The 57,671-nt window shown below is 58.8% G+C and carries 46 protein-coding genes (2 of these 46 cut by a window edge); 21 read left to right on the top strand and 25 right to left on the bottom strand.

Features of this window, described 5'->3' with window-relative positions; all coding sequences use genetic code 11:
- Together ISP15_RS11555 and ISP15_RS11550 are read right to left on the bottom strand one after the other, a co-directional pair.
- Positions 1 to 1,296, bottom strand: partial view of an acyl-CoA dehydrogenase gene (locus tag ISP15_RS11555; RefSeq protein ID WP_404547493.1) — the 5' portion only. 1,173 nt of this gene lie to the left of the window's left edge; the window shows 1,296 of its 2,469 coding nt (coding positions 1–1,296); it begins with the start codon at positions 1,294 to 1,296; its stop codon lies beyond the left edge, outside the window.
- A gap of 1 nt (position 1,297) precedes the next feature.
- Positions 1,298 to 2,215, bottom strand: a complete 918-nt coding sequence (locus ISP15_RS11550; protein WP_404547669.1) for an alpha/beta fold hydrolase — start codon at positions 2,213 to 2,215, stop codon at positions 1,298 to 1,300.
- Between the two features lie 120 nt (positions 2,216 to 2,335).
- Between ISP15_RS11550 and ISP15_RS11545 the strand changes: the two genes are divergently transcribed.
- The 5 genes from ISP15_RS11545 to ISP15_RS11525 all read left to right on the top strand — a co-directional run bounded on the left by ISP15_RS11545 (position 2,336) and on the right by ISP15_RS11525 (position 6,935).
- A complete protein-coding gene (locus ISP15_RS11545; RefSeq protein ID WP_404547667.1) occupies positions 2,336 to 2,914 on the top strand; it encodes a TetR/AcrR family transcriptional regulator in 579 nt (192 codons plus the stop codon).
- 177 nt (positions 2,915 to 3,091) lie between these two features.
- Positions 3,092 to 4,861, top strand: coding sequence for a phosphoenolpyruvate carboxykinase (GTP) (locus ISP15_RS11540; RefSeq protein WP_404547492.1), 1,770 nt, complete (start codon positions 3,092 to 3,094; stop codon positions 4,859 to 4,861).
- A gap of 147 nt (positions 4,862 to 5,008) precedes the next feature.
- Positions 5,009 to 5,557 carry an RNA polymerase sigma factor gene (locus ISP15_RS11535; protein ID WP_404547491.1) on the top strand — a complete coding sequence of 183 codons (549 nt, stop codon included), beginning with the start codon at positions 5,009 to 5,011 and terminating at the stop codon, positions 5,555 to 5,557.
- On the top strand, positions 5,554 to 6,012 hold the full coding sequence (locus ISP15_RS11530; protein WP_404547490.1) for a hypothetical protein: 459 nt from the start codon (positions 5,554 to 5,556) through the stop codon (positions 6,010 to 6,012). Before ISP15_RS11535 ends, ISP15_RS11530 begins: the two co-directional genes overlap by 4 nt.
- A gap of 17 nt (positions 6,013 to 6,029) precedes the next feature.
- Entirely contained in the window at positions 6,030 to 6,935 is a 906-nt protein-coding gene (locus ISP15_RS11525; RefSeq protein ID WP_404547489.1) for a DUF4097 family beta strand repeat-containing protein, read from the top strand.
- Between the two features lie 145 nt (positions 6,936 to 7,080).
- Here ISP15_RS11525 and ltrA read toward each other — a convergent pair whose 3' ends face one another.
- Positions 7,081 to 8,475 (bottom strand): group II intron reverse transcriptase/maturase, encoded by a 1,395-nt coding sequence (gene ltrA, locus ISP15_RS11520; RefSeq protein WP_404547488.1) that lies wholly within the window; start codon positions 8,473 to 8,475, stop codon positions 7,081 to 7,083.
- Between the two features lie 444 nt (positions 8,476 to 8,919).
- Positions 8,920 to 9,789, bottom strand: a complete 870-nt coding sequence (locus ISP15_RS11515; protein WP_404547487.1) for a hypothetical protein — start codon at positions 9,787 to 9,789, stop codon at positions 8,920 to 8,922.
- A gap of 287 nt (positions 9,790 to 10,076) precedes the next feature.
- Between ISP15_RS11515 and ISP15_RS11510 the strand changes: the two genes are divergently transcribed.
- Positions 10,077 to 12,965 carry a bifunctional diguanylate cyclase/phosphodiesterase gene (locus tag ISP15_RS11510; protein ID WP_404547485.1) on the top strand — a complete coding sequence of 963 codons (2,889 nt, stop codon included), beginning with the start codon at positions 10,077 to 10,079 and terminating at the stop codon, positions 12,963 to 12,965.
- 31 nt (positions 12,966 to 12,996) lie between these two features.
- On the opposite strand, the gene hslO is transcribed toward ISP15_RS11510, so the two are convergent.
- On the bottom strand, positions 12,997 to 13,890 hold the full coding sequence (gene hslO / locus ISP15_RS11505; protein ID WP_404547483.1) for an Hsp33 family molecular chaperone HslO: 894 nt from the start codon (positions 13,888 to 13,890) through the stop codon (positions 12,997 to 12,999).
- 106 nt (positions 13,891 to 13,996) lie between these two features.
- Here hslO and mtgA point away from each other — a divergent pair, with 106 nt between their 5' ends.
- From mtgA to ISP15_RS11490, 3 genes are read left to right on the top strand one after another with little or no spacing between them, the layout of a single operon-like run.
- Positions 13,997 to 14,743, top strand: a complete 747-nt coding sequence (mtgA, locus tag ISP15_RS11500; protein WP_404547482.1) for a monofunctional biosynthetic peptidoglycan transglycosylase — start codon at positions 13,997 to 13,999, stop codon at positions 14,741 to 14,743.
- A gap of 58 nt (positions 14,744 to 14,801) precedes the next feature.
- Positions 14,802 to 15,770, top strand: coding sequence for a glycosyltransferase family 2 protein (locus tag ISP15_RS11495; RefSeq protein WP_404547481.1), 969 nt, complete (start codon positions 14,802 to 14,804; stop codon positions 15,768 to 15,770).
- A gap of 44 nt (positions 15,771 to 15,814) precedes the next feature.
- A complete protein-coding gene (locus ISP15_RS11490; RefSeq protein WP_404547480.1) occupies positions 15,815 to 16,243 on the top strand; it encodes a CBS domain-containing protein in 429 nt (142 codons plus the stop codon).
- 26 nt (positions 16,244 to 16,269) lie between these two features.
- Here ISP15_RS11490 and ISP15_RS11485 read toward each other — a convergent pair whose 3' ends face one another.
- Entirely contained in the window at positions 16,270 to 17,529 is a 1,260-nt protein-coding gene (locus ISP15_RS11485; protein ID WP_404547665.1) for an NTP/NDP exchange transporter, read from the bottom strand.
- Between the two features lie 370 nt (positions 17,530 to 17,899).
- Between ISP15_RS11485 and ISP15_RS11480 the strand changes: the two genes are divergently transcribed.
- Positions 17,900 to 19,204 (top strand): serine hydrolase domain-containing protein, encoded by a 1,305-nt coding sequence (locus tag ISP15_RS11480; protein ID WP_404547479.1) that lies wholly within the window; start codon positions 17,900 to 17,902, stop codon positions 19,202 to 19,204.
- An 85-nt stretch (positions 19,205 to 19,289) separates the two neighbouring features.
- Here ISP15_RS11480 and ISP15_RS11475 read toward each other — a convergent pair whose 3' ends face one another.
- The 7 genes from ISP15_RS11475 to ISP15_RS11445 all read right to left on the bottom strand — a co-directional run bounded on the left by ISP15_RS11475 (position 19,290) and on the right by ISP15_RS11445 (position 26,181).
- Positions 19,290 to 20,339, bottom strand: a complete 1,050-nt coding sequence (locus tag ISP15_RS11475) for an energy transducer TonB (protein WP_404547478.1) — start codon at positions 20,337 to 20,339, stop codon at positions 19,290 to 19,292.
- A 356-nt stretch (positions 20,340 to 20,695) separates the two neighbouring features.
- On the bottom strand, positions 20,696 to 21,220 hold the full coding sequence (gene metJ / locus ISP15_RS11470; RefSeq protein WP_404547477.1) for a met regulon transcriptional regulator MetJ: 525 nt from the start codon (positions 21,218 to 21,220) through the stop codon (positions 20,696 to 20,698).
- A gap of 581 nt (positions 21,221 to 21,801) precedes the next feature.
- The gene (gene gcvH / locus ISP15_RS11465) at positions 21,802 to 22,200 is read right to left on the bottom strand and encodes a glycine cleavage system protein GcvH (protein ID WP_404547476.1); all 399 of its coding nucleotides are present in this window, start codon (positions 22,198 to 22,200) and stop codon (positions 21,802 to 21,804) included.
- 115 nt (positions 22,201 to 22,315) lie between these two features.
- On the bottom strand, positions 22,316 to 23,416 hold the full coding sequence (gene gcvT / locus ISP15_RS11460; protein ID WP_404547475.1) for a glycine cleavage system aminomethyltransferase GcvT: 1,101 nt from the start codon (positions 23,414 to 23,416) through the stop codon (positions 22,316 to 22,318).
- A 75-nt stretch (positions 23,417 to 23,491) separates the two neighbouring features.
- Entirely contained in the window at positions 23,492 to 24,136 is a 645-nt protein-coding gene (locus tag ISP15_RS11455; RefSeq protein WP_404547474.1) for an alpha-ketoglutarate-dependent dioxygenase AlkB family protein, read from the bottom strand.
- Complete coding sequence (locus ISP15_RS11450) at positions 24,117 to 24,704, bottom strand: class I SAM-dependent methyltransferase (protein ID WP_404547473.1); 588 nt, start codon at positions 24,702 to 24,704, stop codon at positions 24,117 to 24,119. The genes ISP15_RS11455 and ISP15_RS11450 overlap by 20 nt, the downstream gene beginning before the upstream one ends.
- A gap of 79 nt (positions 24,705 to 24,783) precedes the next feature.
- Entirely contained in the window at positions 24,784 to 26,181 is a 1,398-nt protein-coding gene (locus ISP15_RS11445) for an amidase (RefSeq protein WP_404547471.1), read from the bottom strand.
- A 180-nt stretch (positions 26,182 to 26,361) separates the two neighbouring features.
- Between ISP15_RS11445 and ISP15_RS11440 the strand changes: the two genes are divergently transcribed.
- The 4 genes from ISP15_RS11440 (at position 26,362) to ISP15_RS11425 (ending at position 31,948) form a co-directional block, all read left to right on the top strand.
- The gene (locus tag ISP15_RS11440; RefSeq protein ID WP_404547470.1) at positions 26,362 to 27,963 is read left to right on the top strand and encodes an electron transfer flavoprotein-ubiquinone oxidoreductase; all 1,602 of its coding nucleotides are present in this window, start codon (positions 26,362 to 26,364) and stop codon (positions 27,961 to 27,963) included.
- Positions 27,964 to 28,020: 57 nt separating this feature from the next.
- Entirely contained in the window at positions 28,021 to 30,108 is a 2,088-nt protein-coding gene (locus tag ISP15_RS11435) for a glycosyltransferase (protein WP_404547469.1), read from the top strand.
- 125 nt (positions 30,109 to 30,233) lie between these two features.
- Entirely contained in the window at positions 30,234 to 30,980 is a 747-nt protein-coding gene (locus tag ISP15_RS11430; protein WP_404547468.1) for an electron transfer flavoprotein subunit beta/FixA family protein, read from the top strand.
- A gap of 23 nt (positions 30,981 to 31,003) precedes the next feature.
- Complete coding sequence (locus ISP15_RS11425) at positions 31,004 to 31,948, top strand: electron transfer flavoprotein subunit alpha/FixB family protein (protein ID WP_404547467.1); 945 nt, start codon at positions 31,004 to 31,006, stop codon at positions 31,946 to 31,948.
- A gap of 60 nt (positions 31,949 to 32,008) precedes the next feature.
- Here the strand turns inward: ISP15_RS11425 and ISP15_RS11420 are convergent, their stop codons facing one another.
- From ISP15_RS11420 to ISP15_RS11405, 4 genes are all read right to left on the bottom strand, one after another.
- Positions 32,009 to 33,181 (bottom strand): DegT/DnrJ/EryC1/StrS family aminotransferase, encoded by a 1,173-nt coding sequence (locus tag ISP15_RS11420; protein ID WP_404547466.1) that lies wholly within the window; start codon positions 33,179 to 33,181, stop codon positions 32,009 to 32,011.
- Between the two features lie 89 nt (positions 33,182 to 33,270).
- The gene (gene cysC / locus ISP15_RS11415; protein WP_404547465.1) at positions 33,271 to 35,127 is read right to left on the bottom strand and encodes an adenylyl-sulfate kinase; all 1,857 of its coding nucleotides are present in this window, start codon (positions 35,125 to 35,127) and stop codon (positions 33,271 to 33,273) included.
- Positions 35,127 to 36,032, bottom strand: coding sequence for a sulfate adenylyltransferase subunit CysD (gene cysD, locus ISP15_RS11410; protein WP_404547464.1), 906 nt, complete (start codon positions 36,030 to 36,032; stop codon positions 35,127 to 35,129). Before cysD ends, cysC begins: the two co-directional genes overlap by 1 nt.
- Positions 36,033 to 36,164: 132 nt before the next feature.
- Positions 36,165 to 38,033: an LTA synthase family protein gene (locus ISP15_RS11405; RefSeq protein WP_404547462.1), complete on the bottom strand. Its 1,869-nt coding sequence runs from the start codon at positions 38,031 to 38,033 to the stop codon at positions 36,165 to 36,167.
- A gap of 1,029 nt (positions 38,034 to 39,062) precedes the next feature.
- Here ISP15_RS11405 and ISP15_RS11400 point away from each other — a divergent pair.
- Entirely contained in the window at positions 39,063 to 40,154 is a 1,092-nt protein-coding gene (locus tag ISP15_RS11400; RefSeq protein ID WP_404547461.1) for a class I SAM-dependent methyltransferase, read from the top strand.
- A gap of 41 nt (positions 40,155 to 40,195) precedes the next feature.
- Here ISP15_RS11400 and wecB read toward each other — a convergent pair whose 3' ends face one another.
- From wecB to ISP15_RS11360, 8 genes are all read right to left on the bottom strand, one after another.
- On the bottom strand, positions 40,196 to 41,302 hold the full coding sequence (gene wecB, locus ISP15_RS11395) for a non-hydrolyzing UDP-N-acetylglucosamine 2-epimerase (protein WP_404547460.1): 1,107 nt from the start codon (positions 41,300 to 41,302) through the stop codon (positions 40,196 to 40,198).
- A gap of 97 nt (positions 41,303 to 41,399) precedes the next feature.
- A complete protein-coding gene (locus tag ISP15_RS11390) occupies positions 41,400 to 42,767 on the bottom strand; it encodes an ArnT family glycosyltransferase (RefSeq protein WP_404547458.1) in 1,368 nt (455 codons plus the stop codon).
- The gene (locus ISP15_RS11385) at positions 42,764 to 43,738 is read right to left on the bottom strand and encodes a glycosyltransferase family 2 protein (RefSeq protein WP_404547456.1); all 975 of its coding nucleotides are present in this window, start codon (positions 43,736 to 43,738) and stop codon (positions 42,764 to 42,766) included. The genes ISP15_RS11390 and ISP15_RS11385 overlap by 4 nt, the downstream gene beginning before the upstream one ends.
- A gap of 68 nt (positions 43,739 to 43,806) precedes the next feature.
- The gene (locus tag ISP15_RS11380) at positions 43,807 to 44,982 is read right to left on the bottom strand and encodes an acyltransferase family protein (RefSeq protein WP_404547455.1); all 1,176 of its coding nucleotides are present in this window, start codon (positions 44,980 to 44,982) and stop codon (positions 43,807 to 43,809) included.
- A 7-nt stretch (positions 44,983 to 44,989) separates the two neighbouring features.
- The gene (locus tag ISP15_RS11375) at positions 44,990 to 48,175 is read right to left on the bottom strand and encodes a glycosyltransferase (RefSeq protein ID WP_404547454.1); all 3,186 of its coding nucleotides are present in this window, start codon (positions 48,173 to 48,175) and stop codon (positions 44,990 to 44,992) included.
- Positions 48,172 to 49,581 (bottom strand): ABC transporter ATP-binding protein, encoded by a 1,410-nt coding sequence (locus tag ISP15_RS11370; protein ID WP_404547453.1) that lies wholly within the window; start codon positions 49,579 to 49,581, stop codon positions 48,172 to 48,174. Before ISP15_RS11370 ends, ISP15_RS11375 begins: the two co-directional genes overlap by 4 nt.
- Entirely contained in the window at positions 49,571 to 50,404 is an 834-nt protein-coding gene (locus tag ISP15_RS11365) for an ABC transporter permease (protein ID WP_404547452.1), read from the bottom strand. The genes ISP15_RS11370 and ISP15_RS11365 overlap by 11 nt, the downstream gene beginning before the upstream one ends.
- 31 nt (positions 50,405 to 50,435) lie before the next feature.
- On the bottom strand, positions 50,436 to 51,605 hold the full coding sequence (locus ISP15_RS11360) for a trans-sulfuration enzyme family protein (RefSeq protein WP_404547664.1): 1,170 nt from the start codon (positions 51,603 to 51,605) through the stop codon (positions 50,436 to 50,438).
- Positions 51,606 to 52,452: 847 nt separating this feature from the next.
- On the opposite strand from ISP15_RS11360, the gene rfbB reads away from it, so the two are divergent.
- From rfbB to ISP15_RS11330, 6 genes are all read left to right on the top strand, one after another.
- Complete coding sequence (rfbB, locus tag ISP15_RS11355) at positions 52,453 to 53,502, top strand: dTDP-glucose 4,6-dehydratase (RefSeq protein ID WP_404547660.1); 1,050 nt, start codon at positions 52,453 to 52,455, stop codon at positions 53,500 to 53,502.
- On the top strand, positions 53,499 to 54,386 hold the full coding sequence (gene rfbA / locus ISP15_RS11350; protein ID WP_404547450.1) for a glucose-1-phosphate thymidylyltransferase RfbA: 888 nt from the start codon (positions 53,499 to 53,501) through the stop codon (positions 54,384 to 54,386). The genes rfbB and rfbA overlap by 4 nt, the downstream gene beginning before the upstream one ends.
- Positions 54,383 to 54,937, top strand: coding sequence for a dTDP-4-dehydrorhamnose 3,5-epimerase (gene rfbC, locus ISP15_RS11345; protein WP_404547449.1), 555 nt, complete (start codon positions 54,383 to 54,385; stop codon positions 54,935 to 54,937). The genes rfbA and rfbC overlap by 4 nt, the downstream gene beginning before the upstream one ends.
- Positions 54,934 to 55,875, top strand: a complete 942-nt coding sequence (gene rfbD / locus ISP15_RS11340) for a dTDP-4-dehydrorhamnose reductase (RefSeq protein ID WP_404547448.1) — start codon at positions 54,934 to 54,936, stop codon at positions 55,873 to 55,875. Before rfbC ends, rfbD begins: the two co-directional genes overlap by 4 nt.
- Before the next feature lie 128 nt (positions 55,876 to 56,003).
- Positions 56,004 to 57,416: a mannose-1-phosphate guanylyltransferase/mannose-6-phosphate isomerase gene (locus ISP15_RS11335; RefSeq protein ID WP_404547447.1), complete on the top strand. Its 1,413-nt coding sequence runs from the start codon at positions 56,004 to 56,006 to the stop codon at positions 57,414 to 57,416.
- A gap of 102 nt (positions 57,417 to 57,518) precedes the next feature.
- On the top strand, positions 57,519 to 57,671 hold the start of the coding sequence (locus ISP15_RS11330; RefSeq protein WP_404547445.1) for an alkaline phosphatase family protein. The gene runs 999 nt beyond the window's last position; only the first 153 of its 1,152 coding nucleotides appear in the window; the start codon lies at positions 57,519 to 57,521; its stop codon lies beyond the right edge, outside the window.

Below are 57,671 nucleotides of genomic sequence, written 5' to 3'. Positions count from 1 at the left end.
CGCCGTGGCATAGGTGAGGCCGCCGATGCGCGCGAGCGCTTCCTCCACGCCTTCGAAGCGCGCCACGGCCAAGCCGAACTGCTTGCGCATGCGCGCGTAGGCACCGGTGCCCGCCACAGCCATGCGCACGCCGCCGGTGGCGTTGGAAGGCAGCGAGATGGCGCGGCCCACGGAGAGGCATTCGACCAGCATGCGCCAGCCATGGCCCGCCATGTGCGGCCCACCGATCAGGGTCGACAATGGCGCGAAAATATCCTTGCCGCGCACCGGTCCGTTCTGGAACGGCACGTTGAGCGGGAAATGGCGCCGGCCGATTTCCAGGCCGGGCGTGCTACGCGGCAACAAGGCTAGCGTGATACCAAGGTCTTCCTTGTCGCCAAGCAAATGTTCCGGATCGTATAGCCGAAAAGCCAGGCCCACCACGGTAGCGATCGGTGCCAGCGTGATGTAGCGCTTATCGAAGTTCAACTTCATGCCAATGGTTTCCACGCCATCGACCACCTGCCTGCACACCGTGCCGTAGTCGGGAATGGACGTCGCATCCGAACCGGCATACGGGCCGGTGAGTGCGAAGCACGGAATTTCCTCGCCGACCGCCAGGCGCGGCAGATAGAAATTTTTCTGCTCGTCGCTACCGTAGTGCAGCAGCAATTCCGCCGGACCGAGCGAGTTGGGCACTGCTACCGTCGATGCTGCGGTGGCCGACATCGTGGCGAGCTTCTGCAGAACGGCCGAATGCGCCAGCGCCGAAAAACCCAGGCCACCGTATTGCTTGGGAATGATCATGCCGAAGAATTTGTGCTTCTTGATGAACTCCCACACTTCCGGCGGCAGATCGGCCAGTTCGTGCGTGATCTGCCAATCGTCGAGCATGCCGCACAACTGCTCCACCGGTCCGTCGAGGAAGGCTTTCTCTTCCGCGCTCAATTCCGGCCTGGGCTGGCTCAACAGGTTTTGCCAGGCAGGCTTGCCGGAAAACAGCTCGCCTTCGAATCCCACCGTGCCGGCTTCCAGCGCGGTCTGTTCGGTAGCCGAAAGCTTGGGCGTGACCCTGGCGAACATCTTCAGCAATGGCGCGCTGATCTGTTTGCGCCGGAATGGCACCACCAGCAGCGGCACGGCAATCAGCAGTTCAATGATCAGCAGTACCACCATGGTGGCCCTGGCATGCGTCAACAGCCCAACCACCAGCGTGACGGCTATCGTGGCGATGGCCCAAGTGCGCAGGCTGCTGCGGTGGTAAGCGCAGGCGCCAGTCGCAATGAGCGCCGCCAATACGGTCAGTAATACGGACATCTCAATACCTCATTGCAGGTTGCTTGATTGCAGGTTGCTTGGCCGCGTCCTGCTGGACGTCGGCGGGCTCCAGGCTTTCGAGGAAGCCTGCGATCGCCGCCGTGAATGCATCATTCGCATCACCGGCCAACATGTGGGTGGCGCCTGGCACTTCGGCATGGCGCGCATGGGGAACCAGCGCAAGAAATTCATCGACCGTGCGGTGCGAGACGACATCGCTGTGTTCGCCCGACAGCAGCAGCACCGGCACCTCCACCTTCGCCGCGGCGGCAAGCAAGCGCGGCTGGTAGCGTTCGCTTTCGCTCACCAGGCCATTGGCCAGCAAGGCCGGATCCCAGTGCCAGCGCAGGCGCCCGTCCGCGCTTTCGCGCAGCAGCGGACGCAATTGCTGCTCGCTCTTGCGCTCGCGCCGTTGTGGCAGGTACGCGGCAATCTGTTCGGCCGCCTCGGCGTAGCTGGCGAAACCTTCCGGATGCGCCTGCATGAACGCCAGGATGCGTTCGACGCCGGAGGTTTCCCAGCGTGGCGTGATGTCCACCAGCACCAGGGCACGGAACGGCGAAGGCCGCATTTCGCCAGCCACCAGCAAACCGAGCAGGCCGCCCATCGAAGCACCCACCAGGATCGGCGGCTCCGGCTGGGCACGGGCAAGCTCGAGCAGGTCGTCGACGAACTGCTCCATGTGATAGGCGCCATCGGGCATGTGCCCGCTTTCGCCATGGCCGCGACTGTCGAATGTGACACAACGGCAGCCGCGCGCAGCCATCGTGCCTGCGGCCGCGTTCCAGGCGCCACGGGTCTGTCCGAAGCCATGGGCGAACAACAAAGTGGGGCAACCCGATGGATGCCGCAGGTCTACCGCGAGCTGCAAACCGTCGGCGGATTCAAACGGGCTTGGAATGGGCGTCATTAAATCCATACGCATGAGTATGGAGTGCTTGCGGGACGTCGTCAACCTGCTGGGAAATCGGCGTTTCCCCGCAGCGGACCGGCGCCAGCACGGCGACAGTTGCTGATCCGTCTGGGCTACCATACGGAAATGAATGTCCGTCAAAAATCAGAACGCACACGTCTGTCCGCGGAAGATTGGGAAGACGCAGCCCTCAGCCTGATCGCCGAACAGGGCGTCGGCGCCCTTGCGGTGGAAGCCCTGGCCCGTCAGCTGGGCGTGACCAAGGGCAGCTTCTATTGGCATTTCCGCACCCGCGAAGCCCTGCTCCTGGCAGCGCTCGAGCGCTGGGAGCAATACGGCGAGCGCGAGATCATCAGCCAGATCGAGGCCATTGCCGATCCCCGCGAGCGCCTCCCTGAACTGTTCCGCCGCGTCGCCCATGAACTCCAGCCGCACCGCGTCTACGCCGCCCTGTTGAAGGCATTGGATCACCCGCTGGTGGTACCGGTGATGGCGCGTGTCTCAAAGCGACGTACGGATTTTCTGCACACCGCGTACAGCGAAGCTGGCCTGGATGCCAGCGAAGCCCTCAATCGCGCTCGTCTTACCTATGCCGCCTATGTCGGCTTCCTGCAACTGAATTTCACGCTCGGTCTGCCAAGGTTGACGCACGAGGAGTTCGACGCTTACGTCGAACACATGATTGCCACCCTCATCCCGGCCTGAGGCCTGGGCTGGGTCGCAGAGTGGTACAGCACGATTCCGGGCATCCCTGATGCCTGGGCTGTCCGGCTGCCTTGAACTTTGGCCGACACGGCATTGCTGCAGGCAACCTTGCAATGCCAGTTCCCGTAACTTACCGTCACCTATCCTTTTTGTGGGTAGACCAAAGCGAGGGAAGACATGACGAGCAAGCTGGATACGCTCGAGCGATGGGTCAATGACGTGGCGGCTATGACCCGCCCCGCGACGATCCATTGGTGCGACGGTTCCGATACCGAGTATCGGGCGCTGGTGCAGCAAATGCTCCAGAGCGGCGACCTGATCGAACTGAACCAGCAGACCCATCCGGGCTGCTATCTGCATCGCTCCCATCCGTCCGACGTGGCGCGCGTTGAACACCTGACCTTCGTCTGCACCGACAACGAAGCAGACGCTGGCCCCAACAACCACTGGATGGACCCGGCCCAGGCGCACGCAAAGATCGATGCGCTATTCGACGGCTGCATGGAAGGCCGCACGATGTACGTGATCCCGTATTGCATGGGACCGATCGGTTCGCCGCTTTCGCGCTGCGGCGTGGAGATCACCGACAGTCCTTACGTCGTCGCCAACATGCGCACGATGACTCGCATGGGTGCGGCGGCGCTTGAGCGTATCGAGCGCGAAGGCAGCTTTGTGAAAGGCCTGCACTCCACCGGCGAGCTCGATCCGGAACGTCGTTTCATCATGCATTTTCCGGAAGAATTGACGATCAAGTCCTACGGTTCCGGTTACGGCGGCAACGCGCTGCTGGGCAAGAAGTGTCACGCATTGCGCATTGCCAGCTACCAGGCACGGCGCGAAGGTTGGCTTGCCGAACATATGCTCATCGTCGGCATCGAGAATCCGCAAGGGCAGACGCATTACGTCGCCGCGGCCTTCCCTTCCGCCTGCGGCAAGACCAACCTGGCCATGTTGATCCCGCCAGAAGGTTATCGCCAGGACGGCTGGCGCGTATGGACCGTGGGCGACGATATCTGCTGGATGCGTCCTGGCACCGACGGACGTCTTTACGCCATCAATCCGGAAGCCGGTTTCTTCGGGGTGGCTCCCGGTACGAGCCATGCCAGCAACCCGAATGCGCTGGCCTCGATTTCGCGCGACACCATCTTTACCAACGTGGCCGTGACCGCCGACAACCAGCCATGGTGGGAAGGCCTGCCGGGCACGCCGGTCACCGATTGGCAGGGACGACCCTACGATCCGGCCAACGGTCCGGCCGCGCATCCCAATTCGCGCTTCACGGTCAGCGCCAGGCAGTGCCCGACCTGGTCGCCGAAAGCCGAGGACGCACAAGGCGTGCCGATCAGCGCCATCATCTTCGGCGGGCGCCGTCCCTCGCTCCTGCCATTGGTGATGGAAGCCCGCGACTGGACGCACGGGGTGATGATGGGTGCCGCGATGGGCTCGGAAACCACGGCTGCCGCTACCGGCGCGGTAGGCGTGCTGCGCCGCGATTCCATGGCGATGAAGCCTTTCTGCGGGTATCACTACGGCGACTATTTCAAGCACTGGCTGTCGTTCGACAAGCCGGGCGCAAAGCTGCCGAAAATCTTCCACGTGAACTGGTTCCGCAAGGGTAAAGACGGCAAGTTCCTGTGGCCCGGCTTTGGCGAGAACCTGCGCGTGCTCGAATGGATGATCGGGCGCGTCGACGGCACGGTGCGTGGCATCGACACTCCCATCGGCACCCTGCCCGCCAGCGGCGAACTGAAAATGGAAGGCCTGGACCTGCCGCGCGACGTTCTCGCGGAATTGCTCGATATCGATGGCGCGGGCTGGCAGTCCGAATTGCATGCCATCGGCGACTATCTCGACAGCTTCGGCCCGCGCCTGCCCGAGCGCCTGCGGCAGGAGCAACAGCGTATCGCCCAGGCCTTGGAGATCCCGCGCAGGGCAGCTACTGCCTGACCGCGTTGTGATACGCCCGGCCCCTCTTCCGTTAGTCGGGAGAGGGGCTGCAGGGAACGCCAATGCGAAGGGCATCTAAACCCCGGCAGCCGCAGCCGCATCCAAGCTGGCAAGATGATTACCGCTTGCATCGCTAACGGAAGCGCCATGCCACCTGCGCTCGCTGCGGGACACAACGATATGGATGACGTGCGCGCGGCCGCGGCAGGCGACCGGCAGGCTTTCCAACGCCTGTACCGCCTGCACGTAGGTCGTATCCATGGCGCCATGTTGCGGCTGTCCGGCTACGATCACGCGCGTGCCGAGGACCTTACGCAAGATGCTTTCGTGCGCGCCTGGCAGAAACTGGGCGGCTTTCGCGAGCAGAGCGCGTTCGGCACCTGGCTTTATCGATTGGCCGTGAACGTGGCGCTGATGGATATAAGGGCCAGGGGCGCCGACCCGGTCGGTTACACGGATGAAGAAAACCTGCCTGACCATGGGCAGACGCCGTTCTGTGCTGCCGAACGTGAAGAACTCGAACGCGCGATCGGCAAGCTGCCGCCTCGGGCTCGCGCGGTGCTGGTATTGCATGACGTGGAAGGCTGGCGGCACGAAGAAATCGCCGGCGAACTGGAGATGGCGGTAGGGTCGTCCAAGGCGCAACTGCACCGCGCACGCGGCTTGTTGCGCAAGGCTCTGGGAGAAGTGCGATGAACGAATTCGAATGGCTGCGCCAGATGCGCGAACTGCAGCAGCCGGTGACTCCGCGCAACGAGCTGTGGACTCGCATCGATGCCGCGCTCGACCAGGTTTCGCCAGCCAATAGCGTCACGCCGCTGCCAGGCAAGCATGCGCGGCAACGCCAGGCCTGGGCCCTGGCAGCCAGTCTCGCCGCTGTCGTGGTGCTGGCTTGCGGTGTCGTATGGCAAATGCGTTCCCGTCCGCAAACCACGCCGGCTGTCGCGAGCAACACGACCCTGACCGGCAAGATGCCTTGGAAACCCAGCGATCCGCGCCTCGCGGGTGCTGCGATCGAGCTCGACGCAGCGCGCATGGAATTGCAACAGGCCATGCAGCAAGCTCCCGATTCGTCTGCCCTGCAGCGCCTGTTGCAACAGACTGATGCACAGCAGAACCGCCTGCGCGAACTCGACAAACAAGCCGGCTGAAGCCTCAGGACATAACCATGAAAACCACCCGCTATCTGCCGCTGCTGATCTGCCTGTCGTGGGGAGGACAGGCATATGCCGACAACCCGCTCGACCTCAGCCATCCCGCATCGCCGACCGCGCACGTCAATATCAGCAACATCAAAGGCGAGGTGACCATTACCGCCTGGGACCGCAACGAAGTGCACGTGGGCGGCCAATTGGGCCAGGGCGCGGAACCCCTGTCCATCCAGGGCAGCGACAATAACCTGACGATCAACGTGCAGGCGCACGGACATGACGGCTGGTTCGACTGGGGCGGCGACAAGGCCATGTCAGCCACCACCCTGGACGTCAACGTGCCACGCGGTGCGTCAATCAAGGTGAACGTCATCAGCGCGCCGCTCAGCCTCGACGGCATCGACGGCGGCGATATCGAAGTGAATTCAGTAAGCGGCCGCGTGCGCATCCATGCGCAGACACCCATGCTCAACGTAGTGACAGTCAGCGGCAACGTCGCCTTCTCCGGCCAGGCCAAACAGGCCAAGCTGCAGACCGTGAGCGGGGATATTCTGGCGCCGGCTCTGGGCACCGTGGTCGACCTGCAGACCGTTTCCGGTCATATCCAGGCAGGTGGCGGCCCGTGGCGGCAACTCAGCCTCAGCACGGTTTCGGGCGATGTGCAGCTTGCCGGCGGCCTGGCCACGGGCGGCACGATGAGCATCGACAGCATGAGCGGCGATCTCCAATTGCAATTCCCTGGCTCGCTGAGCAGCCATGTGCACGCCAGCACTTTCAGCGGCGACTTGCGCAGCGACTTTGGCTCACCGACGCGGCCCGAACATGGCCCAGGTAGCACCCTCGATGCGGTGGCCGGCGGCGGTGACGGCAAGATCAATATCGAAACCTTCAGCGGCGACCTTCGGATTCGAAAGCAGGAGTGAGGAATGGGCGGCGGAATTCGCGCGACGATGGACGCTGGTCTGTTATCCCGCTTTCATTAAAAAGTCAGCTGCGCAGAATCGGATAGGGAACCGGTAATCCGGCCCCCTTCCACACCACCGTACGTGCGGTTCCGCATACGGCGGTTCACGAGTGACGCTGAAGATATCGAACAGTGTCGGTCAGACAGACCAGACCTTGCTTATGGAAGAAGGCGTTCGGGAACGCCACCCGCATATGCAACGCATCGGCATTCCACCATGAGCCATGCCCATTGCGGGCCGAATGCCACGCACGCACGGGGTCGATCCCACCTTGTCGTAGCAGTGCAGTACGTCGCTGCCGGGTTTTCGCCTGATCCCAGATCAGACACCGAAGCCGCCGGCGCAACCACACATCCAGTTCCTCCCATGCCACCCGGCTCTCGCTGAGTTGGAAGTAGCTGACCCATCCACGCAACACCGGATTCAGTGTCTCGATAGTGCGAGTCAGGCTTCGCCCTCGTCCCTGACGCAGCAGTTCGCGGATGCGATCGCGCCACTTCGCCACACTTTCCCGGGCAAAGCGCAGACGGATCTTCCCCACGGCCGTCAGGGTGTATCCGAGAAACTTTCGTTTCCACGGTCGGGCGCACGCGCTCTTCGCTTCATTGATGTGCAGTTTCAGACGCTTTTGCAGGAAGACTTTCATCTGCGCCATCACACGTCTGCCTGCCACTTCGCTTCGGACGTAGATGTTGCAGTCGTCCGCGTAGCGACAGAAGGCATGACCTCGACGTTCCAGTTCACGGTCCCAATCCGTGAGCAGGATGTTCGAGAGCAGCGGCGACAACGGACCGCCTTGGGGCGTGCCCCTGTTCCGCGCCCCTTCCACCCCCTCGCGCATCCATCCCGCTTCCAGATATCGACGGATTAGCTTGAGCACCCGCTCGTCGTCCACGTGCCGCGCCACCCGCGACATCAGGATGTCGTGGTTCACGCGATCAAAGAACTTCTCCAAATCCAGATCTACTGCCCACTGACGACCTTCCTGCACATACCGCTTGGCCGCCTTTAAGGCTTGGTGGGCACTCCGTCCGGGACGGAAGCCATAGCTGGATGATGAGAACGTGGGTTCAACGGTGGGTTGAAGGACTTGTAGCAGCGCTTGTTGAATCAACCGATCCAGCACCGTCGGGATACCCAGAGTGCGTATCCCGCCCGAAGGCTTGGGGATATCCACCGCGCGTACCGCCGACGGCCGGTAATCGCCTGACAACAATGCTGCTCGGACACTGGGCCAATGCGTCCTCAGCCAGTCTTTCAACGATCCTGCCGTTTGGCCATCGACCCCCGGCCCGCCACCGTTGCGTACGACTCGCTGAGATGCCGCCCAGACATTGCTACGTTCCACCACGGCTTCCATCAGCCGTGGCATCCCCGCGTTCGTTTGCCCAACGTCCGCCGTGATCGACTCTGCACCGCACGCGCCACTTGCGGAATACTGTTCCGCTCCCTGCGTGTGGGCCTCGGTCTCCCGAGCTTCTGCGTCGTCGTCGATCATCGAGGTACATCGTCCTAATTGCGGTCTCTCGTGTTCGGCCCTTCGGTCGTGCTGCACCTACTATGGCCTCGGCTGACTTCTCGCTCCGTGTTGCCACGTCACCCTTTCGGGCATGAGGCGAGATCTCCCCGGGTATGGCGCACCTGCCTTCACGCTTATGCCTGTCGGATCTACGCCGTGATGTTCCGTGCAGGTATTGGGCTTTAGCCTTTTCTGCTGCCTCACCCCACCACGTCGCCTCGCATCCGCTTCCTGTTCGTCAGGCCAGCGCTTTGCCTCGGGCTTCCTCCAGACGGTCGGTCACCCTTCCGCCCTTGCCTCTGGCTAACTCTTCCCCCTTGCCGGGCGAGTAGAGGACTTTCACCTCCAAGCAAGTGCGCCCTGCCGGGCGCACAGCAAAAACGCCTCCGGCAAGCGGAGGCGTTTTCGTGTCAAATCTTCGAACTACAGATCCTGGTGATACTGCACATATGGCGTGCGTGACTGATCCGGTTCGGGTGGGCCAGCCGGCACATTGGTTGCATTGCCGGACGACCAGATATTTTGCGCACCGAAGCTCAACGAACCTTGCCAGGGCAAGCGCCATGTTACGCCCAGGTCGATGCTGTTCCAGCGCCGGTCTGCGGTGAAACTGTTCGGCATGCCTGGCTCAGGCTGCATCGTGCGACCAATGATGTTGCCGCTGATCGGGCCATGATCTACGCCAAAGCTCAACGCCTTCTGATCGAGCGTGCTAAGCCCCATCAGGTTGCCGGGCAGCAAGTGGATACGCCCCACGCTGGCGCCTAGCAGCACACCACTGCTGCCGTTGAGCGCAAAGCGGCCGCGCGCGTTGACCTGCGTGCTGCTATCGAAATCAGGCAATCCGTTGACACCGGTTACCGCCCCCGGCAGCACGCGCGGCAGCGGCGTGGTATTAGGCACCTGGTCCTGCGCGACGCTTACGCCGAGGCTGTAGCGGCCGGCGTTATAGGTAGCACCGACCTCGCTGCCAATGAGGCGCGGCTGCGTCGCCCAGGAGCGCTGGGTGACACCGGCCTGTGCGGTGACGTTTGGTGCAAGGCCATATTGCACCGTGCTGGATGAGACCGTGCCGCCAGCGAGCGGGTTGAGCGACAGCGATGTGTCGTTCTGCGCATTCGCGGTGGTCGTGTTCTGCGATTGCACCAGCAGCGAACCTTGCATCGGCTGCTGCGCGGATTTCAGGGTTTGCTGCTGCAACCAGGCGACGCCACCTAGGTTGCCGTCCACTGCCTGGCCTGCCGCGATGAGCGGCATGCAGAGCAGCGGCAATGTCAGCAACAGTCGGCGCATGAACAGAAATTCAGAGTGAATCCAACAGACTTTATTCCGCGCCTCGGCGAGGCACGGACTCCCGGATGCAAGTGTACCTCATTTTACTTTTTACTAACACCCTGGGCCACCCGCTTTTTTGTGCCGCAATAGGCCAAATCACACCATGAACAATGACTTGCTGGCACGAGGAATGCATGGAATCGGGTCTCTGGCCACCTGGTTTATGTCATGATCCCGGGCAACATCACGGTATCGTCACGATATATAGTCAACCGAGATACCGCGCATGGACCCGCTCGTTTGACATGAGTTCAGTTCCTGACAGCTGCGACTTCCCGCCAACGGCAACCGGGGCCACCCCGGCGCCGTTGCGTGAAACCGTGGAAAAGCTGTTCCAGGCCGCCGACGCGGACAGCGTGCTGGAACATTGCAGGACGGCGCTGGCCTGTTTTGACGTTCGGGGCGATTTGCGCTGGTCTGCTGAAGCAGACGATGTGCCGCCGGCATCCGGCAGGCTCAGCCTCGCCAAGGACCCCCAAACCCTGCAAACCCTGGTAGTAGAGAGCATACCTTCGCAACTGTCCGCCGCATCCAGCGAAGAGCTGGCCTGGCTGGGCCGGCTCGCCAGCACTCGCCTGCGCCAGCTGAGCGAGACTGGCCGCCTGTATGAAGCGATTTCCAGGCTGGCCATGGCCGAACGCCTGCAGCGCGCCCTGTATGCCATCGCCGAGCTTGCCGGCACCGCGCACAACATGACCGAAATGATGCAATCGCTGCACGCTATCGTCGGCATGCTGATGTACGCGGAAAATTTCTACATCGTTCTCTACGACCCGGCTACGGACAGCGTGCGCTTTCCCTATTACGTGGATACGGTCGACCCAAAACCGCCGGCGCCGGACGCAAGCCATCCGCTGCAGGAAATGCGACATAGCCTCACCTGGAACCTCCTGCAGAGTACTCAGCCGATCATGGGCTCCGTGGAAGAGCTGGCCCACCAGCTGGAAGGTCGCTTCAACCTTATCGGCCCGGCCTGCGAGCATTGGCTGGGCGTGCCGTTGCTACGCGGCAACCAGGTGGTCGGCGGCATCACCGTGCAAAGCTACCGGGCCGACACCCACTACACGCGGCAGGACCGCGACCTGCTCAGCTACGTGGCGCAACATATGCAGACCGCCCTGGAGCGCCGCGAGGCGCATGCCGAACTGGAACGCAGGGTTGCCGACCGCACCGCGGCGCTGCGCGCCACCAATCGCGTGCTGCGCCAACAAGTGCTGCAGCGCCAGCGTGGCGAGCGGCTGCAATCGGCGCTGTTCCGCATTGCGGAACTGGCGAGCGCGCCGGAGAGCCAGCAAAATTTTTATGCTGCCGTGCACCGCGTGGTGGGCGGCCTGCTGTATGCGCGCAACTTCTACATCGCATTACGCGACGAGAGCGGCGAAAACATCGTCTTTCCCTATTCGATCGACGAGATCGAAACCACGCGCCTGCCACGACCGATCGGCAACGGCGCTACCGAATACGTGCTCAAGCACGGCAAGCCGCTACTCGCCGACCGACAGGCCTTCGAGCGGCTCGCCGAAAGCGGCGAATGCGCGGAACTGGGTGCCAAATCGGTGTGCTGGCTGGGCGTGCCGCTGATATGGGACGATCGCGTGATGGGCGTGCTCGCCGTACAGAGCTATTCGCCCAAGCACATCTACGACACGCGCGACCAGGAATTGCTCACCTTCGTGAGCTACCACATCGCCAATGCTCTGCAGCGCAAGCAGACCAGCGAATCGCTGAAGCAGGCTTACGTCAATCTGGAACGCCGCGTCACCGAACGCACGCGCGCGCTGGCGCTGGCCAACCGCGACCTGCGCGAACAGATCGCCGAACGCGAACGTGTCGAACGCAGGCTGATGTACGAAACCCTGCACGACTCCTTGACCGGCCTGCCCAACCGCACCTTGCTGCTGCAACGCCTGGGGCAGGCGTTGCAGGCCTATCACGCCGATCCGAACAAACTATTTGCCGTGTTGTTCATCGACCTGGACCGCTTCAAGGTCATCAACGATTCGGTCGGCCACCTGATCGGCGACGACCTGCTGTTCCAGGCCGGCAGCCGCATCCGCGCATGCCTGAAAACACGCGATCTGGTAGCGCGCCTGGGTGGAGACGAATTTGCCGTCCTGCTGGAAGATATCAGCGACCTCGGCAAGGCCAGCCTGGTGGCCGAACGCATCATCGCGGAATTGCACGTGCCATTTCGGCTCGGCATCAAGGAAATTTTCACTTCAGCTTCGATCGGCATCGCCCTGCCCAGCCCGCATTACCAGCAACCGGAAGAACTGCTGCGCGACGCAGACGCGGCCATGTACCGCGCCAAGGACGAAGGCCGCCATCGCGCCGCCGTCTTCGATGACCGCCTGCGGCGCGAGGTGCTGTCGCTGCTGGAAATGGAGGGCGACTTGCGCCGTGCGCTCAGCCGTAACGAATTCGTGCCGTTCTACCAGCCGATCGTGGCGCTGGAAGACGGACGCACCGTCGGTTACGAAGCGCTGCTGCGTTGGCGCCATCCCGATCGCGGCCTGCTTTGTCCAGGCGATTTCCTGGCCGTAGCCGAAGAAAACGGCAGTGCGGAAACTATCGACTGGCAGATCTTCGAACAGGTCGCCTCGCAGGTGAGCCTGCTGGCCGGCACCGACGGCTTCGTCAGCCTCAACGTATCAGGCCGGCACTTCCGCCAATCCGATCTGGACGATCGCCTGCTCGACCTGCTGCGCAGCCACCGGGTCAACCCGCGCTCGCTGCGCATCGAGGTAACCGAGCGCACGCTGCTGGAAAATCCCGCGCAGGTAAAGCGTATGCTCGACAACTTGCGCCAGCACGGCGTGAGCATCGCGCTGGATGATTTCGGTACCGGCTACTCTTCGCTGAGCTATCTGCATCAATACCCGATCGAAACGCTCAAGATCGACCGCAGCTTCATCATCGAACTGGCCATCGCCGGCAGCCATAGCGTGCCGGTGGTGCGGGCGATCCAGGTACTGGCCGACTCATTGCACATGCAAGTGATCGCCGAAGGCATCGAAGAAGAAGCACAACGCCAGGCATTGCGACATATCGGCTGCCGCTACGGCCAGGGCTTCCTGTTCGCCCGGCCGCAACCGGCAGAGGTATGGCTGGGGACAGCCAGCGTGACTGGTTGATCGAGATCCAGGTCCCCGGCGGCGTCCACCATCACTGCAACGTCGAATTCGCCGCCGTACCGCCACTCAGCAGATGCTCGGCATCCACGCGGTCAAAGGTGTAGACGCGCGCACAGAATTCGCAGGTCACTTCGATCACGCCGTCCCGTGCTTCCAAAGTAGCCTCGATTTCAGCGCGGCCCAACGAGCGCAGCATCGCTTCCACGCGCTCTCGCGAACAGCTGCAGCCGAAAGCCAGCGGTCGCGGCTTGAACAGGCGTACCGTTTCTTCGTGGTACAAGCGATAAAGCAGCTGTTCCGGCGGTGTAGCCAGCAACTCATCGCCACCCAGGGTCGCGGTCAGATGCTCGATACGCGGCCACGCATCTTCATCTTGCACGCCATCGCGACCGCCATCGCCAGGCAGTTTCTGCAACATAAGGCCCACCGCGTGCCGCGCATCGGCAGCAAGCACGATGCGCGCCGGCAACTGCTCGGATTGCTGAAAATAATTCTCCAGCGCGGCGGCCAGTTCCGGTTGGCTCAGATCGACCAGGCCCTGGTAACGCTGGCCGCGCTCGGCATGGCCGATGGTGATGGCCATGAGTGCTTCCGGCAGATTGTTCAGCACCAAAGGTGCGGGCAATGGCTGATTCCATCGCGCCAAGCCCCGCAAGCGCCCGGTATCGGAACATTCGGCAAACAGGAGCCGCAGCGCCCCCGCGCTCTTCAATTCGATCGACAAGCTTCCGTCGAGCTTGATATTGCCGGTCAGCAATGCGCTGGCGGCGAGCGCCTGGCCCAGCAATTCCCGCAGCGGCGCGGGATAGTCCGCGCGACCGCCTACCTCGCGCCAGGCGGCGCCGAGGCGCACGACCACGCCACGAACGCCGGCGCGTTCGAGCAAAAAACGATGGAGCACGTCCTCGACAAGCACAGTTTCCACGTAAACGACCTCGATGAACTCATGAAGCCAGAGATGGGGCCGCGCCCCGGACCGGACAATGGCCTGCCGCCAGCCGCTTATACTGGGCTTTTCGGGCTGATCGACCATGCCGCATCTTCCCTCTTTTCGCCGTCTGCTGCGTTACGCGGGCATCGTGATCTTGTCGTGGATCGCGCTGAGCTGGCTGGTGGTCGTGGTACTGCGCTTCGTGCCGCCATGGACATCCGCGGTGATGATGGAGCGCCGGGTAGAAGCCCTGGTGCACGGCGAGAAGGACTTTCGCCTCAAGCAGCATTGGGTTCCGTGGTCGCGCATTTCTTCGTGGGCGCCGATTGCGATGGTCGCCGGGGAGGACCAGACCTTTCCGTTCCATCACGGTTTTGATTTTCGCTCCATCCAGAACGCCATCGATGCCGCTGACGACGGCAAACGCTTGCGTGGCGCCAGCACGATCAGTCAGCAAACCGCGAAGAACCTGTTCCTGTGGAACGGCCGCAGCTTCGTGCGCAAGGGCCTGGAGGCCTATTTCACCGTGCTGCTGGAAGCGACCTGGCCCAAGCGCCGCATCCTTGAGGTCTACATGAACATCGCCCAGTACGGTGACGGCATCTACGGCGTCGGCGCGGCCAGCGACATTTTTTTTCACGAGGCGCCCGCGCAGCTGAATCTTGCGCAAGCAGCCAGGTTGGCGGCCGCGCTGCCTAATCCGGACCGTTTCCGCGTGGATCATCCGAGCGGCTACGTGCTGGAACGCAGTCACTGGATCGAGCAACAAGTCAGCCAACTTGGCGGCCCGGGTTATCTGGAAAGCCGGCAGCCACCACGCGACACTGGTCAGGCGCGGCGCCGCTAAGGGTTAGCTCCAGGCCCGCCCACGCTTACACTGCACCAGTTTTTCGACGGATACCTGCATGCCGCGACTTACGGTTGTCATCCCCGCTTACAACGAATCGGCCGTGCTGGCTGCCTTCCACGCCCGGCTGTCCAAGGTGCTGGGCCAGCTGCCGATGACATGCGAAGTGCTATACGTCGACGACGGTAGCCGGGACGACACCTGGTTGATCATGCAATCGTTGGCCGCTGCCGATCCACAAGTGGGTACGCTTAAGCTTTCCCGCAATTTCGGCAAGGAAGCCGCCCTGACCGCAGGTCTCGACCGGGTCGACGCCGATGCCGCGATAGTCATCGACGCCGACCTGCAAGACCCTCCCGAATTGATCCCGCAATTGGTCGAACAATGGCAGGCCGGTTACGACGTGGTTTACGCCACGCGCAGCGCGCGCGCGGGTGAGACCAGCCTGAAACGGTTCACGGCGGCGGCGTTTTATCGCACGATGGACATCATGTCGGACGTGGCGGTACCGCGCGACACCGGCGATTTTCGCCTGCTTTCGCGCCGCGCCCTGGCGGCCCTGGCGCAATTGCGCGAAAGGCAGCGCTTCATGAAAGGCCTGTTCGCCTGGATCGGCTATCGCCAGACCTCGATCACTTACCTGCGCAGCCCGCGCCTGGCTGGCCGCAGCAAGTGGAATTACTGGCGCCTGGCCCAGTTTGCCATCGAAGGCATCACCTCTTTTTCCAGCGCTCCACTGAAGCTCGCCACCTGGACCGGCATGGCCGCCTCCTTGAGCGCCTTCCTGTTTGGCCTGAAGGTGCTGCTCAAAGCGCTGCTGCGAGGCGACCCCGTGCCAGGCTACCCGAGCCTGATGGTAGTGATCCTGTTCCTGGGCGGCATCCAACTGCTGGCGCTTGGCGTAATCGGCGAATACCTCGGTCGCAATTACAACGAAAGCAAGCAACGCCCGCTCTATTTCATCGAAGAAGACCATCCGCCGGCATCGCAGGCTCCGCTTCACACCGAGGCAACACGGCAGAGCTAAACTGTGACGACGCGGCCATGCTGCGGCCGACGGGGAGGTTTGGCATGCGTCAGGTCAAGCACTTGCTGGATATAAAGGGCAATGACATCTACGCCATTGCGCCCGAAGTTCCCGTTCTGGAAGCGATCAAGCACATGGCCGAGCGGCGCGTAGGCGCCTTGCTGGTAATGCGCGGCGAGCAATTGATCGGCATCGTTTCCGAACGCGACTACGCCCGCAAGGTCATTTTGCAGGGACGTTCCTCCGCGCAGACTGCCGTGTCGGAAATCATGAGCAGCCCTCTGCTTACCGTGACACCGGAAACCGATGTGTTCGACTGCATGCGCCTGTGCACCGAAAGCCGCATCCGCCATCTGCCGGTGGTGCAAGGCAGTCGCGTGCTGGGTGTGATTTCGATCGGCGACCTGGTCAAGGAAGTGATCAGCGCGCAGGCCGAACAGATCGACCAATTGCAACGCTACATCACCAGCTGACACCGGGAACGCATTATCTGAATGCCTCAGGCAATGCTCTCGTGACCCGTTTCGCATTGCTCGCTCCCTTGTTCGGGAGCGAGATCCGGCGCCGTGGCCGCCTTGCGCGCCACCCAGCTGGCCAGCACCGATACGCCTGCACCCATCAACGCGATACTGCCCAGCCCGATTCCCAGCTTGCCCAACCCGCTGACACCACTGGTGACCAACACATCGCCCAGACGCCATACGGCGGTGTCCACGAAATTCTTGCCCTTGTAGCGCGTTTCGCGCGGTACCCGGGTATAGAGGGCATCGCTGGCCGGCTTGGTCATGCCGTACATGAACCCGCGCGTGCCTACCATCATCAACGCCACCCATGGTACGCCGATCCCTAGCAAGGCCAGTTGCGCGTGGCCGCCGATCGCCACCATCAGCAGCAGTCCCAGGTTTACCAGCTGCGGCACCACTAACGTCCACACTGCACCGCGTCGCACCAACAGCCAACGCGATAGCGTCAGTTGCAGGAACGCACCGATCAGGTTCACTGACAGGTCGATATGTGCATAGAAGGCTGTCCTCAAGCTGGTCGAAGCAAAGTGCACCTTGGCGTAGTCGGCCACCAACGCATAGGCCAGCGTGCCTACGCCGTCGCCCAAGAGCATCAGGATCGCCATGGCGCGCAGGAACGGCCGCGACCACAGCTCCCGCATGCCGGCCCACAGCGACCCGCCTATGGGCTGCTCTGCTGCGCCGCCCTGCGCGCGCTGCACCGATATGCGCAGCAGCAGCACCAGGGAAAGTCCCAGCATCGTCGCCGACACCCATAGCAGTGGCGCCACACCCATCAAGCCGACCAAGACGCTGGTGACGATCGGCCCCAAGATCGCTCCCGCCATACCACCCAGTGCAATCAAGGGAAAGACTTCACGCGCGCGGCGACTATCGAACACATCCGCCATGAAGCTCCAGAACAGCGACACCACGAACAGGTTGAACACGCTGACCCAGATGAAGAAGACTACCCCTAACGTCCGCGCGCCAATGCGGTCCTGCGCCAGGAATGCCGGAATGAAGCCCAGCAGGCACAGGATGAAGAAGCTGTAACTCCAGCCCAGCAGGCGCCGTCGCGGGAAGCGCGCCACCAGTGCACCGAAGACCGGTGTCAATAGCAGCATCGCCACGAACGTGGCCACATAGAACAGCGGCAGTTGGCTGGAGCCGACAGCGCCTCCCAGTTGGTCGCGCACCGGCCGAATGATGTAATACGCCGCCAATATCAGGCAGAAGGCAAGCGCTGAAAGCATCGGCGTAGTGTCTTTGCGGGCGACAGCAGGGGACGACGTGCTCACTTTGGGCGGCTTCCGGGAAGGCGGCGCAAGACTAGCATGCCGGCCTGGCCCTCCCTGGAAGGCAGGACGTCCGATGATGCCTTCCTTCCCGCGACACTGTTCTTTTGCCCATTGCGCACTGAGATCGCTGGGCACGCCAGCGCCCTCACATCGGAACGTTCACGCCCGCAACAGGTCAATCCAGATCCGGTGCTTACCGCAGGAGTGCCTTGACGTCGTTGTGAGCGTGTCCCAAGTACAGGACAATTCAGCGACTCGCGTGGATGCCCACCCTTAGCCAACGATCGGGGCGTGATCCGACGCCCGTTACAGTACGCGGAGCAGCATGCAGTTTTTTCGTAAGGTCCCTTTCGTGATAGCCGGCTTGCTGGGCGTCACCGGCATATCTGCCGCGGCACCCGCCGCGCGAACCGCTGCGTCTCCAGCACAGGCTGCCTCGCACCATCCAGACAGTGCAGCAACCATTCCGGCGGAGCGCATCAAGGCGGCGCTGGATTCGTATTCGCATTGGCTCGACGTCGTGGCACAACGCAACGAAGTGGCCGGCCTGGCTACCGCCGTAGTCGTGGACAACAAAGTGGCCTTCGAACGCGAAATCGGCTATGCGGACGCGACCACGCAAGAGCCCGTCACGCCCGACACGGTGTTTCGCCTCGCCTCGTTGTCCAAGGCTTTCGCCACTGCGGTAACCGGCCTGCTGGTCGATGACGGCAGCTTCGGTTGGGACACCAAACTGGCCAGCGTGCTGCCGTTCTTCCAGCTCAAGGATGCACAAGCTTCCAGCCAAGCCACGGTACAGGACATCCTGGGCCAGCGCCTCGGCCTGCCGCACAACACCTACGACACTATGCTGGAGGACAACGTCCCCTACGAAGAGTTGGTGCGCAAGCTCGATGAAGTCACCCTCACCTGCAATGTCGGCCAGTGCTACGGATACCAGAACGTAGCCTTCAGCCTGATCGGCGACCTGATTTACGCCGAGACCGGCGACTTCTTCTATCACCAGGTCGACAAGCGCATCTTCTTCCCGCTCGGCATGACCACTGCCAGCTATGGCCGCGAGGCGCTGGAAAGCAGCAAGAGCTGGGCACGGCCGCATCGTCCCCGTGGCGCGCACGCCTGGACATCGTTCGATCCGAAGGAAGCCTATTACCGCGTCGCCCCCGCCGCCGGTGTCAACGCCAGCCTGCATGACATGGAACGGTGGCTGATCGCCCAGATGGGCGGCCGGCCGGACGTACTGCCGCAGTCGCTGCTGGATTACCTGCATACGCCTGGCGTGCCGACGCCCAGTGAAATGCGCGCCACGCCATGGCGTCGCGCCCGCCTGACCTCCGCCAGCTATGCGCTGGGTTGGCGCGTGTTTACCTACGCCGGCGAAACCATGATCTTCCACGCTGGCGAAGTGGAAGGCTATCGCACCATGATCGCGTTCTTCCCGAAGTACCGCATCGGCATGGTATCGATGTGGAACTCGCCGGGAGCCATCGGCACGGACCTGATGCCGATGGTATTCGACGCCATGCTCGGCCTGCCGCATGTGGATTGGGCCGGTGTTGAAAACGATCCGCCAGCGAACCGGACGGCTCCCGCCAAAACCCGCCGCAAGCGACGTTATCGCGGCGATTGATCCTATCCGGCCCGGTTCCATATGGACATGAAAAAAGGCGGAGCCATGCGGCCCCGCCTTTTTCGTTGCGTGATGGCGGCAAGCTTTATTGCGAGTTGCTGAGCTTGAACTCGATGCGCTTTTGCTGCTGCGAAGCGATCGCCGTGCCGTCTCGCATGGCGGGCGAGAATTTGGCCCGGCGCAAAGCGTCGATGGCAGCGCTGTCGAAGACGTGGCGCGGCTCAGCGCTCACCACCTGGATATTATCGACGCTGCCGTCCACATTGACCGTGTACTGCACGTCCACCCAGCCCTCCTGGTTGTTGCGAAGCGCGGTAGTCGGATAGCGCGGCCGAATGGTCGAGACCGGAATCGCATCACGGGTCTCGCCCCCGGAGGCCTGTGCACCCTCGGCCACCTGATTGGCCGGTGCGGCAGGTTTCCTGGCCTGCTCTTCCTGCTTGGCCTTCTCCTGTTGCGATGCCAGCGCGGCCTGCGCCTGGGCCGCCTTGTCCGCGGCGGCCTTGTCAGCCAAGGCTTTGTTCGCGGCGGCTTTGTCGGCTGCCGCCTTCTGCGCGGCGAGATCGGCCTGGCGTTGCTGGTCGAGCTGCTTTTGCTGTTCCTCGTCCAGGGTCTTGCGCTGGGCATCGAGCTTGGAGCGCAGGATGGTCAAGGTGTAGTTGGTGGGGTCGACCTTCGCCAGCAGGTCAATCTCGCGCTGCGCTTCATTGAAGTCGCGCTGGTTGATCACCTGCTCCACGTTGCTGGCCGCGAACGGGAACGTCTCGCGCAATGCGTCGGCCGCCACCTGGTTACCGGGCTGCTTCTGCAGCACCTTCAAATAGAATTCGAAGGCGTTATTGCCGGCGGGCGCGATCACCCGCTGTTCGTTCATTGCCTTGCGCGCCTCGGACAGCAGGTCATTGAGGCTCATCGCCTCTACATTCACCGGCGGTGCGGCAGCCTTTTGACCAAGGACGACCGGCGTGGACGGATGGCTGCCCAGATCCCCGCTCACCATGTCCTCATGCGGCTTGATGATCAGGATCCACGACGCTACGGCCAGGCCGGCGATAATGGCAAGAATGGCGATGGTGACGGGCTTGACGGCCCCGCGCGCACGCGAGCGCGCATGTCGATTATTTCGGGTATCCATGATCTCTCACTAACTGCGTGGCATCAGATACCCGCGCTTCCCCCCTGTTATCCAGGAGCGGCTTCCCCAGCTGCCGCGGCGCGGATGGAGAAAAGGTAGCGCTATTGCGGCGATACGGCAAATGCGCGGTGCTTCACGGCGCGCGGAGAGAGCTTACTGGTAAGGACGGCATTGGGGCCGGCTGACGCCGGCAGGCGCGGGACACGGCGCCGGCATGGGCGTCCTTCATGCTTTTTTCGTTTTTCGGAGGCCGAAAACGAAGCGTCCCGGCATCACGCCGGGACGAAACGCTTTCGAAGCACCTCCCTGCGCTGGGCACCGCAGGGAGACAAATCGACAGAACTTTACTTGTTGTCTTACTTCTTGGCTTTGGAGGTCTTGGTGGCTTTCACCACCTTGGCGGCCGCGGCCTTCTTGGCAGTACGCTTACGTGTTGCCTTCTTGGCAGTGGCCTTCTTTGCAACGCGCTTGGCAGTGGCCTTCTTGGCGCCTACGCGCTTGGTGGCCGCCTTCTTGGCAGTCTTGCGCACGGCGCGCTTCTTGGCGGTGGCCTTCTTGGCGACCGGCCGCTTGGCGGCAACTTTACGGGTGGTCTTCTTGGCGGCTTTCTTAGCCGATTTCCTAGCAGTTTTCTTGGCAGTGGCCATAGTTCGTCTCAGCTCCTCATCAGTTGGCAGTGGTTGCCCAGTAAAAGCGTGAAGGAACGCCTCAACCAGCAGATCGCTGTTCGTGGCGTGCCTTAAATTGTTTACCTGTCGGTAGGTGCGCAAATCCGACAGTAGTCGCAATACATGCATTGGAATCGAAACAGTGATCTTTCTCACCGCGCCGGATTTTTCGCCGTGTTCTACGTAAGGCTTGATGAATTTCGATGCCACCATCGGTACTGTTCCCCGTTATATGGTGCGAAAGCTATTCCTGAACATTTCAACTGTCAATAAATTTTCGCCATGAAATCAATCCCTTCGACCGGACGACCGGCCAATGAGTGACCATCCCGAAGGATGTATTGCAAGCGAAAACATAATGTCGCCAGCCGTCTAAACGCCCAAAGAACCCGTTACGCACATTCCAAAAAATGCCAAAAACAAGCTGAAAACGTGATTTTTCTCATTTGGTGCTGATACACGCGCAACACCGGCGCAGGCATGCCCGATGTTCGACGCATGATGCCATTTCAAGCGCCCCGAGGGGGCATTCCCAGCATGAACGAATTTAGACTGAAAGGCGTCCGGGCGAGGCCCAAGGAACGGATCGCCGTACCCTGGAACGCCTTCGCATGCTTCCAAGGGTCAGTGACTGCCGCACGCATCCGAGGATCCATCGCGACAGTGCGCGCATGCTTCGACAAGCTTTTTACATCGTAGGCGACGCCGGTCACGCGGATCGCCAGCATTGCTCGGCGCGAACATGGCAACGGCCGCCTAAGCGGCCGTTGCATGTGGCGTGAACGAGGTGCCGGTCAGTCGTCGCTTTCGATCAGCTCGGCATAGGCATCGGCATCGAGCAACTCGTCGAGCTCGGCGCGGTCGCTTGCCTTGACCACGAACAGCCAGCCTTCGCCGTAAGCGTCCTCGTTGATCGCTTCGGGCTTGTCGGCAAGGCGCTCGTTCACCTCGACCACTTCGCCGGAAACCGGGGAATAGATATCGGAAGCGGCCTTGACCGACTCCACCGTCGCCGCGCCGATGCCCGACTGCACGCTGGCGCCCACTTCAGGCAGCTCAACGTAGACCAGGTCGCCAAGCTGCTCTTGGGCGTGGTCGGAGATACCCACGCGGATCAGGCCGTTGTCTTCGACACGGGCCCACTCGTGGGATTTGAGGAATTTCAGATCGCCGGGAATTTCGCTCGCGCTCATGGTCGCATCCAGTGGTCGTTGTTTCGATCGGGGGTTAAGGCGTGGATTCTAACTGCTGGAGAATCGGGAAGGGGACATCGCGGACAAGGAAACATTCCTGTGTACGCCCAAGCACTCAAATGCCCTCGCAAGGCTTGCCGTCGCGCACGAACGGAAACTTCACCACGCGCACGGGCACTTCACGGCCACGGATATCCACCCGCACGTTGCCCGATGCATTGGCCGGAATCCGCGCGAACGCCACCGATTTGTTCAAGGTCGGCGCGAAGCTGCCTGAAAGGATTTCGCCCTCGCCCTGCTCGGTGAGCACCTTCTGGCCATGGCGAAGCACGCCCTTGTCATCGAGCACCAGGCCGACCATCGCGCGCGGCACACCGGCCTGCTTTTGTGCTTCCAGTGCCTTGCGGCCGATGAAGTCACGGCCTTCGTCCAAGGTAATGGTCCAGGCCAGGCCGGCTTCCCACGGCGTGACGGTTTCATCCATGTCCTGCCCATAAAGGTTCATGCCGGCCTCCAGGCGCAGCGTGTCGCGCGCACCCAGGCCACAAGGTGCGACACCGGCAGCAGCCAGCTCCTTCCACAGCATCGCGGCCTGCTCTTGCGGCACCATGATTTCGAAACCGTCCTCGCCGGTATAGCCGGTGCGTGCGATGAACAGCGCCACACCATGGGGGCCTTGTGCGGCCGCCGCAGCGAACCGGCCAAGCTTTTCGATCCGGGCGCGGTCCACTTCATGCAGCAGGCCGATCACCTTGGCGCGCGCATTCGGACCCTGCACGGCGATCATGGCGAAATCCGGGCGCCCCTGCATCGCTACGTGGAAGGTCTTTGCCTGCTGTTCGATCCAGGCCAGGTCCTTGGCGCGGGTGGCCGCGTTGACCACCACGCGGAAGAACTCATCGCCGAGAAAATAGACGATGAGATCGTCGATCACCCCGCCCTGCTCGTTGAGCATGCACGAATAAAGCGCCTTGCCCTGCACCTTGAGCTTGTCGACGCTGTTGGCCAGCAGGTGCCGCAGGAACTCGCGCACGCGCGCGCCATGCAGGTCGACCACGGTCATGTGCGAAACGTCGAACATGCCGGCGTCGCGACGCACGGCATGGTGCTCCTCGATCTGCGAGCCATAGCTGATCGGCATGTCCCAGCCGCCAAAGTCGACCATGCGAGCGCCCAGTTCGCGATGGGTGGCGTTGAGTACGGTCTTGTCGGTCATTGCGGGCCTGCCAGAGAGGAAAAGGGGGACCACGCATTATGTCCAGCACCCGTGATCAATCCAAGTTGCACGGCATCATGGCCGGCAAGGCGCGGCACCATGGATCAGGCGAAACGTGAGATTGATCCGCGCCGCACTGACATCGGCACTCTTGGGCAAATCGTGCTGGTAGCAACGCTGGGTATCGCCCGCCATGCACAAAAGGCTGCCATGCGGCAGCGACAGGCCGACCGGCTTTGCACGCACGCCGCGCACCGTGCGCCGGCGCAAACGGAAGCGACGCTCCGCACCAAGACTCACTGAGGCGATGATTGGCTGCGATCCCAGTTCCGGTTCGTCGTCGCTATGCCAGCCCATCGAATCGCCTCCGTCCCGGTAGAGATTCGCCAGCACACTGTTGAAGCGCGCATCGCAGCCCTCTTCCACGCGCTCGCGCAAGGAAAGCAGCAAAGGGGGCCAAGGTCGGGGTTCGAAGCGACTGTTCGAATAGGTGTAGGCAGCGCCCGGATCGCCGATCCAGCAGCTTAGCCGCGGCGCTTCGATATACCGGCCGAACATGCGCAGCCGATGGCGCTCCCAGGGAATCTCGCGCAGCAGGGCATCGAACAAGGCATCTGCCTCAAGCGGCGCCAGCCAGCGCGCGGCGAAACGCACGTCCGCATCGGCCAGTGGCAATACCTGCCAGCTGCCGGCGGCTGACTCAAGCAGGGTCACGGACATAGGTGAATACCTGCGCCGGCGGCACGTTGCGCCAGACCCTGCCGAGCCGGATGCAACGGAGACCAAGTTGCCGGCGTACCTGCTCGTGCAGCGGGCTGTGCCAACCATAGGTGTATTGCACGAAGACGCCGCCCGGACGCAGCACCGTAAACGCGGCCGACATGATGTCGCGCTGCAATTCCGGCGACATGTTCAACAAGCCCAGGCTGCTGAGGATCGCATCGGCGCCCGTGGGCGCCAGGACGCCGGTGCGCTGCGCGAGTTCGTTGACGTGGCGCGCATCGGCGCAAAGCACCTGCGCCTGTGGAAAACGCCGCCGCAGGATGGCGTGCATCGTGGCGTTCAATTCCAGCACCAGCAATTGGGCCGGGGATACCCCGTGGTGAAGCAGCGCTTCGGTAATGACGCCCGTGCCGGCCCCGAGTTCGATCACGCAACCTGCGTGGGCCGGCATGGCGGATACCATCATGCGCGCCAGCGGCCGCCCGGACGGCAATACCGAGGCCATTTGCAAAGGATGTTTGACCCACTCGCGGAAAAAAGTGAGTTGCTGGTTGTAAGCGGGCATGGGGAGAGCCTGGCCGTTTGTGTCACTTTACCGGGCAGGCCGTAACAAAACGTTGTCAGTTTCTCGACATTCGTACTATTCAGGGGAGGACAGGGTAGTCCGGCGCCGCGTCGAGCGTGGCGGACCACACCTCGGCCAGTTCCAGCAAACGCAGATCCGAGCCGCGCGCACCGACCAGTTGCAATCCGATCGGCAAGCCATCAGGCAGCGTTCCCATGGGAATGCTTACCGCCGGACAACCGGCAAGGTTGGCAAAGCTGGTGAGGTCCGCCTGCGTATCCGGTACCGGGCCATTTAATGGAAAGGCACCTTGCGGCGTGGTCGGCAGCACCAGCACGTCGATCTGCGCAAACAGCCTGCGCATCTTGAGTGCGGCCGCATCAAGCACGCGGTCGGCCTGGGCATAGTCGGCAGCCGTCTTGCGGGCCGCGTAATCGAGCATGCTGCGGAAGCGCGCCGAAACCGGATGCTCGGTGTCGGCCAGCTGCGCGGCGAAAGTGCCGAGCATTTCCGCTTCCATCAGCAGCAATCCCGCGCGACGGGCGCGCGCAAAGTGCCAGTCCTCGAAATCCACGTCGCGACGCTGGCCGAGTTCGCGATCGAGTTTGGCCAGCGCCGCCTCGAACACGGCGACCACATCCGGCTGCACGCCCAGCGCAGGCAGGTTCGACAACACGCCGCAACGCAGCTGGCCCGGCTCCCAGTCGGGCGGCGAGAGCGCCACGCGGCGGCGACGCGAACGTGGATCGTCCGCGTCGTAGCCGGCCAGCACCTGCAGCAAGATCGTCAGGTCGTCCACACCACGCGCGAGCAAGCCCACGCAATCAAGCCGGCGCGCCGCCGGCGTCATGCCACGAGTGGAAATTTCACCTTGCGTGGGCTTCAACGCGAACAGGCCGCAATAGCTGGCGGGGATGCGGATCGATCCCAAGCTATCGGAACCGACGGCCGCCACCGTCAATCCCGCCGCCACCGCTGCCGCCGCACCGCCGGAGGAGCCGCCCGCGGTGTAGCCATGACGATGGGGATTATGGGTCGGGCCGAAATGCGCGTTGTCGGTGATCGCGCCGAGCGCGCCTTCGTCCATGTTGGTCTTGCCGGTCAGCACGGCGCCCGATGCGCGCAGCCGGGCGACCACGTGCGCATCCTGTTCGGCCGGATGGCCGCCATCGGGCAGGCCCGAGCGCGTGACCCAGCCGGCGATGTCGAAGTTGTCCTTGAGCGCGATCGGGATGCCGTCAAGCCTTCCGATGATACCGTCGCGCCTGCGGTGCTCGGCCATTCGCGCCTGTTCGCGCAGCATGGCGGGGCGTAGCTTCACATAGGCGTTGAGCTGCGGATTGATACGCTCGATGGCATCCAGATACACCTCGGCAAGCTGCCCGGCATGCACCCGGCCAGCCGCCAGCCAATGCAGGAGCTGGCAGAGCGTAGCGCGGCGAAGATCGATATCGGCAATCGGCGGTAAGGAATTCATGCACACTCCGGCGCGGAACCAACGCGATTATGTCCAGGGACAACCAACCGACCGCAAGCGGCTACCCGTTTGCCGCGCAGTAGGCGAATCCGGAGAATACCGTCCGGGCCGCCGCCGGAACACCACGCGGTCGCCCGATATGCCTGCAGCCCTTAAAGCCACACGACGGAGCCCCATCCCATGACCGAACGCGAGACGATGGAATACGACGTGATCGTCGTCGGTGCGGGGCCCGCCGGGCTCTCCTTTGCGATCCGCCTGAAGCAGCTCAAGCCCGACGTGAGCGTGTGCGTGATCGAGAAAGCCTCAACCATCGGCGCGCAGATCCTGTCCGGGGCGGTGATCGAGCCGCAGCCGCTGGATGCGCTGTTACCCGGCTGGCGTGACAATCCTCCGCCGATTTGCGTGCCGGCAGCCGACGACGAGTTCTGGCTGCTCAGCAAGACCGGCGGACGCAAACTGCCGGTGCCGCCAGGCATGAAAAATCATGGCAATTTCATTGTCTCGCTCGGCGCCATGTGCGCGTGGCTGGCGCCGCAAGCCGAAGCCCTGGGCGTGGATGTCTTCCCCGGTTTCGCCGCCGCCGACACCATCTACAACGAGGATGGATCGGTGGCCGGCGTGCGCATCGGCGACATGGGCGTCGCCAAGGATGGATCGCACAAGCCCGGCTACACCCAGGGCATCGACATCAAGGCCAAGGTCACGGTGCTGGCCGAAGGCGCGCGCGGCAGTCTCACCAAGCAACTGATCAAGCGCTTTGCACTGGACCAGCACAGCGATCCGCAAGGTTATTCGATCGGCATCAAGGAACTGTGGCAGGTACCGGCCGACCGCGTGATACCCGGCAAAATCGTGCACAGCTTCGGCTGGCCCGCCGATAACCATACCTATGGCGGCAGCTTTCTCTACCACCTGGACAAGGACCGCATCGCGCTGGGCTACGTCAGCGGACTGGACTACAGCGATCCCAACTATCAACCGTGGGAGGCATTCCAGCAGTGGAAGAACCATCCCATGGTCAAATCGCTGCTCGAAGGCGGCACCATCCTTTCCGCGGGCGCGCGCGCCATCGTCACCGGCGGCTATCAATCGCTGCCGAAGGTCGAGATGCCTGGCGCGCTCCTGATCGGCGATACCGCCGGCCTGCTTAATGTGCCCAAGGTCAAGGGCACGCACCAGGCCATCAAGAGCGGCATGCTCGCTGCCGAACACCTGGCCGCGAACGACCTGCGCTCGGCCGGCTTCGACGCCAAGCTGCGCAGCTCGGAAGTCATGGCCGAGCTGAAGAGCGTGCGCAATATCAAGCCCGGCTTCAAGAAAGGGCTATGGTTCGGCATGCTCAATGCTGCCTGGGAAACCCTCATCGGCGGCAAATCACCCTGGACATTGAAGAACAAGCCAGACTGGTCCTCCCTGCACAAGCTTGGCCAGCAGGAAGAACCCAGGCGCGACTACGCGCCACGCGAACTGCCGCCACGCGATCGCCTGGCCGGCGTCTATTTCGCCGCCACCGAACACGACGAAGACCAGCCCATTCACCTGCACGTCAAAGATACGTCGATCTGTGTCACCCGCTGCGCCGAGGAATACGGCAACCCCTGCACCCGCTTCTGCCCTGCCGCCGTCTACGAGATCGTGCAAGACGATGCCGGCAAGCGCCTGCAGATCAACGCCGCCAACTGCGTACACTGCAAGACCTGCGACATCAAAGACCCTTACGAAATCATCGACTGGGTTACGCCGGAAGGCGGATCGGGCCCCAATTATCAGAACCTTTAAGGCGATCAGCCGGCATCTACGCGATAATGGCCGACTGACCTCCAAGAGGAAACTTTTTTGAACACCCCCCTGAATTGGCGCCTCAAGCGCTTGCATTACCTGTTGCGCCGTATCGCAGGCAGCGTGGCTCAACGCGGCCTGGGGGGCACGATGGCACGCATTGCACAGGAATTTCGCCCTCGTGCGATTAGCGCGCCAACATGGACACTCGAGTCGCCGGAGCAGGCTTTCGCGCCTTTCACGCTTCCTGCAAGCGACACGCCGCTGGTCTCCGTCATCATACCGGTGTATGGCAAATTGCCTTATACGTTGGCATGCCTTCGCTCCATTGCGCGTCATGGGGCGCAGACACCATTCGAAGTCATTATCGTCGACGATGCGTCTCCCGATGCGGGCGTCGAGACGCTTGGCCAAATAGGCGGATTACGCCTGCTGGAAAATGCGCAAAATCTCGGCTTCATCGGCAGTTGCAACGCTGGAGCAAGCGCCGCACGCGGCTCATATCTGCTGTTTCTCAACAATGACACGCAAGTCACGCCCGGCTGGCTCGATCGCCTGCTCGATTGCTTTCGAGAGGAACCCGGCTGCGGGATTGCCGGCAGTCGGCTGGTTTATCCCGATGGCCGCCTGCAGGAAGCAGGCGCCATCATATTTTCCAACGCCGACGGCTGGAATTACGGTCGCTTCGAACAGCCTGACGATCCAAAATTTCTTTATCGGCGCGATACCGATTACATCTCGGGCGCGTCGTTGATGATCGAAACCGCGCTGTTTCGACAGATCCATGGTTTCGACGTGCGTTACGCGCCGGCGTACTACGAGGACACTGATCTGGCGTTTGCGGTGCGGGGCGCCGGCAAGCGCGTCATTTACCAGCCGGAAAGCCTGATTATTCATTTCGAAGGCATCACTTCGGGCACTGACCTGCAAGCGGGTGTAAAGCAATATCAGGTCGTCAATAAAAGCAAATTCGCGCAGAAGTGGGCCCAGGTGCTGGAAAGCCAGCCGGCGCCGAATACGCCAGCCGCAAGGGCGATCCATCATGATCGCCGTCCACATATTTTGATCCTCGACGCCCTCACGCCCGACGCTTCACGCGATTCCGGTTCGCTGCGCCTGATCAACATCATGCGATTGCTGGGCGAAATGGGTTGGCGTGTGAGCTTCATGGCCGACAACCGTGTCGCCAGCCATGATGAGATATGCCAGTTGGGTCGCCTGGGCGTACATACCCTTTGCAAACCGTGGTCGCCTTCGCTTGCCCGCTGGCTGACCGGCGAACGCGACACTTTGCAAGCGGTCATGCTGTGCCGGCACTATGTCGCCACACCCAATCTCGACCTGGTGCGCAGACTTACGCCACGCGCCAAGGTGATCTTCGATACGGTCGACCTGCACTTTCTGCGCGAACGACGTGCCGCCGAACACACCACCAACAAGGCGATAGCAAGCCAGGCCAACGCATCGTACCGGCGTGAGCTGGCATTGATACGTGCCTGCGATGTTACGTTGGTGGTCAGCCCGGTAGAGCAGGCATTGCTATCGCAAGAGGCACCTGACGCGAAGGTTGAACTCCTGTCCAACGTTCACGAGGTTTTTGGCCGCAACGCGGGCTTCGCAGAGCGCAAGGACATGGTTTTCATCGGAGGCTTTGGCCACCCGCCGAATGTCGATGCCGTGAATTGGCTCATCAGCGATATCTACCCGCGGATCCGTGCCGCCCGGCCAGATATGGCCCTGCATCTGATCGGAGATATCCCCGAGGCCGAACGATTAAAACTTAGTGGCGAGGGGGTTCACATCCACGGTCGCGTGGCCGACATTGAACCATGGATGCGAGGATGCCGCGTCGCCTTGGCACCGCTACGATACGGCGCCGGCGTCAAAGGCAAAGTCAACATGGCCATGAGCCATGGCCTGCCCGTGGTGGCAACCAGCATCGCTGCCGAAGGCATGCAGTTGCATCACGGCGACAACATCCTTGTCGGTGACGATGCCGACTCGTTTGCTTCGTCGGTACTGCGCCTATACGACGACGAAGCGCTTTGGTTGCGCCTGTCTGACCGAGGACTCGACAACATCCGTCAGCACTTCTCTTTCAGTGCCGCGCGCGAGGCCCTGCGCCGCGCGCTCCCCCCGCTCTGAGAACGCGAAAAGCCGGTCGCTCGCGCCAGGAACGTGGACCATTCGTGCCCGGATGGAGCATCGGTTAGAATAACCGCTTTAGTCATTCCAAGCACCTCAAAGGGTGCCCGGTTGAAGGAACCAAGATGAAGATTCTGGTCGGCTACAAGCGTGTTGTGGACTACAACGTCCGCATCCAGGTCAAGCCCGACGGCACCGGCGTGGTGACCGACGGCGTGAAACTCTCCGCCAATCCCTTTGACGATATCGCGCTGGAAGAAGCGCTGCGTTTGCGCGAGAAAGGCGCGGCCGAAGAAGTCATCGTCGTGGGGATCGGCCCTGCCGACCTGACCGCGCATCTGCGCAACGGGCTGGCAATGGGGGCCAACCGCGCCATCCACGTTGTCACCGCCGATGCCGTGCAACCGCTTACCGCCGCGCGCGTTTTCCAGAAGCTGGTCGAAAAGGAGCAACCCGGACTCGTGATCCTTGGCAAACAGGCGATCGACGACGATGCCAACCAGACCGGCCAGATGCTCGCCGCACTGTGGGATCGCCCGCAAGCCACCTTCGCCAGCAAAGTCGAACTTGCCGATGGCAAGGTCACCGTGACGCGCGAAGTAGATGCCGGCCTGGAAACGATCGAAGCCGATCTGCCGGCGGTCATCACCACCGATCTCCGCTTGAACGAGCCGCGCTTCATCAAGCTGCCGGACATCATGAAAGCCAAATCCAAGCCCATCGACACGATCGAATTCGCCTCGCTTGGTGTCGACACGCACGATCATCTGAAGACCACCCACTATGCCGCTCCGGCCAAACGCAGCAAGGGCGTGATGGTCAAGGATGCAGCCGAACTGGTTGCCGCGCTGAAGCAGAAGGGCCTGCTGTAAGCAGCCCTGACGAGGAGACACCTATGAGCAAGATCCTGGTTATCGCCGAACATCTGGGCGGCAAGCTGAACCTCTCTACCGCTCGCGCCGTGAGCGCGGCCCGCGCGGTTGAACCCGAAGCCATCGATGTGCTGGTGCTTGCCGATAACGTCGAAGCCGTTGCGGCCGACGCAGCGAAGATCGAAGGCGTAAGTCGCGTGCTCACGTTGGCACGCGCCGAAAACGCACATCCGATCGCCGCGACGCTCGCTCCGCAGATCGCCAAGGCAGCCGCCGGTTACACCCATGTATTCGTATCCTCCACCACCTTCGGCAAGGACGTCGCCCCGCGTGTGGCAGCCCTGCTCGGCGTGGCACAGGTAAGCGACGTCATGAGCGTGGAAGGCAGCCACAGCTTCAAGCGTCCCATCTATGCCGGTAACGCGATCATCACGGTGGAAGCCGATGCCGCTCACACGGTAGTAGCGACCATTCGCACGGCATCGTGGCCGGCCGCCGCCAACGGCTCCCAGGCTGCCCCGATCGAAGCGCTCAGCCTGGATGTCGCATTGCCTTCGCATACGCGCTTTGTCGAACTCAAGCAAGGCAAGAGCGATCGCCCCGACCTGCAAAGCGCAAGCAAGGTCGTTTCCGGCGGTCGCGGCGTGGGCTCGAAGGAAAACTTCGACATTATCTACAAGTTCGCCGACAAGATCGGCGCGGCGGTGGGTGCTTCGCGCGCCGCCGTCGACGCAGGCTATGTGCCGAACGAACTTCAGGTCGGCCAGACCGGCAAGATCATCGCCCCGGAGTTGTACATGGCCATCGGCATTTCCGGCGCCATCCAGCACCTGACCGGCATCAAGGATGCGGGCACCATCGTGGCGATCAATAAGGACGCCGAAGCACCGATTTTCGAAATAGCCGACATCGGTCTGGTTGGAGATCTGTTCAAACTGATTCCGGAGCTGGAACAGGCGATCGGCTAAATTGCCTACGGTAAAGAAGGCGGGCGCAATTGCGCCGCCTTTTAGGTGATCCGGAAACGGCTAGGCGCGCAAGATGGATCTCACCGCTTCGATTACTCGCGCAACATCATCGTCCGACAAGGCCGGCGAGAGCGGCAAGCTTACCGTTTCCCGCCCCAGCCTCATCGCGCGCGGCCACTGTTCGGGTCGCCAGCCGAAGCGCTGCTGATAATAAGCATGTTCTGGAATCGAGAGATAATGCACTCCAGTACCAATGCGCAAGCCATTCATCGCATCTAGAAAATCGTCGCGGCCGATACCGCAGCGACGAACATCAATCATCACGGTATACAGGTGCAGCCCGTGACGCATCGCGGCATCGGGCGGGGCGGGCAACGTTATAGGCAAATTTGCAAAGGCTTCATCATAGCGTTGCCAAATCGCCTGTCGGCGTAGCCAATTTTTCTCCACACGTGCCAACTGATGCAGCCCGATCGCAGCCTGCAGATCGGTCATGTTGTACTTGAAGCCGCTTTCCACAACTTGATAGTGCTTGTATCCCTGGTCACCGAAGCGATGCCAGGCGTCCTTGCTCATGCCATGCAAGGCGAGTATCCGCGCACGCGCCAACTGCTCTTCGCTTCGACCCAAGATCATACCGCCCTCGCCCGTCGTGACGTTCTTGGTGACATAAAAACTGAAGCAACCAAAGTCCCCGAATGTACCGAGCGGCTGACCATGGAACGCAGCCTCGACAGCATGCGCGCAGTCCTCGATCACTACCAACCCATGCTTGCGCGCGATCGCCATGATCAGGTCCATCTCGCATGGGCGGCCGGCGAAATGAACGGGCACGATGGCGCGGGTACGTGGCGTAATGGCGGCCTCAATGGCCTGCGGATCGATGTTTTGAGTAATGGGATCGACGTCGGCCAGCACAGGGACATGCCCTGCATGCAAGATCGCGTTCACCGTGGCACAGAACGTCAATGGCGTGGTGATGACTTCGGATCCTGGTTCAATGCCAGCCGCCAACATGCTTACATGCAATGCCGCCGTACACGAATTGACGGCCGCGACCTGCGATGGCTGCACCCGCCTAAACGTGGCGAAATCGCGCTCAAACTGAGCCACGCGCGGTCCTGTACCCAGCCAGCCCGAGCGCAGACATGCCACCACTTCTTCAATATCCGATTCGTCGAGCTGGGGAGCGCCGAAAATCAGAAAAGGAGATTGGTTGTCATCAGAACTCATTGGGCTCTCATCACACTCATGGGTCATGCGGACAACTGCTATCACCGAACCTCTAGTAGAGTCCCGCCATACACCACAGCGAGGCCAGCTCAATGGTCCACGGATGGAAGCACGAAACGGACAAGCTGCTCCACCATTACCTCAAGCCCCAGTTCTGCGGGTTGAAGATGTACTTCCGGCGCAAGCGGCACTTCATAGGGCGAGTCGATGCCTGTGAAGTTGGCAATTTCACCCGCACGCGCTTTCCGGTACAAGCCCTTGGGATCGCGACGCTCGCACTCCTCCAGAGGCGTATCCACAAATACCTCGACGAATTCACCTTCGTCAAACAGATTGCGCGCAAAGTTACGTTCATCGCGGAATGGGGAGATGACGCAGACCAGTACGATCAATCCCGCATCGACCATGAGATGGGCAACTTCCGCGACGCGCCGCACGTTTTCCACACGCGCCTCAGCAGTGAAACCGAGATCACGGTTAAGTCCGTGGCGCAGATTATCGCCATCGAGCAAGTAGGTGTGATAACCCTTCGCACTCAGCCGACGCTCCAACAGATTGGCGATCGTCGACTTGCCGGCGCCGGATAGGCCAGTGAACCACAGGCAACGCGGTTGCTGGCCCTTACTTTGCGCACGCACCTGCTTGCTGATATCCAGATGCTGCCAGTGCACATTGGCAGCGCGATGCAGCGCGAAATCCAGCATGCCGCATGCAACCGTGGCGTGACTTTGGCGATCGATCAGAATGAAGCCGCCCAGGGCCGGATTGACAGCGTAGGCTTCAAAGGCCACGGGATGATCGAGATCGATATTGCAGTAACCCACCTCGTTCAACTGCAAGCGGTGCGCAGCAAGTTGCGCCTGCGTATTCACATCAACCTTGTGTTTGATGGCCGTGATACGCGCATTTACAGTTCGCGCACCAATCTTCAGCCAATAGCCGCGGTTTGGCAGTAGCGGCGTGTCACCCATCCAAAGTAAGTGCGCCGCAAATTGATCTGCTTCAGGCGCTGGGCATATCGCCATGGCGATCACATCGCCGCGGCTGATGTCGACCTCGCGATCCAGCGTTAACGTGATGGCATTACCCGCCTGCGCCTCGGCGAGATCGCCATCGGCGCTGACAATACGAGCAACGCGCGCGCGCTGCGTTCCGGGCTGCACCACGATTTCATCACCGGGCCTGATGCGACCACCACACACGGTACCCGCGTAGCCCCGAAACGATTGATCCGGGCGATTCACCCACTGGACCGGCATCCGGAAGTCAGCCGATTCGTGCGGCGCAACGTTGACGCTTTCCAAGTGTTCCAGCAAGGTGCGTCCGGTGTACCACGGCATATGGGATGAACGCACGCCAACATTGTCGCCGCCAAGGGCCGCAACCGGCAGGGTATGCACGACGGTAATGCCAAGCTGGCGTGCCAGCGCCTCGTAGGCAGACCGGATCGAATCGTAGACATCCTGCGCATACCCAACCAGATCCATTTTGTTCACCGCCAGGATCACTGTGCGGATGCCCATCAACGCGCAGATGTATGTATGCCTGCGAGTCTGCGACAGCAGTCCTTTACGTGCATCGACCAGCACGACCGCGAGATCAGCATGTGAGGCACCAGTGGCCATGTTGCGGGTGTATTGCTCATGTCCTGGGCAATCGGCCACGACAAAATGACGATGCACGCTTTGGAAGTAGCGATAAGCCACGTCAATGGTGATGCCTTGTTGACGTTCGGCGTCCAGTCCGTCGGTAAGCAAGGAGAAGTCGAGTACCCGTCCGTCCGGATGCTGGCGGAGGCTGTCGCGGCGCAGCGCTTCGATTTGATCGTCTGGCAGCGTACCGGCGTCGTACAACAAACGTCCGAGCAACGTGCTCTTACCGTCGTCAACACTGCCACAAGTGATGAAGCGCAGGCGACTGCTCCTCGATATCTCAGGTACCGCCATTAGAAATATCCTTCCTGCTTCTTGCGCTCCATCGACGCTGATGGGTCGTGATCAATGACGCGCCCCTGGCGTTCCGAAGAGCGCGATTGCGCCATCTCGTCGATGATTTCGTCCAGCGTAGTCGCGGTGGATTCCACGGCACCAGTCAAGGGGTAACAGCCCAAAGTACGAAAGCGCACCATACGTTGTTCGATCCTTTCGCCCTCGCGTAACGTGAAACGATCATCATCCACCATGATCAACGCACCATCGCGCGCCACAACCGGTCGCAGCTTGGCGAAGTACAAAGGAACGACCGGGATACCTTCACGTCGGATGTAGTGCCATACATCCATTTCTGTCCAATTGGACATTGGGAAGACGCGCACGCTCTCTCCCCGATGGATATGCGTGTTGTAGAGATTCCACAGCTCTGGGCGCTGCTGCTTTGGGTCCCAATGATGCTGTGCGTTGCGAAACGAGAACACGCGCTCCTTGGCGCGGGACTTTTCCTCGTCGCGCCGCGCGCCGCCGATTGCTGCGTCGAACTTGTATTTATCGAGCACCTGCTTGAGCGCCACTGTCTTCATGATGTCGGTGTGCATCGTCGCGCCATGCACCAACGGAGAAATTCCCTGGCGAACACCTTCTTCGTTTATATGGACCAGGAGACGCACATCCCCGGCAGCCGCGACCTGATCGCGAAACGCAATCATCTCGCGAAATTTCCAGGTGGTGTCGACGTGCAAAAGCGGGATAGGAGGGGGTGCGGGGTAAAACGCCTTGCGCAACAGATGCAGCAAGACGGAGGAATCCTTGCCGATGGAATACAGCATGACAGGTCGCTGGAAGCTGGCTACCACTTCTCGGAAGATATGGATGCTTTCGGCTTCAAGCGTGTCAAGATGTGAAAATGGTACGCTCATTAACTCGGGCCAGCGACAATAAACCGGTATTTTGCCACGCCCGGCCTGTCTCGCGGAGGCGCCTTGACAGACATGACTAGCCGGTTTGATACACCCCAGGACCTCCTGGCAAGTTCTTGCGCACAAATGCCCTTATCGGATGGCTTTTGCGGCAGTCTCTATTGACCCCAGTAACGTACACCCTCCCGATAGGCTCAGCGCGTGCTGACAACGGACCTCCATGATTGCGGCGTTGTACTGCAGCTGCTCATAGATGCCGCTTTCCGCGTGCTCTCGGACCCGTTGCCTCCTCATTGTGGAGGAAAGCGCGAGATAGCCGTCTTCGGGCAACCCGGCAACATCGAACAGCAGCCCCGGAAGGTCATAGGAATGCAGGTCGATCTTGCGTGGCTGATCTGTCGCGATCGGGCGATTGGATAAAAGCATGTATCGCGTGTGCTCGTGGCGTGGCAGCTTATCGTCATCGAATCCAAGGTCCGCGAACGCGGCGCTAAGCGCCGGCAGATGATCGCCATAAAACACCAATATTGTCCAACGGGGACGTGCCAGAAGCCGCTTTGCGAAATCGCCGAGAGCCTCGTCCCCATTGACCAAATGCGAAAGGTAATAAGTCATCTCGACCTTTCCCTGGGGCGACAGGCCGGATGGCAGTGGCTTGCCTTTAAGCGGACCCATTAGCGCGTCATCACGGTCCCAGGGGCCATGGTTTTCCATCGTGATGGCCATGATGTATCGAGGTTTCGTGCTGGCTTGATCTAGACGCGCGAGTACGGTGTCGAATAGAGCGTGGTCCGAAATGTAGCTTCCTGCGCGCTGCGCCCCAACGAAGGCGTCCTCGTAGTAACTATGGTGGAATCCGAGACCCGGCATGACATCTTCGCGATTCCAGAAGTCCGAGCGAAACGGATGAAATAACTCTGTCGAGTAGCCCATGGAGGCTAACCGGCGTGGCACCGTGGGCATCCAGTCGGCCGCCAGCCCGAAGTACGGATACGCGATGAGGGGAAACGCCGCCATCGGATAACCGGTCAAGGTCTCGAACTCGGTGCGTATGGTGCCCCCGCCATAGGTTGGCGTGGTCAGGCTGCCGGTTATTCCAGTAGACGCAAGCCGCTCGAAATTGGGGGCATACTGGCCAAAATCGACATCTTTCATGACCCCTGGATCGAAGAAAGCCTCGCTTTGCACAATCACAATGTCGGGTAATTCGCCCGGGAGTTGCCGATGCATAAGCTCAACCAGCTCGGGCTTATTATCCCGGGCAAATTGCTTGACTATCGACGTATCAGGCTTCGGAATGGTGAGCGGCTTTGCCTGCGACATCTTCACTAGACTTGCCATTAAACCGTTCTCGCGAACGGTCAAAATCGGCGCCCACTTGTCGAAGCCGGGCAACGCCTTGCTACTGTATGCGGCGCCCCAAAATCCATTTCCATTGAATAACGTGATCAGCGCTGTCAACGCTAAGGTGACGTATATTATCCGACTTATCCAATTAGGGCGGTACCATTTTTTTTCTAGCCACCAAACCAGTCCTGTAACTGCTACGGATACAAGCGCTAAAAGCAATAGCAGCAATGCGCGGTAGCCAGTGTAGTGCGCGAAGAATCCAATGTTGTGGGTCATCTGATGACTCAACAGTACATCGGCAGGCATTAGCGGCGCATCCATATTCAGCTCCTTGATCGCATTCACTTTGAACACGATCCAACCGAACATTGTGCTAATGACTAAGGAGAGCAGAAATCTTCCGCATGCTCCATATAAAACTACCATGATGAGTAGAAAGGGAAGCGCATTGCGCCAGATCAGCCGTGGCTCTACCGGTATATGTAGTGCAGGATCTAGAAAGCATACCAGTAAGGCGCTAACTGGTAAAAATACAGAGAGGCGAATAGCTGCAGCTAACCAGGCAATGCCAAAGGTTTGACGCAAATAACCCTCAACTCGTCGCCACCCTGTAATACGTGGCCCGCTGCCTGAAGCAGTGATATTGGTCATGCTTACCCCTTGTCGAACAACGAGGCCCGGCACCTATCCCACAGCGCGCCAGACGGTGAGAGGAGGAGGATCTCAAATCGTTAGCTTCGCGCAAGGTTACAGTTTTATGAACGATTGTCTACCCTACCTAGCCGCTCCGCAGCGTCCCGGCTGAGGATAATGACCGCCCCCTCCCCCCCCCGAAATCGGCGCTCCCATCAGCGGCGATGCTCGACGGCGCGATTTGAAGGTATCTTGAACCCGCCTCAAGGGGCGACGTTCAAGTTTCATATTTCCCCAATTAAGACATCCAGCCGAGCACTTGCAAAATGTGGGATCAATCCCGGATTCTGGCCGGCCAAGAACAAGCCTCTTAGGCCGCACCGACCAACTCCGCAGCCGACGGCGCAGGAAGAGCTATTTACCTGGGTCGCCCGCTTCGCGTCAGCTGAAGTTGCGCCATCCTAAGGGACTAGGTATCTTCAAACTTCGACAATCGAATGAGACAAATCCAATGAATTGGCCGGCTCGTCGGCTGACCGGCTAATCCAAGCATGGAGTCGAACCGTGCCGCACTAGTCAACTTGCATTTGCCAGACAGACGCTACGCTCAAATTTCGCATCGACGCATCCAAGCATTGACGATCCATTCCCATGGGTTCGAATCCGTTACATCATGTCGGCTGACAGCATTCAGCATTGATCTAATTGATGTCGAACGGCACTGGCAAGAGCCAAGTTCAGGCAAAAAATCAACTGTATAGAAGTTCGTAAATTTCGCTTAGAGCAAGCGGCGACGCCAATTTTGATTATTTCAACTTCATAAAGCAGGCACAGCTGCACGGAAAGCTTAAGGTAAAGACTGATCGGAAGGACCGAGACACTGTCGCATACGCCGCCCGTTTGCAATCGTAGATACGGCCGGAACCACAACGAAGCTTATTATCCTTCGCGCGCCAACATCTCCAATCCATGATATTCGACAAATCGCAAAATATAAATTCATTTTTCCGACCTAGTTTGTGGCTTCAATAATTTACAAAATCATCCATGGCAGGCATTCTCGACCTTGAAACATTCGCTCACTTTTTTGACACCGTCCATTGGATGCGTTCGGACGGATGCGTCTTGCTAATCGATTGCTGGCTATCGGCAGCACAAAATAAATTCACGCAATACATTGAAAAATATAGTCAGCTAGCGATAGGAGAGATGATGTTCACGCGAATACGCCCTGCCATATGCAAACGTTTGAGTCGACTAATTTCGCAACGACTTCCAATTCCGACTCTTTGGCACATGGAGTTAACTTCATTTGAAGAATGCAAGAAATTTCTTGCGGCACAGTCGACTCGATTTGCCGCACGCCGCGCTCTAGAGCTTGAGCTGCAGGAACAGCTTTCTCATAGTGACGTATCGATGCTTCCGGGCTATTGCTGGGTGTGTCGTGGAGTCAGGGCATTTCTCTATGATCACAAATATTCAAATGGATCGGACGTCAACTGGCGCGAGCGACTGGTTTGCCCCCAATGCCAACTGAACAACCGATTGCGTCTAACGGCAAAGATTCTTGATCATTCGGTCGGAACTGGAAATCCTCGCATTTATATGACGGAACAGGTGACCGCCTTAGCTAAACACGTGTCCCGCCTATACGCATCTACGATCAAGAGCGAGTATCTTGGTCCCGATCATAGCCCTGGCGCCATAAACTCACGCGGCATACGACATGAGGATATTACGGCACTAAGCTTTTCCGATGCCGCCTTCGACTTTGTCCTGAGTTTTGATGTGCTTGAGCACGTACCAGCTTACAAAGTTGCGCTAAAGGAGTTCGCGCGCGTCCTTAAACCTGGAGGAAAGGTTCTAATGACGGTTCCATTTATTCTCTTGCACGAAAGCAATGTTGTTCGGGCCATTTTCGACGGCGAAAAAGGAGAAATACACCATTTACTTCCGCCGGAACTGCATGGTGATCCCATTGACCCAAGCGCAGGAGTCTTATGCTATTACCATTTTGGCTGGGAGCTACTGAATGACTTTTACTCTAACGGCTTTAGCAACGTGGCTTTGCACATTTATTGGTCGCTGGAATTCGGACATATCGGCCACGAACAAATCGTGATCGAAGCCACCAAATAAACGAGCGCCAATCTACTCGCAGCTCTCACGATTCCAGCCACCTAGCGCGCCGCCCCAAGCTCATGGCGCAGCACTGCAACGATTCGCTCAGATGCCTGACCGTCACCATAAGGCGATACACCACGGGCCATCTCGCCATAAGCACTCTGGCTATCAAGTAGCCTTGATGCTTCGGCGACTATGAGCGCCTCATCGGTACCGACCAACCGAACCACACCCTCGTCTACTGCCTCAGGGCGCTCGGTTTCGGTACGCAGCACAAGCACAGGCTTCCCTAACGCTGGGGCCTCTTCCTGCACCCCGCCAGAGTCGGTTAGTATCAAATAGGCACGCTTCTGCGCTTCAACGAATGGCGCATAGTCAAGTGGATCACAGAGTAAAACGCGGGAGTGTGTGCCAAGTAACTCGTGCGCTACAGATTGCACATTTGGATTGGGGTGTACCGGATACATCACTTCAATATCGGGATAAAGATCAAGTAGTTGAAGGATTGCCCGACAAATTGCCCGGAAAGGCTCACCGAAGTTTTCGCGACGATGCGCGGTTACCAATATTAATCGCTTATCCAAATCGAGCGGAATATCAAGCGTCCGATTTGTAGCGGCAACTTCGAGTAATGCATCAATCACAGTATTACCCGTAACGTGTATTGCCGTATCAGCAATACCTTCCCGCAATAGATTCTCCCGAGACCGATGCGTCGGCACAAAGTGCCACTTAGCCAGACGTCCGGCGACCAATCGGTTCATTTCCTCAGGAAATGGATTATCCAGATCATGCGTACGCAGCCCGGCCTCGACATGACCAAAGGGAACCCGACGGTAAAACGCCACCATAGCGGCGGCCATCACAGTCGTCGTATCGCCCTGGGCAAGAACAACATCCGGATTCAACTCAGCAAATTTTTCATCAAGTCCAGAAATGAGCCTTGAGGTGAGCTCGGGCAAGGTCTGGTTAGGACGCATGATATCCAGATCCACATCAGGGCAAATATCAAACAACGACAAAACTTGATCCAAAAGATGTCGATGTTGAGCGGTTGCCAACACTGTCACTCGCGCCCAAGGCTCACACTTTAAAGCCTTGATCAATGGAGCCATTTTAATGCCTTCGGGGCGTGTACCGACAATGCAAACGATATGTTTCATGAATTAACTTCACTCCGGCTCGACAAGTGAGCCTCGGAAGCTCACGTGACACATCCAATCCAATACTAAGATGACCAACGCTTAGTTAAGCCATCTCTTACTGATGTAGCACCAAATGTCCTTCGCGCTCGACCAAACACACGCCAGCTACCTTTTCGCATGGATCATCCTTGCTCCCTGATAACTGCACTACATTCGCCTTAATTGTGCGATTTCTATAGTACAACCGCAGTGCCGCCCCTCGTCCCCACGAAAACGGATCGAAATATGGTTGAGTTACTCCAATAGTGACCATGTGGGGAACCGGCTTACCATTCATCTCACGCTTGTAGTCATTCATTAGACGATTACTATACGCGCCAGTGGACAAATAGAAATCGCGCGACCATTTCCATTGATGAGAATAAAATGGCCATCCGAGCAATAAGACAGCCAGAACTACCATAAGATTAGTAACAACTAAACTACGTGGCTTTATAGCGCATAAGCTAAACGCCAAGAAAAAATGCGGCGCGTACAAGTAAAGTATGTTGCGTTGATTTGGCATGATGAGGACCGCTGACATCAAAGCAGCTGCAGATATCAGTCCAGCTAATGCCGCCCTGGAGCTGAATCCAATTACGACGATAACTAATAGAAGCAAATAACCCAGCAATGGAGATGAATGCTCAGGCATATAAAATGCTTGCGACATGTAGTACGCAACATTCGCAAGGACAGTGGAAGGGGACAACGCAATTTTGTAGGCGCCGTCAGAGACAAATGCGGCGTCAAGCCGATATAGCCTAATATAGATGAGGCCATAGAGCACGGTAATAAAAAAATGCGGCGCCAGACGTATCAGTCGACGGGAAAATGAATCACTCTCGATCACCAGGAATTCCCAACTGGCTAAAACCACAACAAGTGCCATGGCGAATTCTTTGCAGCGAATCGCTAAAATGTGCGTCAACGCCGCACCTATCAACAAAAGCCAAGCCCATCGAGAAGCGCGACGAGCTTGCACGTACAACAGCACACATAGCATACACCACGTCGCACCCGCGAGATCAAAAATTGCACCAACCCAGTGCACTGCTATGAGAGTGCTGAACCAAGCCGCAGCCACGATGGACGCTATTAGCGCCCGGTTTGCCGGTAAAATTTGGCGGACAAGTTTATAAAATATTAAGCAATTTAGAACGTGCAATAAGAGCCAAAAGACATTATAGGCGTGGCTATCCAATCCGAAGACGCGGTACATCAAGAAAATAAATATCGCGCCGGCCGGACGGTCGTTGTAGATTCCCTTTGGAAATAGATGAAAAATGTCCGACCAGTTGGCAAACGCCGTGTGCTCGAGCCATCCCCAATCGTCGGCGTAAAAGTAATGCCTAGCATTTAGCGACCAAAAAGTGGAGCCCAGGGCGGCAATTACAATAATAAGTGGACTCAGTCGATAATACCAGAGCGCGCCTGGCTTCATGGCTTTTGCTCGCCGGATTCAGCGTGAAAATACCTCTTCACAAAGTATAGAGGACGATTTTTCGTCTGATTAAACATACGTCCAATATATTCACCAAGAATTCCAATCGCCACCAACTGCACGCCGCCCAAAAAAAGCACCGAGCACATAAGCGAAGCGTACCCAGCCACAGGATTGCCAAAGATCATGGTTTTAATAACGACGGAGACCGCATAGATTCCCGCCATGATCGCTACGAACGCGCCAAAATATGAAGATATTTTTAAAGGCGCAATCGAAAAGGATGTAATTCCTTCTAGCGCAAAATTCCACAACTTAACGTAATTAAATTTCGACTCACCAGCGAAGCGTGGATCACGGTCATACTCTAAGGCGACTGCGTCATAACCTATCCATGCAAACAATCCTTTCATGAAACGATGCTGCTCACGAAGTTGCAAAAGCGCGTCGACTGCACGTCGACTCAATAGGCGAAAATCACCGGTATCCGCAGGGATTTTGACTCGCGACAAACCGCCTATGACTTTATAAAACATTCCAGCAGTAACTCGCTTCAACCAGGTTTCGCCATGGCGTCTTCGCCGAGTAGCATAGACATTGTCATAGCCTTCACGCCAGCGACTCAGGAGTTCCGGGATAATCTCAGGTGGATCCTGTAGATCAGCATCTATGATTATCACTGCGTTTCCACGACTATAATCTAATCCAGCAGTCATTGCACTTTCCTTGCCAAAATTTCGGCTCAGATCAATACACGAAACAAATCGATTCGCCGCGCAAAATGATTTCAGAATCTCTAATGATTGATCACTACTGCCGTCATTAATGTAGATTACTTCAAACGGATCACATAAACTCTCAAGGACGCATAACAGCCTATCGTGAAACTTGGGCAACACGTCCTTTTCATTATAGACCGGCACAACCACGCTAAGCATGGGTGAATCACCATTCGTGGAAACAACGTTCATAATATCTCCCAGATTCAGCAGCAACTTCTACATTGCTCTTGAATTTAAAGCTCTTGCTAATAGCTGAATCAATTTGGTCCTAACTTCGATACCACTCTGGAAGATTTCTCCGAGTCCGACCATCCAGAAACACTTTTAAAATACCGAAATAATTTTCCTGGTAGGCTTTTCAACATAAGCGATGGTTTTTCGATGAAATGCCACGACAGCAACGCCATGGCGAGCGCAAGCATAAACGCAAAACAGGCATTATGTTTTGGCCCCATTAACGGGAAATGATGCGCAAGCGCTTGTTGCATAGGATAGCCCCAGAGATAGATCCCATAAGAATAGTCGCCAAAACGATTAAATCCATACCATGGCAGACAATAAGCAAACGCAAAGGAGAATTGAGCTATTGCCAGCCCTAAAGCAAATTGATAAAAAACCGTATTGCGCAGAAGATAGGCTAAAATTACAGCGGCGGCCACGTATGGCCAGCCCACCGGAACATGGTCACGGAATAAATAGCATAGCGTACCAATGCCGAACATCGCGGCCAAATGTAGATATATACTCGGAATCATAAATATATCTGCATCCGGTCGTAATATACCCAAGCCAAAAAGCACAGCAATAATTAATGCACAAAGCCAGCGGCGAGATAAAATGCCGAGCGCACCAACGATTGCAACCCAAAGATACATCCGGAATTCTGCAGGCAAAGTCCAGATCGCACCATTGATAACTGAATCATGAGGATTACCGTCAAATACTTCGGGTAACGTCCACACCATAGTCGTCTGCAACTTGACATTCTGAGTGACATAGTGAAGAACCCCGGTATTTTCAAAGTACTGATTTAATGGGAGCGCGGTATAGACTGCACCCAATACAACAGCACATATTACAAGACAACAAAAGTATGCAGGGTAGATACGCAATAACCTTGCCCAAAGGAAGTCTGCCAGGTGCTGACGCCGCAGATAACTACCAGCAATCATGAAGCCACTGACAACAAAAAAAATACAAACCGCTAAGGTGCCCGAATAAATACCCCAACCGAGGCGTAAAAATAAATCGGGCGATGCCCCTTTGGTATTGGCTATAGCCCCACCATGACCATAAATCACCATGCTGGCTGCAATAAAGCGCAACAATAAGAAATTATCCTTTCGATTTTCCAGACCATCGGCAAGCGTCATTGTTGACGAGAGTTGTTTCACTCGCGGAATTTTGCTCCCTGTGTAACCACTGGCGATCATACGCGCATCACTCCTTTATTCGATAACCATGAGGCATCCAAGCACCCCATTTAGCCTCGTAGATCGCCCTATTTTTTTCGAAGAGCTCCTGTCGCCTCTCTTGCTTCAGCTTGTTAAATGACGCGGACAGATTATGGTGAATGAAGACATCATCCGCGCAAGCTATACTCCATCCTGCTTGCTCTACGCGGCGACAATAGTCATCGTCCTCGAAAAATCCGACACCAAAAGATTCGTCTAACGGTCCGATCTTTTCATAAACAGCTCTTGACATCATGACGCAAAAGAATGCCGCTGTTCGCAACGGCGTCAACATGCCAACATGGTAAGCCGTGTATTGGCGAGCCGCCCTCAGCATCTCATCCATATCGGTGTAGTCGATATCGATACGAGCTTCGTTTCCGATGTTGTTGGTGACGGGTCCGAGCAAACCAAGCGTACTGGTCCGCTGCATATGACCAACCAACGTAGCAATCCAACCTGGCGTAACATAAGTGTCGTTATTCAGGAGCACCAAATAGTCGCCAGTCGCAACTTCAAGACCCTGATTGTTTGCCGCGGCAAATCCTCGGTTTTCAGAATTGAGAATGATACGTCGGTTACCTGAGGCATTCGCCCAAGTCTTCAAATAAGCAGCCGTATCGTCGGATGATGCATTATCGACCACGATCACTTCTAGATTAGTGTATGCGCTATGCTTTTCGAGGCTAGTTAAACAAGCATCCGTCAGATCAAGATTATTGTAAGTCACCACGATCACGCTTACACGTGGCTCAGTTAATGCTGCGATGCCGTTATTTAAATCATTAACACGATGCATCCACGTCTGCTCAGAAGCAAATTGCTTACGCCTTGCAATCACCTCGGGATCTGGCTGCACTGCAAGCGCTGCGCGCATAGCCTCGATGAATGATTGATGATCCGTAGCGCTGCGCACAAGCTCACCAAACTGTCGGATCTCTGGCAGCATAATCGACACAACTTCTTTGCCTGCGCTCAAATATTCGTAGACCTTAACCGGATTAGTGGCGAGTGTCAGAGGAATAATCTGAAAAGGCAGCATGCACACATCGAAGCTGGATAAGTAGAACGGCAATTTCGCGTATGGCACTTCACCGGTGAATTGAATATTTGTCAGATGCTTCAGTCGCTGCTGCGCACCGGCCGTATCGGCACCCACCATAAGAACCAGACAATCGGCAAAACACTTGGCAACTCTTTCTACCAGATCCAAATCAAGCCATTCGGCGATTGCGCCGTAGTACCCGATAATCTTGCGCCCTTGCTCGTCCTTGAAAACCGCCTCGGGTTCCATTGCAAAATGCTCGTACTGACAGGCATTGCGGACCATCAGTCGGCGCGGATTGTGCTGGCGCGTCTCTTCGTAAAGCCAATCTGACGTCACTACCAACAGGTCGGCAATGCGCATCAATTCGACCTCACGCGCCAAAATTTCAGGACTGTTATCGGCGAAACCGCCATGATGGTCCATGCAATCATAAGCAATACGCCGGTTTGGCAGAATACGCGCGGTCTCCAGCCAAAAAGGATGCTCGACAAGCGACAAGCAAGAATGACTATGCGTCCAAGCAAGCAGCTCACCCAAGCTCGCGCGCAATTGCTCCTGAGCATCCGGCGTCGGTATGGCCAGATAGATTGCTGGGCTACCTTTTAGATAGAGCCGGACCCTGAACAATCTGCCCTCACTATCAAGCGGATCGACAGTGAAACCGGGGCCAGAGCGATCAACAAAAAGATTTGAGATGTAGAACACTCGATGGCCACTGGCAGCAAGCTCCCGTGAGAGATGTTGCGGTCGCTGTATCCGAAAATGCCAGTCAATGACCGACCAAACGAAAACATCTCGCCGATCAGCCAATGGCTGTGCCAATTGAATTTTCGAACGACCTGCCACTTCCAAATTAGGCATATCGTTTACTGTTTCAGGCGATAAAGCCTGCTTGAGCTTTACACGATCCGCGTCAGCAATTCCCCGATGGCGAATAATGCGCGCCAGCACGCGCAGTGGCCGCGTCAAACGCCAGGAACGGCTGGCCTTTATCATTTTCAGCTCTTCGTTCGCTTGCTCAAGTAACCTAATATGCGACTGATATTTGGCGATCTCCCCACGCGCGACAATCAACTGTTGACTATTTTCATTCGATTTGAGGCGTACCTCATCAAGCTCACGACGCACTTCGCCAAGCTCACGATGCACTTCGTCCCGCTCAAGACGAAGCCTACTCATCTCGGCCCGAGCTGCAGCAATTTTAAGGACGCCTTCCTGCTCCGCCTCAGCCAGTCGCTGATCGAGAAGCGATTTTGGACCCATATCCGCGATCAGCGGACGAGCAAATTCAAGTTGATTCATTAGCTCGGTTAGGGCTGCATCTAATTCGGGCCAATGCGCTTGGTCATGCGCTACCAAACAAGACTTTTCGTAGACTTCAAACAAAGGCTGCGCCCATAAATGAGGCAGCAAATGCTTAGCCTGCTCCCTTCTTTGATGCCGTAAATCCATTGAAAGGTGCGCACCGATCTCAGCCGCGCAATGCTTGGATGAAATGGGCCACTCTACCTTCAGATTTGCCGCTATGCGCGCTATGCAAGACTGCCAATCCTCCAGTAATTCGTTATAGTTCGCTATGCATCGAGGCAAGCCTTGCGATAGCCGCATGGGCTCGACAAGATGTCGAAGCCACATTAGCGATGCGGACGCTGCAGAAAGGCCATTGCGCCGCATGAGCGACCCAACCACCTCCGCAGGATCGCGCATCGCGAAGATTAACTTTGCTTGAATATCCAGTCGCTCCAGCGCCATCAGCCACAAAGGCAATAGGCGACATAGACGAGGGTCCTTTACGGCCCAGATCGAAGAATCGCCAAATTCACTGACAATCAGTGTTATAAGCTCGTCTAGGAAGACGGCCATCTCTGGCTCGTCAAGCCAACCTTTGCGTAGTTCTCGCGTATCGTCCCAGCTTGAATCGAGCGCACTGAGCAATCGTTCGTGAAACGAAACAAAATGCTGATTTTCCCAAAAACCTGCCTCGTTATCGAACGCAGCCTCTGATAGCTTCGATCCCAACGTCACGCCGTGTAAGTTGATAACCCTCGTCAGCGCCGAGGTACCACTTCGATGCATGCCAAGGACAAGCAAAGCTTGCCGGCGATCGTGTTGCTTCTGGCTCATGCTCCTACCTTGCTTTGATCCATCAACTGAACTTCAGATGTAATGCAGAAGTCGACTACACCCGTTGCCAGGCGTTCGGGTTGCGGCATTACACGAAACATCGTCGCATCGATTAGTCTATCGACATACGTTTCCTCTTCACCGACACGCGCCAATACACCCGCATTGGTGAAGTAGGTACCCCCATCGAGCAGGCAGCGGAAGCGGAAACGTACTTCGACAGTTTGGCCAGCCTCGACCAGGGTGATCGAATCCTGCGGCAAGCTACTAGCGCCCCCACCCAGCTCGAGTCCGGTCAAGGTCTTAATCAACATTCCGCAACGAACTCCCGCAGCAGCTTCCCGAAAATCGACCCGATAGATAAAAACGTACTCTTGGCCCGAACGCAGCACATTTACTTTGCGGCCTTCCGGTGTCTCGATATGCGGTTGCTCAATGCACGCGCCGTGCGTGTCGTAACGGATAGTACTTTTTGGTACCAACCCTTCATCAAACCATCCCCGCGAGTCTTCCGGATCCTTCGGTGCGCGGGGCTGATCCGCCGAAGCAACCAGTTTTGCGTCTTGCCGCTCGATTTCCGACAGGCGTGGACTATCGCCCGCTTCAGCATCGTCCTCGCGCTCTGCACGAATCAATTCGCGTAGAGCTTCGACGCGCTCTGGCGGCATATAAAGCATTTTTTGATAACGCGATACTACAAATTTTGGCGATCCCTGGGTCAGCAGTTCGCCCTGATCCAGCAAGATGGCACGATCACAGAGCTGGGTAACGATGCCGGCAGAGTGCGAAACAAACAGCACAGTTGCACCATCGTCCCGAATCCGATTGATCCTCGCGAAACATTTTCGCTGAAATGCTTCATCACCTACGGATAATGCCTCATCGACCACGAGAATATCTGGCGTAACATGGATTGCCACTGCAAACGCAAGACGTACATACATGCCGCTTGAGTAGCACTTTACTGGCTGATCCATGAAATCGCCGATTTCAGCGAACGCCGCTATTTCATCAAAGCGCGTTTCGACTTCCAGTCGGCTGAGTCCAAGTATGGCGCCATAAAGAATAACATTCTCTCGCCCCGTAAATTCCGGATTAAAGCCAGCACCGAGTTCGAGCAATGCTGCGATGCGCCCGCTGATTTGGATGCGGCCTGTCGATGGCATCAATGTCCCGCAAATGATCTGAAGAAGTGTCGACTTGCCGGACCCGTTTCGTCCGACCACGCCGAGTGTCTCACCTCTGCGCACCTGTACAGAGACGTCCCGCAGCGCATGAAACTCCCGATACCAGCGTTGCTTAGCCCCGCGCGAAGACATCATCTGATATAGCCGATGGATTGGCTTGTCGTAAACTGGAAATACCTTGCCTACATGCTCGATTTGAATCGCCAGCTCAGATGACATCGGCGAATCCCCGTCGCGTCAAACGAAACACCGTATAGCCCAGATACAAAGCAGCCGATGCAAACAATGTATAGATGCCCAGCCCAATCCAATTGGGAAGGATGCCCCACAAAGCAACATTTCTTTCCTGATCAATAATGAAGGATAATGGGTTTATCAATAACAGCCAGCGATATTGTGGCGGCAATGCATCGATCGGAAACATGGCTGTCGACAGAAACAACATCGCCGTGGCCAATACGCCTGTGATCTGACTGATATCGCGCAGATAGACCCCCAGCGCAGCCAGTAACCAGGATACGCCTAATGTCAGCAAGACTAACGGCAACAATACTAGTGGCAAAAATACGATCGTCCACACAACAGTGTGGTCAAGCACTATATGCAAGGCCAGAAACACGACAAAATTCATGAGTGTATGAAACAACGCTGACGCCACCATCGGCCATGGCAAGATTTCGAGGGGAAAAATTACCCGTTTGACAAAATTGGTGTTGCTAGTGATCAAATGAGGAGAGCGATTGAGGCATTCCGCAAAGAAACCATGCACTATCAGCCCTACGAACAGAATGATCGAGTAATGCACGTGCCCCTGGGCCGCCTGTGGCCATCTCGATTTCATTACGAAACCGAAAGCAAATGAATAAACCATCAGCATTAAGAATGGACTGATCAGCGACCAGAACAATCCGAAACTGGCACCACGATAGCGGCCCAAAACATCTCGCTTGGCAAGTTCAAGCGCCAGCGATCGGTATGTTCTGAGCGCACTGAATGGCCCCGATGCTTGCGAAGTACTGGTGCTGGCAACATAAAACTCCAACTTAATATCTCCATCACTGTGGCCATTGGCCCTATCTATCTAACGCCATGGCCAATTCATCGCGTAAATCAGCTAAATCTTCCACACCGACCGACAATCGAATCAGCCCATCGCTTATGCCCAGTCTTTTACGGTTCGCGGCAGGCACAGAGGCGTGCGTCATGATAGCCGGATGCTCAATAAGACTTTCCACGCCACCTAGCGACTCGGCAAGCGCGAACAATTCGCAATACTCAAGCACGCGCCGCGCCTTCCTCAGACCACCTTTTACTTCCACTGAGATGATGCCGCCAAAACCATTCATTTGCCGCTTCGCCAACGCATGTTGTGGATGGCTCTTTAACCCCGGATAGATCACCCGCTCGACTGCAGGATGCTTAGCCAGCCATCGGGCCAATTCGAGCGCGCTTGTGCAATGTGCGTTCATGCGCAAATGCAGTGTTTTCAGCCCTCGCATGGCGAGAAAGGAATCGAAAGGGCCGGCGATTGCTCCGACCGAATTCTGCAGAAACGCCATTTGCTGGGCTAACTCCGTGCTACCAGCCACAACGATTCCACCCACCATATCCGAATGACCGTTGAGATACTTTGTCGCCGAGTGCAGTACCAGATCTGCACCATGCTCCAGAGGCCGTTGCAATATGGGCGAGCAAAAGGTGTTGTCCACTACGAGAATCAGCCCGTGCCTCTTTGCAAAACGAGCAACTTTAGGCAGGTCTACCAGTTTAAGCATCGGGTTGGTAGGCGTTTCCGCCCATATCATACGTGTGCTCGGTTTCAGGGCAGCCTTGAGCGCATCGCCATCGTTAAGATCGATGAAACTGAAGTCCAACCCAGCCGAGCGGCGACGCACTTTTTCGAATAAGCGATAGCTGCCGCCATACAGGTCATCCATCGCTATGACATGGCAGCCACTGTCAAGAAGGTCGAGTGTGGTAGCCGCCGCCGCCAAGCCGGAACCAAAAGCGAAACCAGCGACGCCCCCTTCCAGATCCGCGACGCAACGTTCATAGGCCATCCTCGTAGGATTTTGCGTTCGAGAATATTCAAAGCCTTTATGCTTGCCTGGACTCTGCTGTACGTATGTGGAGGTCGCATAAATGGGCGTCATAATCGCGCCTGTGCCAGGGTCAGGCGCCTGACCGGCATGAATAGCCCGGGTACCCATGCCCAGCAAGCCGCTTTTTCTCGATTTCCTCATACGATCCGCATCCCCTTGGCTGGATGACTTGCGCCATAAACCCACCATCTTACCTGCACCAGCTGAACTGCTAAAGTTAAGCCTTTCAGATCGCGCGCTCTTAGCATGAAGATACTTGCGCGCTGAAGATCTGCTAGGAGTGTGCAGGTGCAGTCTTCTGCATCATCAGCCGTCTGATGCACTGATGACAGCACAACCGTCGCCGAAATGCGTTAACATATCTAAGCGCCAATAACAAGACCATCAAGCCCCCCCGACTTAAAGTGGAGTCACAACGCTGCGAGCGATATGCCTATAAGTGCTCAAGACCGTCGATTGCTGGCCAGTTGATTTCCCCTACGCGCGGCTCGCCAAACCGACTCCAGGACGCCCGTTCAATAACATCCGAGCGGATATGGTGGCTCTTGCAGGTACGAAGTACAGTCTCGGCAGAAACAAGTCTGGCTTGAGTCGTACGGGGCACATTGATCGGCATGTCAATCAAGCAATAGTTCGGTAAAAAACATTCGCTCAAGCCCAGCAGGGCGATTGAAATCATCCTTATCTGCCACCCTTATTCATCACGCTTCAGGCTCAACGAATGAGTGTGGCGCATGTAAAACAATAGGTCGCCAACACTGGTGGCCAGATGAGGGGGAGCAATATCGTCACCGCCCCGTTAGGCCGTATTCCAAATGCTACCAAAGCTAGCAGAACCCATTCTTTCTAGTTCAAGTGTCAACATACTGCGTAACATTTTTAAAAAGTTAGCCGTAAGGCTTGACCCATGGCGACATGTTTCCTTCGAACTGCCCAGAAAACCTTCCATATGACAAAATAAGTAGCCACCTGGGAGTTCGATATGAAAATGAAAGTACTGCTCGTTACCGGCGGAGCCGGTTTCATTGGAGCCAATTTCGTGCTGCAGGCGATAGCCAAAGGCTTCCGAGTAGTAAACCTTGACAAACTTACCTACGCGGGCAATGTCGATACACTTAAGCCGCTCGCCGACGATGGACAACACGTATTTGTACGGGGCGATATTGGCGATCGTGATCTGCTTCAGCGCTTGCTGACCAAGCACCAGCCCGACTCTGTCATCAATTTCGCCGCCGAATCCCATGTCGATCGATCAATCGACGCTCCAACTGCTTTCATCCACACCAACGTCGTAGGCACCTTAGCGCTATTGGAGTCGGTTCGCGACTTCTGGCGCAACCTCGAAAGCCCGGCACGCGACGCCTTCCGCTTCCTCCACGTCTCCACCGACGAGGTCTACGGCTCCCTCGGCGCGGAAGGCAAGTTCACCGAAAGCACGCCCTACGCGCCCAATTCCCCTTACTCCGCATCCAAGGCCGCGTCCGATCACCTGGTGCGGGCTTTCCACCATACCTATGGATTGCCCACGCTCACTACCAATTGCTCCAACAACTACGGCCCCAACCAATTTCCCGAGAAACTGATCCCGCTGGTGATCCAGAAAGCGTTGGCTGGCGAACCCCTGCCGGTGTACGGGGATGGCTTGAACATCCGCGACTGGCTGTATGTCGGCGACCATTGCTCGGCCATCCGGCGTGTGCTGGAGGCCGGGCGGGTGGGTGAAACGTATAACGTGGGCGGTAACGCCGAGCGCACCAATATCACGGTCGTCAAGACCATCTGCGCGCTATTGGACGAACGCCGCCCCCTGGCCGACGGGCGCAAGCGCGAGTCGCTGATCACCTATGTCAAGGATCGGCCGGGCCATGATCGCCGCTATGCCATCGATGCCAGTAAGATCGAGCGTGAACTGGGTTGGCGTCCGTCGCAAAGTTTCGAGAGCGGTATTGCAAAAACCGTGGACTGGTATCTGGATAACCAAGCTTGGGTACAGCGCGTGCTCGACGGCAGCTATCGCATGGAGCGGCTGGGCGTATGAGCACACGCAGGGGCATCATCCTGGCCGGCGGGTCCGGCACGCGGCTTTACCCCATTACCCAGGCAGTCAGCAAGCAGTTGCTGCCGGTGTACGACAAGCCGATGATCTTCTATCCGCTGGCGACGCTGATGCTGGCCGGCATCCGGGACATCCTGGTGATCAATACGCCGCATGAGCAGGCGCTGTTCCAGCGGTTGCTCGGCGATGGCTCGCAATGGGGCATCAACATCCGCTATGCGGTACAGCCCTCGCCGGACGGACTGGCGCAGGCGTTCGTGATTGGCCGCGACTTTATCGGCAACGACCCAAGCTGCCTGGTGCTCGGCGACAACATTTTCTACGGCGTGGGCTTCACCGATCGCCTGAAGCGGGCGGATGCGCGCACGCAAGGCGCGACGGTATTCGGCTATTTCGTGAAGGATCCGGAGCGCTACGGCGTGGCGGAATTCGATGCCGAGGGCCGCGTCATCGGACTGGAAGAGAAGCCCGCCAAACCGAAGTCTCACTATGCTGTAACGGGGCTCTATTTCTATGATGCGCGCGTGGGCGATTTCGCCGCCGAGCTCAAGCCCTCGCCGCGCGGCGAGCTGGAGATCACCGACCTCAACCGGCGCTACCTGGAAGATGGATCGCTGCATCTGGAGCAGCTCGGGCGCGGTTACGCATGGCTCGACACCGGCACGCATGAATCGCTGATGCAGGCCGGCAATTACATTGAGACGATCGAGAACCGCCAGGGCTTGAAAGTGTGTTGCCCGGAGGAAATCGCCTATATCAACAAGTGGATCGATGCCGAACAGGTCAGGCGCCTGGCCGCTCCGCTGGCGAAAACCGGCTATGGACAGTACCTGGTGAACCTCATCGAATTGGGGCATGTGGGATGAAAATCATCCAGACCTCTCTGCCCGGCGCAGTGGTGATCGAGCCGCAGGTGTTTGGCGATTCGCGCGGCTTTTTCTACGAAAGCTACAACCGCGACAAATATGCCGCGGCCGGCCTCGATCTGCGCTTTGTGCAGAGCAATGTTTCGCGTTCGGCACGCGGTGTGCTGCGCGGCCTGCACTATCAGTGGCCCCATCCGCAAGGCAAGCTGGTCAGCGTGCTCGACGGCGAGGTCTACGACGTGGCGGTCGATATCCGCCGCGGCTCGCCCACCTTCGGGCAATGGGCCGGGGTCATGCTGACGGCGGAAAACCATCGGCATTTCTGGATTCCGGAAGGATTCGCGCATGGCTTTTGCGTGCTCTCCGGGCATGCCACCTTTGCGTACCAGTGCACCGCCATGTACGACGCCAAGGCCGACGCCGGCGTGCGCTGGAACGATGCAGCGATCGGCATCGATTGGCCGATAAGCGAGCCTGCGCTGTCCGATAAGGACGCCAAGGCGCCCGTGCTGGCCGATGTGCCCGCCGAACGCCTGCCCGTGTTCGCATGAGCGTCCTGCTGCTCGGTGCCAACGGCCAGCTGGGCCGCAGTTTTCTCGACCACGGCGGGCTGGCCGCGTTTGGCGAGGTCATTGCGACCAGCCGCGACGGACGGCGTGGCGACGGCGGTACGGCCATGGTCGCCGACCTTGCGGCGCCGGCCTCGCTCGGGACGCTGCTGGATGCGGTCCGGCCGCGCATCATCGTCAACACGGCCGCCTATACGGCGGTCGATCGCGCCGAGCAGGAGGAGAACCTCGCCACATGCGTCAATGGCGAGGCGGTCGACGTACTGGCGCGCTGGGCTGCCGAGCACGGCGCGCTGGTGGTGCACTACTCCACCGATTACGTGTTCGACGGCAGTGCATCCGCACCCTATCCGGTCGATGCGACCACCGCGCCGCTGGGTGCATACGGACGCAGCAAGCTGGCCGGTGAAATGGCGCTGCGCGGGAGCGGCGCTGCCCACCTGCTGCTGCGCACGGCCTGGGTATATGCGCCGCACGGACACAATTTCCTGCGCACGATGCTGCGGCTCGGCGCGGAGCGCGAGGAACTGCGCGTGGTCGCCGACCAGCAAGGCGCTCCGACCAGCACTGCCCTGATCGTTGAAGCCACGCTCGCCGCGCTCTCAGCATGGCAGCACACCGATCAGGCGAGGCGCAGCGCGATGCTCGGCACGCATCACCTGGTCGCCAGCGGACACACCAGCTGGCACGGCTTCGCCACCGCGATCTTCGACGCCGCCGTTGCACGAGGCCTGCTGGCGCGTGCGCCACGGGTCGTGCCCATCAGGTCCGACGAATTTCCTACCCCGGCGAAACGGCCGGCGTGGTCGGTACTGGATAACCGGAGCTTCCAGCAGACCTACGGCTACACGTTGCCGGCTTGGCAGGATGGCTTGCAGCGAGTGGTCGAGCGGCTTGCGTCCGTGGCCGACCGGCGTTGAGTTCCGGCGGTGGTGTTTGAGGCGTAAAGTCCCGGGATTCCGGCATCCGTCGGGCGTTCATGGCGGCTTGGGCTTGCGCCAGGCGACGTGCGGGTTCCGGACGATATAACTTCACTGATAGGTTGATCATGCTGATTCCCCTCATCCTCAGCGGCGGCAGCGGTACCCGCCTTTGGCCGGTCTCGCGCCGCAACCTGCCCAAGCAGTTCCTGTCGCTCAGCGGCGATGGCACGCTTTTTCAGCAGACGGTTGCCCGCACGCAGAAACTGCCCGAGGTCAGCGCGCCCATCATCGTGGCGAGTGAAGATCACCGCTTCCTGGCCGCCGATCAGTTGCTGGAATCGGGCGTGGAAGGCGCCAGCATTCTGCTCGAACCAGTTGCCCGCAACACCGCCCCCGCCATCGCCCTGGGCGCCCTCAAAGCGCTGGAGCGCGACCCGGACGCGCTGCTGCTGGTGCTTCCGGCCGACCACCTGATCGGCGATCCCGCCAGTTTTACCAACGCGGTGCAGCAGGCGCTTCCGGCCGCGCGCGCGGGCTGGCTGGTGACGTTCGGGATCCGGCCGGACCGTCCGGAAACCGGCTTCGGCTATATCCGCCGGGCCGAGTCGATCGATACCCATGCGTTCCGCGTCGAGCGGTTCGTGGAAAAGCCGGACCAGCCCACCGCCCGGAGCTATGTCGAGGACGGCGGCTATGACTGGAATTCGGGCATGTTCCTGTTCAAGGCCGCCCGCTACCTGGAAGAACTGGGCGAGCACGCGCCGGACATGCTGGCCGCGGTGCGCGAAGCCTACGCCACCGGCCATGGCGACCTGGATTTCGTGCGCGTGGACGCCGAAGCCTTCGCCAAGGTTCCCGACAATTCCATCGATTACGCGGTGATGGAAAAAACCTCCCGCGCCGCGGTCATTCCGGTCAGCTGCGCGTGGAGCGATATCGGTTCGTGGTCGGCGTTGTGGCTGTCCGGCCAGCATGACGAGCACGGCAACCAGCGCGAGGGCGATACGCTGGCGGTCAACACCCGCAATTCGCTGCTGCGTTCGCACGATCGCCATATGATCGCCACCGTGGGCGTGGACGACCTGATCGTGGTCAGCACGCCGGATGCCACGTTGGTGGTGCATCGCGATGCCGCCCAGGACGTGAAAAAAGTAGTCGACCAGCTGAAGGCTTCCGGCCGCAGCGAACACTCCTTCCATCGCGTAGTGCATCGCCCGTGGGGCAGCTATGACTCGCTCGAAGCGGGCGGCCGCTTCCAGGTCAAGCGCATCGTGGTGAAACCGGGCGCCAGCCTGAGCCTGCAAAAGCACCACCATCGCGCCGAGCACTGGATCGTGGTGTCCGGCACGGCCGAAGTGACCTGCGACGACAAGGTGTTCCTGATGGCCGAAAACCAGAGCACTTACATCCCGCTCGGCAGCGTCCATCGGTTGCGCAATCCGGGCAAGGTGCCGCTGGAGCTGATCGAGGTGCAATCCGGCAGCTACCTCGGCGAGGACGATATCGTCCGCTTCGACGACGTTTACGGGCGCTCCTGAGCAGACCCGTTACCCGCGCGACTTGATCCTGCCGCGCAAGGCGGTTGCAATAGCCGTTGCCCCGTGCATGTCGCTCGGGGCGACGGCTCAAGGAACCCGCGGATGTCCCATGTATCCCATGTACTACGTATGCGTCGCCGGCTGACGCATGCCTGTCTTCGCCTCACTATCCTGGTTGCCATGCTGTGCGTGCCGGTGGCGTGCCTGGCGGCGCCGACCGCGGGCAGCGTGCCGGTACGCCACGTCTTCATCATC

Source organism: Dyella jejuensis (genome assembly GCF_044904675.1).
Lineage (GTDB): Bacteria > Pseudomonadota > Gammaproteobacteria > Xanthomonadales > Rhodanobacteraceae > Dyella_B > Dyella_B jejuensis.
This window is presented reverse-complemented; position numbering and strand designations above follow the sequence as displayed.

Excerpts from the sequence above, each read along its gene's own strand:
- rfbB (WP_404547660.1), top strand. The coding sequence starts at position 52,453 with ATGAAAGTACTGCTCGTTACCGGCGGAGCCGGTTTCATTGGAGCCAAT.
- cysD (WP_404547464.1), bottom strand. The coding sequence starts at position 36,032 with ATGAGCGTACCATTTTCACATCTTGACACGCTTGAAGCCGAAAGCATC.
- rfbD (WP_404547448.1), top strand. The coding sequence starts at position 54,934 with ATGAGCGTCCTGCTGCTCGGTGCCAACGGCCAGCTGGGCCGCAGTTTT.
- metJ (WP_404547477.1), bottom strand. The coding sequence starts at position 21,220 with ATGGTGGCATCGAAATTCATCAAGCCTTACGTAGAACACGGCGAAAAA.
- mtgA (WP_404547482.1), top strand. The coding sequence starts at position 13,997 with ATGCCGCATCTTCCCTCTTTTCGCCGTCTGCTGCGTTACGCGGGCATC.
- ISP15_RS11360 (WP_404547664.1), bottom strand. The coding sequence starts at position 51,605 with ATGAGGAAATCGAGAAAAAGCGGCTTGCTGGGCATGGGTACCCGGGCT.
- ISP15_RS11490 (WP_404547480.1), top strand. The coding sequence starts at position 15,815 with ATGCGTCAGGTCAAGCACTTGCTGGATATAAAGGGCAATGACATCTAC.
- ISP15_RS11535 (WP_404547491.1), top strand. The coding sequence starts at position 5,009 with ATGCCACCTGCGCTCGCTGCGGGACACAACGATATGGATGACGTGCGC.
- ISP15_RS11545 (WP_404547667.1), top strand. The coding sequence starts at position 2,336 with ATGAATGTCCGTCAAAAATCAGAACGCACACGTCTGTCCGCGGAAGAT.
- ISP15_RS11485 (WP_404547665.1), bottom strand. The coding sequence starts at position 17,529 with ATGCTTTCAGCGCTTGCCTTCTGCCTGATATTGGCGGCGTATTACATC.
- ISP15_RS11420 (WP_404547466.1), bottom strand. The coding sequence starts at position 33,181 with ATGAGTTCTGATGACAACCAATCTCCTTTTCTGATTTTCGGCGCTCCC.
- ISP15_RS11495 (WP_404547481.1), top strand. The coding sequence starts at position 14,802 with ATGCCGCGACTTACGGTTGTCATCCCCGCTTACAACGAATCGGCCGTG.
- ISP15_RS11480 (WP_404547479.1), top strand. The coding sequence starts at position 17,900 with ATGCAGTTTTTTCGTAAGGTCCCTTTCGTGATAGCCGGCTTGCTGGGC.
- rfbA (WP_404547450.1), top strand. The coding sequence starts at position 53,499 with ATGAGCACACGCAGGGGCATCATCCTGGCCGGCGGGTCCGGCACGCGG.
- ISP15_RS11455 (WP_404547474.1), bottom strand. The coding sequence starts at position 24,136 with ATGTCCGTGACCCTGCTTGAGTCAGCCGCCGGCAGCTGGCAGGTATTG.
- ISP15_RS11475 (WP_404547478.1), bottom strand. The coding sequence starts at position 20,339 with ATGGATACCCGAAATAATCGACATGCGCGCTCGCGTGCGCGCGGGGCC.
- ISP15_RS11390 (WP_404547458.1), bottom strand. The coding sequence starts at position 42,767 with ATGAAGCCAGGCGCGCTCTGGTATTATCGACTGAGTCCACTTATTATT.
- ISP15_RS11540 (WP_404547492.1), top strand. The coding sequence starts at position 3,092 with ATGACGAGCAAGCTGGATACGCTCGAGCGATGGGTCAATGACGTGGCG.
- ISP15_RS11380 (WP_404547455.1), bottom strand. The coding sequence starts at position 44,982 with ATGATCGCCAGTGGTTACACAGGGAGCAAAATTCCGCGAGTGAAACAA.
- ISP15_RS11450 (WP_404547473.1), bottom strand. The coding sequence starts at position 24,704 with ATGCCCGCTTACAACCAGCAACTCACTTTTTTCCGCGAGTGGGTCAAA.
- ISP15_RS11440 (WP_404547470.1), top strand. The coding sequence starts at position 26,362 with ATGACCGAACGCGAGACGATGGAATACGACGTGATCGTCGTCGGTGCG.
- rfbC (WP_404547449.1), top strand. The coding sequence starts at position 54,383 with ATGAAAATCATCCAGACCTCTCTGCCCGGCGCAGTGGTGATCGAGCCG.
- ISP15_RS11550 (WP_404547669.1), bottom strand. The coding sequence starts at position 2,215 with ATGGATTTAATGACGCCCATTCCAAGCCCGTTTGAATCCGCCGACGGT.
- wecB (WP_404547460.1), bottom strand. The coding sequence starts at position 41,302 with ATGAAACATATCGTTTGCATTGTCGGTACACGCCCCGAAGGCATTAAA.
- ltrA (WP_404547488.1), bottom strand. The coding sequence starts at position 8,475 with ATGATCGACGACGACGCAGAAGCTCGGGAGACCGAGGCCCACACGCAG.
- gcvH (WP_404547476.1), bottom strand. The coding sequence starts at position 22,200 with ATGAGCGCGAGCGAAATTCCCGGCGATCTGAAATTCCTCAAATCCCAC.
- ISP15_RS11430 (WP_404547468.1), top strand. The coding sequence starts at position 30,234 with ATGAAGATTCTGGTCGGCTACAAGCGTGTTGTGGACTACAACGTCCGC.
- gcvT (WP_404547475.1), bottom strand. The coding sequence starts at position 23,416 with ATGACCGACAAGACCGTACTCAACGCCACCCATCGCGAACTGGGCGCT.
- ISP15_RS11525 (WP_404547489.1), top strand. The coding sequence starts at position 6,030 with ATGAAAACCACCCGCTATCTGCCGCTGCTGATCTGCCTGTCGTGGGGA.
- ISP15_RS11425 (WP_404547467.1), top strand. The coding sequence starts at position 31,004 with ATGAGCAAGATCCTGGTTATCGCCGAACATCTGGGCGGCAAGCTGAAC.
- ISP15_RS11530 (WP_404547490.1), top strand. The coding sequence starts at position 5,554 with ATGAACGAATTCGAATGGCTGCGCCAGATGCGCGAACTGCAGCAGCCG.
- cysC (WP_404547465.1), bottom strand. The coding sequence starts at position 35,127 with ATGGCGGTACCTGAGATATCGAGGAGCAGTCGCCTGCGCTTCATCACT.
- ISP15_RS11385 (WP_404547456.1), bottom strand. The coding sequence starts at position 43,738 with ATGAACGTTGTTTCCACGAATGGTGATTCACCCATGCTTAGCGTGGTT.
- ISP15_RS11405 (WP_404547462.1), bottom strand. The coding sequence starts at position 38,033 with ATGACCAATATCACTGCTTCAGGCAGCGGGCCACGTATTACAGGGTGG.
- ISP15_RS11510 (WP_404547485.1), top strand. The coding sequence starts at position 10,077 with ATGAGTTCAGTTCCTGACAGCTGCGACTTCCCGCCAACGGCAACCGGG.
- ISP15_RS11400 (WP_404547461.1), top strand. The coding sequence starts at position 39,063 with ATGGCAGGCATTCTCGACCTTGAAACATTCGCTCACTTTTTTGACACC.
- ISP15_RS11515 (WP_404547487.1), bottom strand. The coding sequence starts at position 9,789 with ATGCGCCGACTGTTGCTGACATTGCCGCTGCTCTGCATGCCGCTCATC.
- ISP15_RS11375 (WP_404547454.1), bottom strand. The coding sequence starts at position 48,175 with ATGAGCCAGAAGCAACACGATCGCCGGCAAGCTTTGCTTGTCCTTGGC.
- ISP15_RS11335 (WP_404547447.1), top strand. The coding sequence starts at position 56,004 with ATGCTGATTCCCCTCATCCTCAGCGGCGGCAGCGGTACCCGCCTTTGG.
- ISP15_RS11370 (WP_404547453.1), bottom strand. The coding sequence starts at position 49,581 with ATGTCATCTGAGCTGGCGATTCAAATCGAGCATGTAGGCAAGGTATTT.
- ISP15_RS11445 (WP_404547471.1), bottom strand. The coding sequence starts at position 26,181 with ATGAATTCCTTACCGCCGATTGCCGATATCGATCTTCGCCGCGCTACG.